Raw genomic sequence first — 57671 nt, forward strand, 5'->3', positions numbered from 1 at the left:
GGTTTAAAAGTTTAAGTTAGCTTTAAGACATGAACTATATCTGTAGGTGCAGCAGAAGTTGGATTATAGTTTTTGAAGGGTACCAAATACATGATAACCTCAGCGTCTGTATCAATTGAATACGGCTTAACCGATTTTTTTCATGTAAACTGCCTATTACAGTATCATATATGAAAACTATTCTTTAAGGGGCGTCCTTATTTAACCAAAAAAAAGACATCCGGAATCAATACATCTTGTCCGAATGTCTCGAGTTACCTGTACATCAACGATCTGGTTGAGGAATAGGTACCTATTTTGAAGAATCTTTTCTATAGAAGGACTTTACTGAAACGATATCCTCTCTTTTGAAAGCCAATGTGCTCATAGAAAGAATACGTTGATGAAGCAACTTCACGATTCGCACCGGTGACAAACAATTGTTTCCCACCTTGCTGTCTGCCCCAGTCCTCAGCACGAGCCATCAGACGACGGCCAATTCCGCCTCCACGGTACTCTTGCCCTACAATCAAGGACGTAATTTGAGCGGCAGGTTCTGGATAGGCATGACTTTGCACACATTGCAAGCCGATCATACCAATAATTTGTTCATCCACTTCGGCAACAAGCATGCACGCGTTTGGATTACTCTCCAAACCTTCAATGCGCTCTTTCATAACATTGGCTGTTGTCGGATAGCTGACCTCTCGCATCAGTCCCGTTACCGCTTCAGCATCTCGCAGTTCACACTCTCGGATCGTCAGTACAGGGGCCTGGGCATTATTGGACATGATTTACCTCCACTTTCAGCATATTTGCGGCTTGAACCGCCGTTTTTCGAGCTTCTTCCACATCGCGGCCTGCACTAAGTGCCACAGCCATCCGGCGTCCCACTTTGACCTCAGGTTTGCCAAATACACGAACCTGCGTACGTGGAAGAGCCAGTGCTTCTTCAATCCCGCCTATAGTAAAGTCGGATGTTTCATGATTGGCTTTCAGCGTAGCTGAAGCTCCAGGTGTAAGCAGATGTACATCTGTCACAGGGAAACCCAGAATTGCACGCACATGCAGCGCAAACTCGGAGCTATCTTGCGTTATCATGGTAACCATACCTGTGTCATGCGGACGAGGTGATACCTCGCTGAACACAACTCCGTCCGAAGTCAAGAATAGTTCGACACCGAACAGCCCATAACCACCTAATTCATCGGTCACAGACTTGGCAATATGACAAGCTTGCTCCCATTGCTGCGGAGTCATTGCATGCGGCTGCCAAGATTCGACATAATCTCCATCCTTCTGAATGTGACCAATCGGAGGACAAAATACAGTTCCTGATACAGATCTTACGGTGAGCAGCGTTATTTCACTGTCAAATTTCACAAAGCTCTCCACGATGACACGTACAGATTTGCCGCGCGCTCCAGACAGAGCGATATTCCAGCAATTCTCTACGTCATCCGGCGTGCGGCATACACTCTGCCCTTTACCAGAAGAACTCATCAAGGGTTTGATCACACAAGGTGTACCCAGTTCTCGAACGGCTTCTTGAAGCTCTTCCAAGTTGTTCGCAAATAGATAGGCTGCTGTCGGAAGTTTCAATTGTTCTGCCGCCAAACGCCGGATGCCTTCGCGATCCATCGTTAAACGGGCAGCACGTGCCGTCGGCACAACACAAAATCCCTCTTCTTCAAGCTCCAACAAGGCTTCTGTCGCAATTGCTTCGATCTCCGGTACAATGTAATGAGGTTTTTCCTTGCGGATCAATTGTTTCAAAGCTTCGGCATCTAACATGTCGATGCAGTAAGACCGGTGTGCTACCTGCATGGCAGGTGCATTGTCATAACGATCAACAGCGATCGTTTCAACTCCCAGTCGATGGGCCTCAATAACGACCTCTTTTCCCAATTCTCCGCTACCCAGCAGTAGCATTTTTTTGGCTTGAGCCGTAAAAGGAGCACCCCACATGTTCTTTCCAATCCTCCCAAAGAGAAATCTTCTATATCTGTCTCTCTATTTTCGGGGTTTTGGTTAAAGATTGCAAGGGTGCTCCCTATTTTTCTTGTGAATTTTACAAGATTTTTTGTGTTTTTTCGATCAATTTTTACAAAAATCTGTATTGAGCTTCTATTAACCCATTATAAACTCCTTGTTTCTGGATAAGTTGCTCATGGTTTCCTTCTTCCTTGATTTCACCGTGATCGAGCACAATAATGTTATCTGCATTCCGGATCGTCGAGAGTCGGTGAGCGACCATGAAAGAGGTTCTGCCCTTAAGCAGTACTTTCAGTGCTTCCTGAATTTTGAGCTCTGTCTCGGTATCAATGCTTGCTGTTGCTTCATCCAGAATAAGAATCCGTGGATCCGCGAGCAAGGCACGGGCGAAGGACAAGAGCTGCCGTTGTCCCATGGACAGCACGTTTCCTCTTTCTTCAACCTCCGTATCATATCCACCAGGCAGCTTCATAATAAATTCGTGGGCATTGACTGCCTTCGCAGCCTCCTCCACTTCTTCATTGGTTGCATCCAGTCTGCCAAATCGAATATTGTCTCGAATCGTTCCGGAGAAAATAAAGGTATCCTGCAAGACAATGCTTACCTGACTGCGCAGACTCTCAACCGTAATATCCTGTATATCATGGCCGTCAATCGTCAGTCTTCCTCCGGTAATATCATAGAAGCGGCTAATCAGGTTGATAATTGTACTTTTTCCTGAGCCTGTGTGACCCACCAGTGCAATGGACTCACCGGCTGCGGCCTTAAAGCTGATTCCTTTAAGCGCCTGTCTGCCTTTCTCGTATTCAAAAACGACATTGTCAAAAACGATATCGCCTTTAATAGAAGGAATCGGCTTCGCCCCCGGTTTGTTAGCAATGCTTGGTTCCTCATCCATGAATTCGAAAATGCGTTCGGAGGAAGCCATGGCTACCAGCAGTTGATTGTACATCTGGCCCAGACGGTTGATCGGATCCCAGAAGTTACCGACATAGTTGGCGAAGGCTACAAGCAAACCAACAGTTAACTGACCATCTTGAATCAGGTAGGCACCAAACCAGAACAGGATCAATGTACCGAAACCACCGGTAATTTCAATGAGTGGTCCAAAGCCCTGGTTCATGGCTGATGCTTTGTCCCATGATTTTTTGCTGGACATGTTCATGTTGTCAAAGTATTTCATGTTTTCTTTTTCCTGTGTATACGCCTGAGTCACGCGGATCCCCTGAATGGATTCATTCAAGTGGGAGTTGATGCGGGAGTTCTTCATGCGTACATCCTGCCAGGCACGGCGGATCAATACCCGCAGCTTGGTGGAAATAATAAACATGATCGGTACTGTAATAATCACGGCAAGGCCGAGTTTCCAGTTGATGAGCATCAATATGACGATAATTCCCAATAACTGCACGCAGTCGATCATGACGTTGACCGCACCATTGGTGAACAAATCCTGCAATGAGTTGATGTCATTCGTGACACGAACGAGTACGGACCCCGCCGGTCTTTTGTCAAAAAAGTTAAAGGACAGCTTCTGAATATGTTTGAACAGATCCGAGCGAAGGTCATAAATGACCCGCTGTCCTATAATATTGGTTAATTTGATCCGGTACGTATTGGCAGCCCATTGAATGAGATAGAGCAGGAGTACCGAACCCCCAATAATATATAACAGGGTCATGCTTGGTAGTCCGTTCTCTGGTGCTATGGCTCTGTCAATCGCAAGACTGATCAAGAAAGGAACCGATAATTTCGTGATCGTACCCAAAATCATCATCAATATGATCAGCGGCAGAAGCTGCCTTGCGTAAGGTTTCATATAGCCGAACAAACGTCCAAATTCTTTCCAGTTAAACGGCTTCTCAATGATCTCATCGTCCTGATAGACGAATCGTTCATTTATATTCTTCTCAGAGGTCCCTTTGACCTCGCGCCTGTCTGCTACCGTTTCGGCACTCATGAGTTCACCTGCTCCCCAGCCTCCCGCTTACCGCGGGCGATGTAGTCTGCGTATTGAATTTTGTAAACATCCTGATATGGTCCAGGTTCTTCAATAAGAAGTTTGTGTGTACCGCGCTGAACGACACGCCCTTCATCCAGTACCAGGATCTCATCTGCATGTCGCAGTGATGAAATCCGGTGTGCAATGATAAAGGTTGTTCTTCCTCGCATAACTTCCTGGAAACCGGACTGGATCTCATGCTCGGTCTCCATATCGACTGCACTGGTCGCATCGTCAAGCACCAGAATTTTCGGATTTTTGAGCAAAGCTCTAGCGATCGCAATCCGCTGTTTCTGACCCCCGGACAGACCCATGCCTCGTTCACCAACAACCGTGTCATATCCGTCCGGAAACTCCATAATGAAATCATGTGCTTTGGCCAGCTTCGCTGCCCGAATAATCTCATCCATGCTTACGTTTTTGAGACCATACGAGATATTGTTGCGTATGCTGGAGGAGAACAGGAACGTTTCCTGAAAGACGGAAGCGATCTGGCTACGCAAGCTGCGTATTCCCATGTCCTTAATATTTTTGCCATCCAGCTTGATGGTTCCCGAATTGACGTTATACGCACGCATCAAGAGCTGAATAATGGTGGATTTACCGGAACCAGTGCCTCCCAGGAAACCAATAACCATACCCGGAGGTGCATCAAAATTGATATCGGTTACGGCCGCCATTTTATTGCCATAGGCAAAGGTTACGGAATCAAATGTTACATGCCCCTTAACCTGATCAGCCTCGACAATGATTGGATCTTCTGTCTCCTGCACGTCCACCGGTGTATTCAACAGTTCAAGCACCCGTTCGCCCGAAGCTTTGGATTGCGTATAGTTGTTGATATGGAATCCAAGGTTCCACATAGGTCCGATTATGTACCAGATCAAACTGAAAAAGGCAACGAGTTCACCAAGTGACAACGTCTGATTGATGACCATTCTTCCTCCAATGATGAGAAGCAGTACAACGCTTACAGAAGCAAGAATCTCCATGATGGGAAAATAACGACTCCACAATGTTGCAGCATGAATCTGATTTGTTTTGTAACGCTCGTTGCGTGTGGAAAACTTCTCCACTTCGTAAGGCTCACGTGCAAAAGATTTTACGGTACGCACTCCAGTAATATTTTCCTGTACGGCTGTCGTCAATGAACTGAGCGCCAGTCGCATCTCCTGGAATGCAGGGTGGATCTGGGATTCAAATCTTAGCGCAACAAAGGCAAGCAGAGGAATACATATGAGTGTCAGCAAGGTAAGCTGCCAACTCATCGTCATCATCATGATTGCGCCAAATACGACCATCAAAACCATGTTGAGAATCTGTGCAAAGCCAAATCCGATAAAGTTGCGGATGGCTTCCAGGTCTCCCGTGAGGCGGGACATCAGATCACCCGTCTTGGCCGTATCATAATATCGGAAGGATAAAAATTGAAGCTTTTCGTAACATGCGTTACGTAGTCGGTACGCCAGGAAGTTACCAAGGCGTCCTCCATAAAACCCGTGTAAAAACTGCATACCCGCTTTCAAAATCACAACACCTAACACGGTCAAAGCAAGTATGGGAACGTCTTCAAAATTGCGCGGTATAATTACGTCATCAATCAGTATCCTGAGCAAATTCGGATACACCAGCCCGAGCGCAGTCGCTATGGCGAGGAACAAGATTGATACAAATAAATACGTGCGCTTTTCCCAAAAAAAGGTTTGCAGTTGCCTGAGAACATCCATGTTTCTCCTCCTCTTGTCTCGTTCAAAAACGGTATGAACATTTATGAAGTTTATCACCGTCCCCCATTCGCGGCAAAGCGAATAACTGACCATATTCAGGCTACTTTCTCCTTATTGCGTCATTAACAGGAATAAAAGACCACCTATCAATCAAATGTTTGAATATTCTCTTTGTTTCAGGTTGTTCGGACAAAAAAAGGCTCCCTGTATGACCTGGTCGGTCAGGAGCCTTTTTGCAGATACATATGCATACACTCTGCGTGTATACTTATTCGTGTACGAATTGCTGCACTTGTGCTAAAAGACTATGCCATTCCTCTGCCGGAACGCCACTTGTCAGTGTCTCATTCAATGCGGCAACAGCTTCTTTCAGTCGATCTTCCAACTGGCTGGCTTGATGCTGCAACGACTGGTGCAGTTGGGCATCATAGAACTGGACCAGTTTTTCCTGTGCAGCAGGAAGAGCGCCAGCCACCATTTGTTTGATGACCGGATCGAGCGCTTCCTGGAGTCGTTGTCTCCCCTCACCTTCAAAGAATTGCTTCGGGTTGCGGAAGTAACTGAGATACGTTTTCCATCCTGACGGTTCCTCCAGCCGGATCTCCTCGAGCACAGGTGTACTCCAGTTCTCATTAAAAGCAAGCGAAAGATCCATTCCGCCTGATCGCTCTTTAAGTTCCTGAACGCAATCATCGATCTGCCTCATTAACCAGCTCTTCCCTGCCTGCTCCAGTCGGAGTGTCGTCGCAAGCAATTCCTGTTCCAGCTCTACAGCGATCATACGCAGCAGTTCACGTCCGCATGCTGCAAATGCACCTTTTAGATTACCGCGACCTTCCCGCAGAACGGAAGGATGGAACGCTTCTGCCATAAAGAGACCCAGTCGATATCCCAGCCGCTGTCTGACATGAAAGAGCAATTCAGCCGTCTCCTGAGCAAGCTCTTCTCTCATGGAGCGCTCGGCAAGGGTTTGGATTCGTACGAGAGACTGATCCATGACGGCATGCAGTTCCTGCCTCCGCTGCTGCAGCACTTCTTCACCCTGAACTGCATCGTGGGCACGCTGATCTAACCGCTGGATAACCCTCGACAGCTCTTCGGCAGCACCTCCAACGGCAAGGTCAGCAAGTTCTGTGCCAGCGAACCGATTAAACTCTTCCTCAAAACGAAGGAAACCCGATTGCTCAAGCATATCCGCATCTCCCGTGCTTTTGCCTTCCATGGCAAGCAGGCTGGAAACCGGAAATAATCGCGGGGCCCGAATCCCATTGGTTCGCAGCTGAGTACTGACATGCTCCAGTACCTGTTCAAGTTCTTCTTCGGATGATGACAAGTCACTGGCATTCACCACAAAGAACATCTGGTCCATGGCCGAGCTGTCTTTCACCCGTCCCAATTGGTTGAGAAACTGTCGATCCCCCTGGGAGAAAGCATGGTTGTAGTAGGTTACAAAGATAAGCGCATCCGCATTCTTCATATAATTGAATGTAACACCCGTATGACGGGCATTCACCGAATCGGCCCCAGGTGTGTCAACCAGCACAATGCCTTGTTCCGTAACGTCACAGCTGTAGTATAGATCAATGCTGTCGACAAAGCAGGATTTCCGTTCATTGGCCACAAAATTCCGGTATCCGTTAAGGTCTACCTGAACATCTTGACCAAGCTGATCCATCGTGTCATCCCAGCCTGCAGCTGCCGCCTGCAGGAAGCTGTAGTGCGGCCGTCCTGCGGGATGTACATCTTGTGGCGATAAGGATTGCACCCGTTTCTGCCAATCCGCTCCCGGTTCGCCCAATCCGAGCAAACGGAAGGAATAGGCCAGATCTTCCTGAAACGCAGCCAGGGTCTTCATTCGGACCCGGGCCGTTCCATGCTCCGCGCCACCCGCTGGAGCCATGATCCGGTTAATTGCTGCTGTCGTTGGATGCGGCGATACGGGGAGTACAGCTTCGCCCAGCAACGCGTTGGCGAAGGAGGATTTGCCTGCGCTGAAAGCTCCGAACAGCGCCAGGGTAAACGTGCCGCCCGCAAGCGAAGCCGCCCGTGCACGCAGATCCCGTACCGCCGACCCCATGGCGGGGTACGGCTCTACCAGCGCAGCAGCGGCTTCCAGCCGTGCCGCAGCTGCGTCCAGGCGCCGGCGGCGCTGTGCGCCAGCCGCCGGCTGCATGTGCGCCGCAGCTTTGCGCGGCGGCGCTTCCGTCTGTGGCTGCGCAGCCACAGACACGGATGTGCCCGGGTCAGAGCCGTGAGCTTCGCTCGGCTCTTGCGCGGGCACATGCGGGCCCTGCACCTCCGGCAACAGCCCGGAGGGGAGAGGGCCCGCAGGAGGCAGCAGGCTGCGCAGCCCTGCTGCCTCGGCGGCGGCGGTGCGCTGCAGCGCCGTATAGCGCGCCGCCGCCGCGGATTGCGCCAGCACCGCTGCGCGGCTGGCGTCCAGCGCCTGAAGCGCGGCTTCGCCCTGCGCGCCCAGCGCCTCAAGCATCCGGTCGACCAGCATCATGGCCGATCTGCGGTAGCGGGCCTCAATCTCGCCCCGCACCTCCTTGCTGAATTGAAGCACATACTCGGGAGAAACCTCTGCGCCGGCGCTCCGTTTCATCTCCAATAGTGCTTCATCCAGAACAGGCAGTTCAGTATTCAATGCCTGTTCCCAGTCCGGGCTCCATAGCTGATGAGCTTCTCCCAGCTTCCGAAGCATAGTGCGAATATGCACTTCCACTTGACCCGAAGTTTGATCCTGCAGCATTTTAACGAGCTCAGCAGCACGGCGCTGCTTTTCCTGCTCGGTCTTCCCACCTGAGAAGAGCAATCCTACCCGAAACCCAGGTTTCCGGCTCTCAAGATAGGCTGCGGCCGAAGTACGGATATCTGCAGGAGTGAGGTTGGCATTCGATAACAGGGACTCCAGCTCCCCCCGGAACTTCTCACGCTCCCGAGAGGGCCTTGCACGAAGTTCGTCTTCTTCAGCATTTAACTTATCCAGCTCTCGTTCAAGTCGCTCATTGCCTTCCTGTCCTCCGATTTCCTCCAGCAGAGCTGCCTCTTCGTCCTCACGCTGTTCAGCCTGTCTGATTAAGTGCTGCTCGGTGATATGACTGGCCGAACTTGCAAGGCTATGACGAATGAGTGCTTCCTTCTCGTTCAACATATGTTGAATCAAATCAGGGAGCACCTTCCATTGGTTATAACGATGAGCCTTATCACGAAGCGAAGTGAACAAGAGCCCGTCATATCTGACTTCCCACGCGTCAAAAATGGCCTCTACACCTTTCACATACTCGTCAAACGCTAGCTCCCGTTCCCTATGCTTATCAATCTGATTCACTATGAGGAACAACGGCTTCCCCCAATCCGACAGGCTTTTGGCGAAAGACAAATTGCTCTCAGACTGAACATGGTTATAATCCATCACATAAAAGACCACATCAGCAAGGTGAAGCGCCGAATGTGTTGCCAAGCCATGTCCCCGGTCAGTCGAGTCCACACCTGGCGTATCCAGCAGCACAGCGTCATCTGCCAGTAAAGGGATGTCATCCCATACTTCAATGGAACGATATGCACCACCATTCTTGCAGTACTCTTCCAGTTGTTCAGGAGAGACCTCAAGCGGATCTGCGAGTACTTCCTGATTGTCAGCGCTTTCGTTAGTCGCCGTATAAATCAGCGCTCGCGGCGCGCCATTACGAATGGACACCACATTGGCACTTGTCGGAACAGGGCTTGATGGCAGCACCCGTTTCCCACATAAACTATTGATCAAACTTGATTTTCCTGCAGAGAAGTGTCCACAAAACGCGATCGTCAATTGCTTCATCTCTGCCTTGCACATCAGATCTGTTAACGCATGTACAGCAGTATGGTCTCCTGTTTGCTCCATTGCCTTGCGCAGCGAAAGCAGTGGTTCAGCCAATTCTACTGGGTAATCTGTTCTGGTCATGTCTGGCCTTCCCCCTGGCTCCTCTTAATTGGCATCTGCATCATGCCTTTATCTCATAATAAATGTATTTTAACATTAGACGAACCGAATTTGAACGGTTTACACTCATTTGAAGCTAAGCGATGCAGAAGAAAACATCATTTTTGCTAAAAAAAATAAAACCGATCTGTCGGTTTTATCTGAGTTATGGTTCTATTGATTACACAATGATGTTCACTGTGCGTAGCTATGTATGCTGCATTCAATGCCCGCATGAACTTATGTGATAAGTTCAACGCCAGCATTGATGCAACATGTCTTGCATTGACCAGGAGAATTAGGAAACAGCATTCTCCAGGGAAGGCAGCAAAATTTCAAATACTTGGCCATGCTGCAAAATCGTGATGTCTCTTCCTTTGTCTCTCATAACCACAACTTCCGGTTTGGTAGACATACGCTCCAAATAGTGCTCAGGCACGTCGCCAGAGTGGCTTACTGTGATGCCTTCGACTTCTTTCTCTTCGTTCTCAGCCATTTCCTGTTCAACGATTTGTTCAAAAATATCGGAGAAGGCCTCAAAATTGTCAGTGTACACGGAAATGCATTTCATCATTACTCATCCTCTTCTGGTCATTAATTTATTTTTCGTTTTGGGGTTGTAGCACGTTCCTTATCTTTCCTGATTTGGGACGTTTTCATACGCTTTTTCCCTTCCCGGCATACGTCCAGCAATGGACAAATATGACACCCGGGATTTTGCGCCTTGCAATGGTAGCGTCCAAAGAAAATAATCCGGTGGTGAGTTATAGTCCACTCATCCCGGGGTACGCGCTTCATCAGTTTTTTCTCGACTTCAAGTACGGAGTCGTCCCAGCCTGCCAGCCCGAGCCGTTTGGATACACGTTCAACATGCGTATCCACCGCAATGGCCGGTACACCAAATGCATTGGAAACAACCACATTCGCGGTCTTCCGCCCTACACCTGGCAGCGTCACAAGCTGATCATGTTCCTGCGGTACATCACCGCCATACTGCTCTATTAAAATACGGCACATGTTCTGAATATGCTTGGCCTTGTTCCGGTACAAGCCAATACGCCGGATGTCCTGTTCCAACTCTTCGAGTGGAACTGCCAGATAGTCGGCTGGACTGGTGTACTTTTGGAACAAGTCTGCTGTCACCTTGTTTACCGTTTCATCGGTACACTGGGCAGACAACAGGACAGCTACAGTCAATTCAAACGCATTGCTGTGATTTAATTCGCAATGTGCATCAGGGAACATCGCTTCCATCGTATCGAGTATGTGCCTAACCGTCGCTGCATTCATGAAGAGCTACCTCCCACAAAATCACCACACCGTGTGGAGACTTACTTTCAAGCTTATTTCGAGAGCTCTGCGGGGACGCCAAAAAGCTTGCAAAAAAAACGTCCTGATGGGGGAAAGATCCCGCATCAAGACGGTCATTCTTTTGATCCTCGAAAAATACGATTACTGTTTTTGGATCTCCATGACAACGTTATTCAGGAGATACAATACAATATTATCATTATCTTTGAGAGATTGCACGCTTAAAGTGTTGTCACCCTGGTGAACAAATACGCCTGTACCAAGTGCAAAACGGTAATTCGTGTCTGAAGTGGACTCACGTTTAACCAGGATTTGGTTACCAACTGCATCATAAGACCAGAACTGCTTACTCATAATGGTCATCACTCTGAAGCGAGTGGAATTATCCGTATCCTTGGTCATTTCGACACGGTCACCCACCGTAAGGCTATTTAAAGTGGTTAATGTAGATCCGGACTTGATTACTTTTACAGCACCGCTAACAGGTACGGTTTCGCTCTGTCCATTAAACAACTTCAGCGTTACCGAAGTCGCATCAACAGATGTCACTTCTGCCAAAGTCCGTTTCACGACCTGAACCGCTTTAGGAGTCGTTCCTTCGAAAGTGACGTTAATCAGATTGCCAGCAGTCAGTTGAGAAGCTGTAATACTTTGTCCACTTTCACCTGTCAAAACAGTCTGATCCACGTAAAACTGGCTTGTCAGTGAGTCCGATTTTACACGAACACGACCATTGGTCTCTACAGATACGACTTCAAATTGTGCCACGGTGTTCAATGACACTTTTTGTACGTAATCTTGATTGGAACCAAGCGTAACGGTTACTTTATCACCAATCTTCAGGTCACTTAGACTTGCTCCAGACTTGTTGTAGATCTCAATTGCCGGAACGGTAGAATAAGGAACCGTGATGGTTTGATTACCAGACAATAAGCTGATTGTTTTTTTATTCGTATCCATGCCGCTAAGCGTACCTTCGTATTTGTAAATGACTTTTACGGACAACGCTCTGGTTCCCACATACGTCAGATCGAGTTTGCGTCCTTCGTTCAATAAGGATTCCAATCCAGCAAGCGTAGGCTTGGTTGAATTGTAGTCCAGTTTCGTTTTGTCATCCAGCGTAAATACAAATGGTTTTTTGTTGCTATCCAGCACAGTCAACACTTTGGTTTTGCTGTTGTAGGAAACTACAGAAGCTCCGTTCATCGGTTCCATCTGACGTCCAATAACCTGAATTCGTGTTACACGATCTTCCCCATTCAGCGTCAGTTCAACCTGGTCACCATTCGTTGCATCCGTAATCAGATCTGACAATGATGCATCCTGGATTCCGTTGATCACTACCTCCGGATTTTCGGCCAGCAGTTTTGCCTCAAGAGAGCCACCTTCACGTTTAAACGTCAATGTTGACTGATTGCCACCGATCTCCACCAAGGTGCCACGCACAGACTGCTCTACACCCTGAGACAATTCGATGGTTTGCAGAACACTGTCCTTCACCGTGTATTTCACGGTACTGCCTGCTTTAAGCTCAGCCAAAGACAGAATTCGATCCTGATAACGAATGATCAGGTTATCACCATACGTAAACTGCTCTGTGGTTCCTGCTGCATTCGTGAACTTGATCGTTTTCCCGGTTGTGCTCACTTCCGCAATCACACCGCTATCACTTTTGTTGACAATGCCGGACTTCACGCGGATTGCCACAGTCTTTTTGTCTGCGGAGAAGGTTTCGCGCTGTACTTCAATAATGCTGTCTGCTGTAATATCAGCCAACTTGATAGCATTCCCGTTCTGGTCGATAAATGCCGTTGCTTCATCGTACCCGTAGGTTTCATAGTTCTCGCCAACAAAGATCCCAATTTTATTGCCCGACAACGAACGCGCAAATGTACCTTCGACGCTCTCCACCTGCGGCGTCGCATCGATTACTTCCACATAAGCTGCATTACCAGCAGATCCAACCACTTGTACTTTGGTATAGAGCTGAACATTGGGTTCTGTCGCACGTGTCTCACTATCTTTTGTAAAATATGGAGTGCTGCTGTTCACCGTAAAGTTTGTTACTTTACCATCAACCAGCAGGCTGATCTGACCATCTTTTAATCCAGTTACATAACCCGTGTACGTGTTCGGATAAGCTGTATCTGTTAACGCTTCTCCTCTGCTGAAGAAAGTCGCTAATTGGGCTCTGGTTACCGATCCGGTTGGATTAAATTTGTTACCTTCCACACCTTTGGCAAGCTCCAGGCTCACTGCCAGATTGACGTAACCTTTGCCATCTGTGGAGATGCTTGCATCATCGGCGAAGCCAGTGGACTGACTGTTCTGAGCCTTCGCTTCAGCCTCTTTGTTCAACGAACGAATCAGCAGCTTGGTAATCCACTCACGCGATGCAGGCTTTTGTCCCCATGTTGTTTTAGATACGTCTGCTGTAGCTTCTTCCGTTTTATCAATCAGTCCCAGTTGAAGCGCCAAAGCCACATATGGCTTGAAATAATTCCCCACTTCCATATTTGTCGGTAATGCCGTAGCCGTGCTGTCGTTCAACTGGCCTTCCTGGTTCATAAAACGGATCGCCATAGTTACAGCTTCCTGTTGTGTTACCGCATCTCCAGGACGGAACAGACCATTGTTACCGAGAAGGATACCTTGGTTTGCCAGCTTATATACATGCTTCTCAGCCCAGTATCCAACCTTGATATCACTGAACAAACCTGCAGGTGCAGTCGTATTGCTTACAGCCGCAGTCTGGCTCTGCTCCGCTTCTGTTGATTCGGCTGCCATAGCAGCTCCGCCAGCGCTAAGGGCCATCATGCCTGCAAGCACGGCTGATACTACTTTTTTAGAGTGTGATGGATTGTTATATTTAAAAGTCACCTATGATTTCCCCTCTCATGTAAAACGGTCGATATCCATTGGAAAACGGTAAAACAACATGCTGCAGCGGAACTATTCGGATCTTGTCATTGGATGCTCAAGATCGACATGGCCCATCAAGCTCTCAGATTGCTGCCCGTCCACCAGCAAATCAAGCGATTTGACTTCATCAAACTGGAAGAATGTTTTCTTCAAGGCATCAATTGCATATGCTTCTCCACCTGCACCAAGACGTGCAGTATCAGGCATATGAATGTCCAATGTAAGTGCACCTGCATCAAATTTTACGGACTTCAATTCAATATCTTTGGCCCACAGTGGAACAAGTTTGTCATCAGACGTTTGTTGCAAAGCCGCAAATGCTTCCTTGTATTTATCATCATCTGCTGCGTAGGAGATACTTGCAGTGGCTTCATGCAGATCCAGCTCTTCCGGATCGGTATAAAACACCTTGATCGTTTTTTGCTCTGTACCCTGCTGTGAAGTGCTGCTCGAATCCGTAGAAGTTCCTCCCGAAGAAGTTGTTCCTTCCGAACCTGAGCTGGAAGGTGTTGAATCCGGTGTAGATGTCGTACCTTCTGTTTCCACAGTTACAGGATCAGTAATTTCCGTATCATTTGTCTCATTCTCATCATTTTGATCCTCAGGGACACTAACTTCCGTACCTGCCCCTTGAGTCTGACTTGGAGCAGGAGCTGCTGTTGGCTTGCTTCCGCATCCGGCAGCAACTGCCATAACCGTTACCAGCAGTGCTGCAATCCATATTTTTTTGTTCATTCTAACTCCGCCTCCTGATCATAAGGGTAAACCCTTATTTAATTCCCAGATACTCCTTGATTCCTGCAACAATACCCTTGGCAACACTGTTTTGGAAACTTTCAGTGAACAGAGCTGCTTCATCACTCTTATTGCTCAGGAAACCGCCCTCCAGCAGAACAGCTGGCATTGTTGTTTCACGGGTAACATGGAGGCTTGCCGTTTTCACGCCACGATCCTTTAATCCCGAAGATTGCAGAAGATATTTGTGCATGATGGTAGCCAATTCCTTACTCGTGGATCGAGTATAGAAGGTTTCTACACCGTTCGCAGCAGCAGGTCCACTATTGGCATGAATGGAAATGAAAATATCCGCGTTTACCTTTTCGGCAATTTTCACACGTTCACTCAAAGCAAGAAAAGTATCATCGCTGCGGGTTAACACAACGTCAATTTTAGACTCTTTTTTCAGCAGTGCTTCCACTTTCAAAGCCATTGCCAAGTTGAAATCCTTTTCCCGTTTACCGGTAACACCAATTGCTCCAGGATCATGATCCCCGTGTCCTGCATCAATGACGACAACTTTCTTGCCATTATCTCCAACTGGAGGAGTAGGTGTCGAGCCTTGCTTGTTCAGATCAACCATAATCAAACCCGAATCGTTTTGAACGTCATAACCTTTGGCACTGGAAAGGTCAATGACAAAACGAACAGTAGAAGGGCTGTTGCTGTATAACGAATAACGAATCTTGGAGACATCGGGATAACCGCTGACTACAAGCTGTCCATTCTGGTTGCTGTCAAGAGCTTGTCCCTCACTGAAAGAATCAGCAAATGCTGTATTAGGTAAGTCAATAACAATCCGATCCGGTCCTGTCATCGTGAAGACGTTCGGCTTCGTTTCTCCGCTGGTTGCAATAAAGAAGCGGTTGTCACTGAAGCTGATGCCGTTCACCAGTACAAGACCTTCCTCATTCGTACTCCCGCCATTATTGCCGGAGTTCGGAGGAGTTGTTGTCCCGTTTCCGGAACCTGAATTCTGGGTAACTAATGTTACTGTCTTCGTAGTGTTGTTCCAACCCACCTTAAGACCCATTTGTTCACCGATAAATCGGAGTGGCACAAGAGTCGTACCATTTTTTACGAGTGGCGGGGCATCCAGGTTCACGTTACTGCCGTTCACCGTTGCCGTCTTCTGTCCTACAATCATCTGCATGGCAGTGTTGTCTTTGCTTATCGTCACGGTGCTTGTACTTTGCTTCCATTCCACACCATACCCCAGACTCTCGGAAATAACCCGAATCGGCACCATCACTTTGCTATTGATGATTTCCGCTTTGGCATCCGATGGCTGCACAATTTCTTTCCCGTCTAGGATAATTTTCGTATCCACAGCTGCATGACTATAGCCCGGGAAAACGAGCCCAAAGACAAATAACAGTACCAAAAAACCGAACTTCTTCATCCTTCACCCCTACCATTCTCATATTTTTTCGCCGCATGTTGTGACTTACAGCTCCGACTGACCACGTGGGCATTACCAGACACCTATTAGACGCCCCGTACTCTCAAAAGTTGCGAATATATTCCAACATAACAGAAAAAAAACGTTGTCAAATCAAGCTTTTTCTACATTTTAATGTCTTTTTATTTCCTTTTTTATCAATTAAACATCTGAAAACAACGAGCTATCCTAAACTGCGTATTTACGAATAATCGGACTTAAAGCCCTAAAAATTCTACAATTCCATCTACAATTGCTTCTGCACACCGGTCCTGATAATCTTCTGTGAGCATGAGTGCTTCATCTGTTGGATTACTCATAAAACCTAGCTCAAGCAGAACTGCTGGCATGGACGTTTCACGAGTTACATGCAGGCTGACCATTTTCACACCACGATCCTTGAGGCCTGCAGCTGGCATTATATGTGTATGAAGCACATCGGCCAGCGTTTTGCTCTCTATCCGACTATAGAGCGTTTCTATTCCGTTCGGATCAGGAGTCGTAAATTTGTTCCCGTGAATGGATATGAATATGTCCGCCTGATTAAGTTCTGCCATCTCGACTCTCTGCTGCAAGGAAAGTTCAGTATCATCCTGACGCGTAATCACCGTTTGAATATCTTCATGCTTCTGCAGCAGTGCTTGTACTTTCAAACTCACTGCAAGATTAAAGTCCTTCTCATACTTTCCGGAAATACTTACTGCTCCCGACTGCCTCCCCCCGTGCCCGGGATCAATAATCACTATTTTTTTGCCGTCATCCGTTGGTAAGGCAGGTTGACTGGCAGACTCCCCATTACTTGCTGTCAGATCAACGAGCAGCACATGGTTATCTCCAAGCGACCACTTAGCCGTAGCGGATTGTTTCAGATCAAACACAATACGAACCGTGGATGGTGAATGGCTGAACATGGCGTATCGCACCTTGGATACCACAGTGGAATCTGTCACGACAATGCTGCCACTGCCATCCGAACTGAAGTCCTGTCCTTGGATAAAAGACTCAGAGAACGTGGTTTCAGGCATATCCACAATAATCCGATCCGGTGCACCGAGAGTGGACAGCTTCGGATTGACTTCTCCACTTGTCGTTATCATCAATCGATTACTGCTGAAACTGATACTCTGAAGCTCGGCATTCAAGCTAGGAGAAGGAGTTGTGGTAGCCTCATCCTCTTCATCTTGTTCTGCCATTGGCGGTGCGGTGCGTAGGCTGACTGTCTTGGTTCCATTGTCCCATCCTACTTCAAGCCCCATGCCTTCTCCGACGAAGCGCAAGGGGACCAGCGTCGTTCCTTGTTTGACCAAAGGTGGGGAATCCAGTTTTACAGGCCTTCCATTGACTGTTGCTGTATCTTTACCGGCCATCATTGCTATACTGCGGCTCCCATTTTGAACCAGAACAGACTTGGTTTCCTTTTCCCACTTCACCTGATAACCGAGGTTCTCTGAAACAATGCGGATTGGGACCATCACGGCATTTCCGACATTTTCTGCTGGTGCACCTGATCGCTGATCAAGGGTTACTCCATCAAGAACAATTGAGGGCACGACGCCTGCTTGGGCTGCGATAGGAAATAAACACATGAACAGAAAGATAACGACTGCAGCCGACCATTTCTTCATAGATCATCCACCATTCTGTTGTGTTCTGTACCTACGTATTGTCCTCTATGTAACCTTCCATAATATACTAATCAGTTTATCAGATAATGGCTTTTCATCCGGTTACAACGTTGTCATATTTAGTCGGAACCAAGATGAAAAAAGAAATCAATTTGGAGAAATATCCTCTTTTTAGTCAACACGAATTGAATATCTTGTCAAAGATATCATCCATTGATGCTATTATATTTTATGAGGCACCTTCAGAAGATCTTCATACATAGCCAATTGTCCAATCTACTTTGTAACGTAAAGAAAGAATGAAAGTCATTTTATTCATAGGAGGGAAACCAGTGATCACTTTGTATAAACAGGCATCCAATGGCAAGCTGCTCTACGCAGAATACTGGCTCGAAGAGGATCAGGTTGTGGAGCATATCGGCGAAGTCGGTACGGTTGGTACAACGACCAGAATGGATTTTCCAGCCTTGTTTAGCGATAAGGACGAATTCAAGATTAGTTTTCTTAATCGCTACTCAGACCAAGGTTACAGACAAGTTACTGAAGACGATGGTTACATGCTGATTATTCAATATCCGATGAAGAGTCTGACAGGCAGCAAACGTGATCTATGGCTCAAGGATAAAGCCAGTGAGGCACTGACAAGTGAGCTAGGTTGGAAAGGGCTCGGCATTGTAGATGGACATGATATGGGCCAAACGGCAAATCCAGTCCCCCAGTACGCTTTGAATATTTACTGCTTTGTAATGGACGAGACACTTGGAATTCAAGCAGTTAAGCGTGTGCTCCGAGAGACGCGACTGGACTATACCAAGATCACAATCGCATCAAGAGATTTAAAAAATGGCGGGGATTACATATTGAAGTATTCAGCAAAAAACAATCAGGAATTTTACGTATAAATCACTTGATTTAAACGTGAAAATCTTACAAGGCAGCAAAATTAATCAGCACTGAATAATAGAAAAAGCTTCTGTCTCTGATCGGAACAACGTCCCAACGGAGAAGCAGAAGCTATTTTTTATTCGATATGTCAGATATTATCCAAACAGTTTCGCGGCATGACGCTGCTCATACGCTGTAATCTCATCATCATGTTGCAATGTCAGACCGATATCGTCCAGACCTTGCAGCAAGAATTGACGACGGTGCTCATCCAGATCAAAATCGATATGCAGTCCGTGTGCATCGGTAATCGTTTTGTTTTCCAGATTAACATTCAGTTCATAGCCTTCATGAGCAGCTGTACGCTGGAACAGATCTTCTACTTGCTCTTCAGACAATTTAATTGGCAGGATGCCGTTTTTGAAGCAGTTGTTATAGAAGATATCTGCAAAAGATGGTGCGATGACACAACGGAATCCATAGTCCATAATTGCCCAAGGTGCATGCTCACGGGATGAGCCGCAGCCGAAGTTTGCACGGGAAATCAGAATGGATGCTCCTTCATAACGGGATTTGTTCATTTCGAAGGAAGGATTGTTATTCCCCTCTTCATCGAAACGCCATTCGTAGAACAAAAATTGTCCAAATCCGGTACGTTCAATCCGCTTCAAAAATTGTTTTGGAATGATCGCGTCTGTATCTACATTGACCCGGTCTACCGGTGCCACGATGCCTTGCAGTGTTTTAAATTCTTCCATGTGATCCGTTCTCCCTTCTGTCCGTTACCTGTTAGATAACTGCTTCCGTTTTGAAATTCCAGTCACGTACGTCAACGAAGTGACCTTTAACCGCTGCTGCTGCAGCCATTGCCGGAGATACCAGGTGGGTACGTCCTCCGCGTCCTTGACGTCCTTCAAAGTTACGGTTGGATGTCGATGCACAACGTTGTCCTGGTTTCAATACATCCGGATTCATCGCAAGACACATGCTGCATCCTGCATCACGCCATTCAAATCCTGCTTCCGTGAAGATTTTGTCCAAACCTTCTTTTTCGGCTTGAATTTTAACACGGCCTGAGCCAGGAACCACGATTGCTGTAACATTGCTGGACACGGTATGGCCTTTGGCAACCTTGGCTGCCGCACGCAGATCCTCAATCCGTCCATTCGTACAAGAACCGATAAATACATAGTCTACCGGAATTTCAGAAATCGGTGTTCCAGGTGTAAGACCCATATATTCAAGCGCCTTTTCAGCTGCTTTACGTTCATTTTCAGTTGGCAGTTCTGCCGGAACAGGCACTTTGGATGAAATATCCGTTCCCATACCCGGGCTGGTACCCCAAGTTACTTGCGGAATCAGGGACTCCACATCGATCTCTACTACACGATCAAACTCTGCACCCTCGTCTGTAACAAGCTCTTTCCAAACTGCAACAGCTTCATCAAACTTCGCACCAGCAGGAACATATTCACGTCCACGCAGATACTCAAATGTCGTTTCATCCGGAGCGATCATACCTGCTCTTGCTCCACCTTCGATAGACATGTTGCATACGGTCATCCGCTCTTCCATGCTGAGTTCACGGATCGATTCGCCCGTATACTCAATAACATAACCTGTTGCAAAGTCTGTGCCATATTTGGCAATCACTGCGAGGATCATGTCTTTTGCTGTTACGCCCGGATTACGCTTCCCGACGAAGCGAACCTCCATGGTTTTTGCTTTTGCTTGCTGCAAACATTGAGTAGCCATGACATGCTCTACTTCACTGGTTCCAATTCCGAATGCCAGTGCACCAAATGCACCGTGTGTGGACGTATGGCTGTCACCGCAAACAATGGTTTTACCCGGGTGAGTCAGACCGAGCTCTGGTCCCATAACGTGTACAACACCTTGGTCGATCGTATCCAGATCATACAGTTTTACGCCAAAGTCACGGCAGTTTTGAGAGAGTGTATCAATTTGTTGCTTGGAAATTGGATCTGTAATATTGAAACGATCCTTGGTAGGAACGTTGTGATCCATTGTAGCAAATGTTAATTCAGGGCGACGTACCTTGCGTCCCGACAAACGCAGACCTTCAAATGCCTGTGGAGAAGTTACCTCGTGTACAAGGTGGAGATCGATATACAGAATGCTCGGTTTTCCTTCTTCCTGATGAATTACGTGATTTTCCCAAATTTTCTCAAACATCGTTTTTTTACTCATCATTTTCACCTCATCATAAGTTCGGTCCTTGGAAGAGCCTCTGTGTTTGTCTAAACCGTGAAGCTCTTGAATGACATAAATATATCACCCTGTCCTTCATTGTTCCAAGATATAATATCTATAGCTGTAATAGGTTTGACCTATAATGAGTTAAACGACAATAAACCACTGTATCCACAGCGGCTCTTAATTGATAACAATTATCATTATCATATACTGCTTATACTACGTTGCTTCACCACGAGTGTCAATGCTTTTTATCTATATTCATTATAGAAAAATGATTTATTTATCCATGATGATATAATGGTGACATAACGAAAGGAATGACAAGTGCTTATGGAATTCAGACAACTTCAATATACGCTGCAGATTGCTGCAGAACGGAATTTCTCCCGGGCGGCAGAGAAACTTCATATTGCTCAGCCTTCACTCAGTCAGCAATTGTCTAAACTTGAGAAAGAGCTTGGCGTTCTGCTCTTTCAGCGTAATACCAGCACGGTGGAGTTGACACATGCTGGGGTCACCTTTGTGGAGCAAGCCCAAAAAATCGTGGATGCTGTGGAATTGCTCAGACAGGAAATGTCAGATATCTCCCAGCTGCGCAAAGGTAAAGTCGTTGTGGGCAGCATGCCAATCACCGGTTCCCACCTTCTGCCGCACGTACTCCCCGCTTATCAGCAAGCGTATCCGGATATCGAAGTTACGCTGCTTGAAGACGCTGGTCTAACGCTGGAGAAACTGACAGCCAGCGGCAAAGCTGATCTCAGCCTGCTCTCCTTACCCTTGCAGGAACCAAGCCTGTCATACGTTGCCATCGGCGAAGAGCGAATCGATCTGGCCGTACCGCCTCATCACCCCCTTGCCGTCAGGGGGAATCCGGATCATCCCATCCCTGTGCATATGGAGGAGCTTCGGGACGAGTCTTTTGTTGTATTGAAAAAAGGACAAGGCTTCCGCAAGCTGACCTTTGATCTGTGCGAGCAGGCTGGATTCAATCCGAGTGTCGTATTTGAGAGCAATAACATAGAAACCGTGCAATCCCTTGTAGCTACAGGCATGGGCATTACCCTTGTTCCACGCTTTATAGCCAGGGCACCACGCAGTGAGTTTGTGCCTGTCTATGTACCACTTGCTGAACCTGTCCCAAGTCGTACTCTCGTGGTCGCTTACCGTCAGGGACGTGTACTGTCCAAAGCGGCAGAAGCTTTTATTGAGACATTTAAACAGACGGTTGCCAAGCTTTCCGAAGGAGACTATGAGAATCCTGCCTCTGTAAATTAATCATTTCAAAGGTAACAAAATAAACAAAGGCTTGACCCACATGGGCCAAGCCTTTGTTCTATACTCTTCTCCCGCATAAGCAGGATCAAGCTCTTGCATGAAATCGCAGTGCATCGTTACATCACAATGTTGCTGATATCATGATCTAAAGTTAACGTAGAAACGTACATAAGAGATAGTCATGTCTTGTTGGTTATTTTCGCAAATTACGTTCACTCGTCAGCCTATTCTGTTGATTGACCAGTCGGCCTTCATCCTGAACGGCTTGTTCAGGCGGTGATAGCCCTCCTGCACCATTCTCTAAGAATGGCCTCAAGTGATCTTCCCTTGTGTTTTCCTGTTCCAGTCTCCTGAGCGTATCTTTCACATGGTTGTCCATTGATTGATCATCCTCCTTGGTGACGGGATAGTTATCATTACCCGCCTCCTGGAAGAATAAACACTTTACTGGAATTATTCTTTTGATTATTTTGCACCAAAATAAATACCAGGTCTACGGTCTTCAAAAACCGGAATGCGTCCCCGCACTTCATCTACAAGGGAAGGACGAATAAGTCCAGTCACGATCTCTTCCCCTTCTCCGCCCTCAGCCACAATTTCGCCCCAAGGATCAATAATGAGAGAGTGTCCGAAAAATTCGGTGTCTCCCCCTTTACCGACTCGGTTGCATGCAATCACATACATCTGATTTTCAATCGCTCGTGCTGTCAGCAGTGTGCGCCAGTGGTGCAAACGTGGATTCGGCCATTCTGCAGGTACGATCAATGCTCTGGCCCCATTCAATGCAAGCGTACGGGCTAGTTCTGGAAAACGGATATCATAACAGATGGACGCCCCCGCTGTCAGACCGTTCTCCAGTTCGAAAATTTCAGGATCAGCTCCAGGCTGCAAATATTTCTCCTCATTCATCAGACGGAATAGATGCAATTTGTCATAACGTGTAACCTGCTTACCTTCCCTATTGTAGGCATACATGGTATTAAAAATTTGTCCATTTCGTTTCTCTGCTATGGATCCACCGACAATTGAAATCTGATGCTTCTCGGCAAATGCCGATAACCACTCCCGTGATTTTTGCCCTTCCGGGTCAGCGAGCTCATGGATTTGTTCCAAAGCGTAACCTGTATTCCACATTTCCGGCAGCACGGCCAGCCCCAGATCCGGGTATTGTTCCACTGCTTGCTCAAGCAGAGTCTGCATATGTTTATGATTGGCCTCAGGATTACCAAGCTGAATGTCACCCTGAATTAGGGCAACACGCATTTCCCCCAATTGTTGTTTTGTCATGACGTGCACTCCTCCGAACTGTAATACCTGTTATCATAGCTTGATCCGCGCGAAGCCTGCAACAACGTTTTGATCAACCTTATTTATGACTTCAATCGCTGCTAGTTAACGATTATAGAGGATGGGGTAGTTCGTTTCAGCAATTCAGGGAACAGGCTCTGCAATCGGCTGTACGATAAGGCGTCTCCCATATTCCACACCTGCTCATCCAACGTGTAGACTTTTCCATTTTTAACGGCGGGCAGCTCCTTCCACTCATCACTTTCAAACAGCTTCTCCGTTGCTGCCCTGGCCGCATCGCTCTCTGGCAGCATGACAAAAATATGGTCCCCCGCATACTGGCTTATCGACTCTGTTGAAATCTCCTTGTAGGCCCTCCCGGCAGCTAGAGCTTCCTGCACTTTGCTTACAGGCGTAAACCCCTGAGGGTGATACAGAAACGGAGCCAGTCCGATATTGCCCATGACAAACAAGCGGACACCTCGATGATGCACAAGCACCGAAGCCGTTTCGCCAAGCTGAATCCATGGTTTTATGCTGCTCCACATCTCCTCGGTTCTCCTGTGATACGATCCTATCCATGTCTCTGCATCCAGCTCCATGCCAAACCAGCTTCCCACTTTGCAAATGCGCTTTTCCAGGCTCGCATGGGAATTGTATATCAAAGTAGGGGCAATACGGGAAAGCCGCTGGTATAACTGTTCATTCGTGCTATCCAACAAAATCAGATCCGGCTGCTTCTGCACGGTCCATTCCAAATCAATGGAAGGTAAAACATCATACGCTTTGCCATCAAGCACGGGGAGCCCTAACGCAAGTAAGTCCCCTGCCGAATCTCCATAGAATAGAATCCGCTCAGGATGTCCAGGAATGTTTACTTCATGTCCAGCCCAATCTTGAACAAGCGTATGTCGTTGAAGAGATCGATCATATTGCCGGGGAGCCAGTCCGGTGTGCTGCCTGAAGCGTCTGCTGAAATAGTACTCATCCCGGAAACCTACACGACCCGCAATATCGCGCAGAGGTTCATCGGAAAGGGACAGCCATTCCTTCGCCTGTTCAATGCGTACATGGTTCACGTATTCAAGAGGCTTACGGCCTGTAATTTGCCTAAACAAAGCTGTAAATTGAGCTGGTCGAAGATTCGCGAGCCGCGCTAACTTCTGTACACTTATATCCTGAGCGTAATGCTCGTCCACGTATTGAATTGTGCTCTGTACTCTGACATCCGGGCTTTGTTCTGTTTTGGGCAGAGTATAGCGGGACACCACTAGTTCCATCAATTTTTGAAAATGTACATTTAACCGGCTATATTCCGCATCCGTTTGATAGAGGGTAGCCGATTTCAACAAATCCAGCATGCCGAATAACGCGCCGGGTGAAAAGTCGTTCATCTGGTCCCTTTCTTCAAATAAAGAACGTGTGTAAAGTTCCGGATCCCCTGTTAACATGTGCACGGCATCGAATTGAAGCACTGTATATTTCATGTCATCCGAACGGTTATGCTCCAACTGATAATTCTCTCCTGGAGCCATGGGGTATATCTTGCCGGAGATGAATGGGTATAACTCTGATCCGATATATATACGGCCTTCGCCCTGTTCACAGAACAGCAGCACATGCCGATCACAGCTGACTTCAAGCATAACCTGTTCAGAAGGTTCGATATGACGACCGATATGAACGTAGCGGAACAGGAATGCGGAGAAAAATAGGGGATTACCGTTTGCGATCATTTGTTGCACTTCCGTTTCACCTCATACTTACTCTGAATGAGAATGGTTATCATTAATGTATTCTGATTATACGCCGTAAAGCCTCATTATTCCAGCATATATACAGAAGACACTTATACACGATCAAAAACTTTAATAAGAGCCCTCAACGTTACGTTGAAGGCCCTGTTCAGGATAAGAAATGGTCTTTTATTGAATCATCTGTTTCGGCAATTCTTGCAGAAGCCACTCTCTTGATGTAGCATCGCTCGATGCTTTGACGATATCAAATCGATAAACCTTGCCCTCCTTGACCGCAGGCAGATTATTCCACACCACACTATTCATCAATTCTTCCGTTGATTGCTGTGCCCCTTGATCTACTGCATTCAAAATAAATATGCGGTCTCCAGCGAACTCTGCCATTTTTTCCTGTGATATTTCAACAAATCCTACTTCTTCATCCAGTACCTTTTGGATTTCAGGGGTTGGCTTCATACCGCCAGGTCCGTAGAGCAGCTGGGGCAATCCTGCACCCGCCATCACGAACAATCGATTACCTGGATACATGGTAAATACCGATGCACTTTCGTCTTCCTTCAACCCATTTGCACGCAGCTGATCCCACATTTCCTCTGTTGCCTTGGCATGAGCGGTCAGCCATTCTTCCGCCTCCTGTTTTTTGTCGAGCAAATCTCCCAAGAATCGCATCCGTTCTTCGAGTGGCCAGAAGGAGTTGAACGTCACCGTCGGAGCAACTTTTGAAATCTGCTCATATTGCGTTTCATCATCATTCGAGAAAATGATCAGGTCAGGATTGAGTGATAGAGACTTTTCAACACTGATTGGAAAACCAACATCTTCTGCGTCTGCCACCTGATCATCGAATACCGTACCTTCATTTTTAAGAATACCTACAGGAACTACCCCGAGAGCCAATAGATCCCCGGTAACCTCGCCGTGGTAAATGACACGCTGCGGATGGGTCGGAACTTCCACTTCGTGCCCGGTCCAGTCTTTAACTATTTTTGTTACACTCGTGTTGTCTGCCTCTGCGACCTCTTCTTGCTCGGTGTTCTCTGCAGCTGCCTGCGAGTCATTGGATGTTGCCGCAGCAGTTGTCTCTCCGTCACCTGAACCGTTAGTGGACGAATTGCCGCAAGCAAGCAGCAGTACGGATAACGCTGCAATCATGAATGTCGTGCTCATCACACGAAAGCCGTTTTGTTTCATTTTTTCTTTCCCCCTAGATAGATAAGCGTTCTCTCAATGATATTGATTATCATTATCGTAAATGATCATAAGATAAAGCATCTTCTTCGACAATGGACAAACACGAATCTGGTCCATTCGGTTTTGTACAAAAACCCATTTGCACGGTAGACAAAAAAACCTCAAATCACTTATCCCCTCTATACAGCTCGGGATTAGCGTGATAAATTAATGAATACTATTCCCATTTTTATGAACCGGAGTGATGAAATTAATGAGTAATCTACAGCAAAATTCGGGTCGTTCCGCCTTTGATATACCTACCTCAGACGTCATGACACAGCTGCCAACGCAATTTTTTGCAACACTCGTGCAAAATGTTAACCGTGAAATTGCAAGTGGTCACGACGTGATTAATCTTGGTCAGGGGAACCCGGACACTCCTACACCACCGCATATCGTAAAAACATTGCAGGAGTCTGCAGAAAATCCGCTTTATCATAAATATTCACCTTTCAGTGGACATGCCTTCCTGAAGGAAGCCATCGCCAAACGTTATAAAGAAGATTACAACGTTGACCTGGATCCGGAGACTGAAGTTGCCATTTTGTTTGGTGGGAAAACGGGGCTTGTACAGCTGCCGCAAGTGCTGCTTAATCCCGGGGATGTATGTCTCGTTCCTGATCCGGGTTATCCGGATTACTGGTCCGGGGTGGCTCTTGCCAAAGCGCAAATGTCCTTTATGCCTCTTTTGGAGTCGAATGCATTCCTTCCTAATTACGAGGCAATCTCGGATGAAGTTCGCGATAAGGCCAAGCTGATGTATTTAAACTATCCCAACAATCCAACATCCGCGACTGCCCCGCTGTCATTCTATGAAGATACCGTGGAATTCGCCATCCGGAACAAGATTGTCGTTGCCAGTGACTTCGCTTATGGTGCGATTGGGTTTGACGGACATCGTCCGGTCAGTTTCCTGCAGGCGCCTGGCGCCAAGGAAGTCGGAATTGAGTTCTATACATTATCCAAAACCTACAATATGGCAGGCTGGCGGGTAGGCTTCGCCCTTGGTAATGCGGAGATTATCTCCAAAATCAATCTGCTCCAGGATCACATTTATGTTAGCCTATTTGGCGGCATTCAGGCAGCGGCAGCTGCTGCCCTGACTTCCTCCCAACAATGTGTTACCGATCTGGTTGCGCGGTATGAATCCCGCCGTAATGCATTATATGAAGCACTTTCCTCCATCGGATGGCAGGCTTCGAAGCCCGGGGGTTCTTTCTTCAGCTGGCTGCCTGTTCCTTCCGGGTTTACCTCAGCCGAATTTGCAGATTTACTGCTTCGGGAAGCCAAAGTCGCTGTGGCACCGGGTATCGGGTTTGGTACACATGGAGAAGGCTATGTCCGCGCAGGTTTGCTGAGTGACGAGAAGCGATTGGAGGAAGCTGCCAGAAGGATTGGCAAGCTGAACTTGTTTAAGTAATGAAAGGCAGTATACCCCTTTGCATCTGCCAAGTTTCCATGGTATGTTATTAACAAATATCGAACGAAACGTGATGACGGGACCAGTACGAGAGAACAAGCCGCGCCCAGAGAGTAAATTCCACCGGGCTGCAAGAATTTACCGCGGCTTCTCTCCGAAACCTACCCCTGAGCGGCCTGTTTATGCAGGACAGTGCCTTCTGTTACAGGGCGAGAGCCGGATGATGCAATCATCAATAAAGGTGGTACCGCGGAAGTAACAAACTTTCGTCCTTTTTACAACAAAGGACGGGAGTTTTTTTTGTACCTGGATAACGCTCCATTGGTATCTCATTCATTATGTTTAAGGAAGTGAAAGCATGTCTTCACGAATAGTAGTCAAGATTGGGAGCAGTTCGCTTACCACCGAGGAAGGCGGCCTTGACCGCAGTTCCATATCATTTTACGCCAGTGAGATCGCTTCGCTCTATGAACAGGGCCATGAAGTTCTCCTGGTCACTTCCGGAGCCGTTGCTGCCGGATTCCGTGAAATTGGTTACCCTCAGCGTCCCAAAATGCTGCATGAGAAGCAAGCGGCTGCGGCAGTAGGTCAGGCATTGTTGATGCAGGCATATCAACAGGCTTTTGCAGCGCACCGCGTTACTACAGCACAAATTTTGCTAACCAGAACCGATTTTCACAGTCGGAAACGGATGGGAAATGCAGGCATGACCGTGGAAGAGCTGCTCAGACAACGCGTTATTCCCATTTTCAACGAAAATGATACGGTTTCAGTAGACGAGTTGAAATTCGGGGATAACGATCTGCTCTCTGCGCTCGTTGCCAATTTGGTGAAAGCCCAGCATCTTGTTATTCTCACGGATACCAACGGACTCTATACGGCAGATCCCCGCAAGGATCCGAGTGCTGTACGTTATGATCGAATTCCTGACATTACAGAAGAAATCTATGCGTATGCCGGAGGTTCAGGTTCATCGGTCGGTACAGGTGGCATGCGGTCCAAGGTCGATGCAGCCAAAGTGGCAACACGCGGAGGCGTCCCTGTCTTTGTGGGCAGCGTCAAGGAACCCGGCGACTTGCAAAACGCGGTGGAGGGCTGCGGCAAGGGGACTTATTTCGAAACTCGTCTGGCCGCACTATCGCGCAAGAAACAATGGTTAGGCTTCATGTCAACACCTCTCGGTACGGTTGTCGTGGATGCTGGTGCCGAAGAAGCTCTTGTTCACGGCGGTCATAGTTTGCTGCCTGTAGGCGTCAAAAGTGTGCTTGGCACATTTCATGCAGGAGACGTTGTCGAGGTCATAGGTATGGACGAAACACTACTTGGCCGAGGCATTGTCAATTATGATGATGATCAGCTTCGCCTTATCGCAGGTTTGCCAAGTGGAGAAGTCATGAAGACACTGAATGCCATCCACCGGCTTGAGGTCATCCATCGAGACGAATGGATTACGTTAAAATAATAAGTAATTGTATGTATAGGTTAGAGACATGGACTTGCATAAATAAAGGAGGAATTTCAGATGAGTGAAGTAAGACAAAAAGCCAGCAAAGCTCAATCGTCTGTTCCACAATTAAACCGTTTGAGTACAGACCAGAAAAATAAAGCCTTGCTTGCCATGGCGGATGCGCTTATTACGGAATCGGAATCCATTATTACCGCCAATGCGGAAGATCTCGAACGCGGTAGAGAGCAAGGGACGCCAGAATCCATGCTTGATCGTCTCGCTTTGAACAAAGAGCGTATCGCGGGAATTGCAGAGGGATTGCGTCAGATTGTTGAACTCCCAGATCCTGTTGGTGAAGTACTGGAATCATTTACGCGTCCAGATGGACTCCACATTGAAAAATTAAGGGTGCCGATTGGCCTGATTGGCATCATCTATGAGGCCCGTCCTAACGTCACGGTTGATGCAGCAGGGCTATGCCTCAAGACTGGCAATGCCGTTCTGCTGCGCGGGGGTTCTTCTGCCCTCTCTTCCAATCGTCGTATTGTAGAAGTACTTCATCAGGCACTAGCCAAAACAGACCTACCGCCGGATGCGCTGCAGCTCGTGGAAGACGCTAACCGCTCTTCCGTCGATGAAATGCTCAAGCTGAATGGACTACTGGACGTCATTATTCCAAGAGGCGGTGCTTCACTGATTCGTAACGTGGTGGCCAATGCAACGGTACCCGTCATCGAAACAGGCGCAGGAATCTGCCATACGTATGTGGATGAAACGGCCGATCCCGTCATGGCAGCAGAAATTGCGATCAACGCAAAAGCACAGCGCCCATCCGTATGTAATTCCATGGAAACCCTGCTGCTTCATGCTGCTTATGCAGAACAACATTTGCCTGCCTTAGCCGAACAATTCCGTGAGGCGAATGTTGTATTGAAGGGTTGTGACACGACTCGTCGTCTGGTCCCTACTGCCCTTCCCGTGACGGAAGAAGACTACGGTACGGAGTATAATGATTATATTTTGAATATACGAGTTGTGCAGGGTCTGGAAGAAGCCATGCAACATATTGCAACTTATGGCACCAAACATTCCGAATGTATCGTCACCCGTGATACAGCACATGCGGAACGCTTTTTGCATGATGTGGATGCTGCCGCAGTCTATCACAATGCTTCCACACGCTTCACGGACGGATTCGAGTTCGGTTATGGAGCTGAAATAGGAATAAGCACACAGAAGCTGCATGCTCGCGGTCCGATGGGACTACCTGCCCTTACTTCTACCAAATACCGCGTTACCGGCAATGGACAAATTCGGCAATAATATCGCAGCTACAGCCATATAGGAGGAACGATAACCATGAGTCAAGAACAACAGACGTTATTACAACAAAAGATTACTTTCCACGGAGCAGGTGCCATGGCAGAAGCCATTGTGCGCGGACTGATCTCCCGCCTCGTTGTACGCCCGCAGGATATTACGATGCTGAACCGGAGCAATCAGAAACGTCAGGAAGAGCTAAGTACTCGTTATGCCGTTCATACCGGAACGGCATCCCAATCTTCGGAAGTGCTCTCCGCTTCTCCCGTTATTGTACTGGCCATGAAACCAAAAGACGCTGCGGCAGCTCTTCGTGAGCTTGGTCCCCTCCTGTCACCGGACCAGCTTATTGTCTCTGTCATCGCCGGATTATCCATCCGCACGATGCAGACACTGCTCGGCCGCAAACAACCGATCGCTCGCTCCATGCCGAATACATCCAGTACGATTGGACTTGGTGCAACAGGACTTGCCTTCTCCGCCGAAATTACAGATGAGCAGCGCAGTACGGTTATGACGATGTTTGAAGCGGTGGGCATTGTCACCATTGTTCCTGAAGAGAAACTGGAAGTGCTCACGGGTATTTCCGGAAGCGGCCCGGCTTATGTATACTATTTGATGGAAGCCATGATAGCCGCGGGGATCCGCGGCGGACTGTCCAGCCAGCAATCCCGCGACCTGACTGTTCAAACTGTACTTGGTGCGGCGAGAATGGTTCAGCAAACGGGAGCGGAGCCCATGAAGCTTCGCAGTGATGTTACCTCACCTGGAGGCGCCACACAGGCAGCACTCAAAACACTGGATGAGGGCGATTTCTTTGAAAACGTGATTGCAGCCGTCAACCGCTGCGCAGAGCGCTCACGGGAGATGGGAGCTGCTTTGGAAGGAGATTTACGATGAACAACATGTGCACTGCCACATATCGTCTGCACGATGATCGTGCAGATTTCCGCAAAAAGGCGGAATCCATTGCAGTCGGCATGACTGTCGGCAGTTGGACTGAATTGCCGCAAGCCAAGCGTGAAGCCATGCAGAAACATCTTGGCGAAGTGATTAGCGTAGAAGTACATGAACATGAGGGTATGGCTCCAGGAGAACGATATGCAGATATTACGATTGGATATCCTGATGCAAACTTCAGCCGCGATATTCCGGCTCTGCTCGTCACTGTCTTCGGCAAAATCTCGATGGATGGCCGGATCAAGCTGACAAGACTGGGCTTCTCTGACGGATTCCTTAGTGCATTCCCTGGTCCCAAATTCGGATTGAATGGGGTTCGTGATCTGCTTGGTGTTCATGATCGTCCTTTGTTAATGAGCATCTTCAAATCGGTCATTGGTCTGGATGCGGATGAACTGCGCGAACAGTTTATCCGTCAGGCTCTTGGCGGAGTTGATCTGATCAAGGATGACGAAATTCTGTTTGAGAACAAGCTGACACCTATCGAGAAAAGAGTCGAGGTTTGCATGAAGGCTGCTGAGCAGGCCCGCCAGGAGACCGGCAAGAAATTGCTTTATGCCGCCAACCTGACCGGCCCAACTTCAAGGTTGAAGAAGCAGGCTGAACGAGCGATTGATGCGGGTGCCAATGCCCTGTTGTTTAACGTTTTGTCGTACGGATATGACGTTCTGCACGAGCTTACAAGCGATCCGGACATTAATGTGCCGATCATGGCGCATCCTGCACTTGCTGGCGCACTGTACCCTTCACCGCATTACGGGATATCCGCTTCGGTGCTGCTGGGTCAACTGATGCGTCTTGCTGGAGCGGATCTCGTTCTCTTCCCTTCGCCTTATGGATCGGTGACCATGCCAAAAGAAGAGAATATGGCCATTACGGAGCAGCTGCTCTCCAAAGAACTCCCGGTCAGAACCAGTATGCCCGTTCCTTCCGCTGGGATTCACCCAGGTCTTGTACCCTTAATTCTGCGTGATTTTGGCACGGATGTCATCGTGAACGCCGGTGGAGGTATCCACGGACATCCAATGGGTACTGAGGCGGGTGGACGTGCATTCTTGCAAGCCATTGAAGCGGCACAGCGCGGAATTCCGCTTGCAGAGTATGCATCTGAGCACCCCGAGTTGAAAAGTGCACTCGACCTGTGGGGTGGAGAACGATGAGAAGTGACAAGAAAACGGTCATTTTCTGTGATTTTGATGGTACGATTACCCTCTCGGACAATATTGTGGCGATCATGAAACATTTTAAGCCCGAAGGTATTCATCCGATCATGAGAGACACCGTCGAACAGAAAATATCATTGCGTGAAGGCGTCGGGGCCATGTTCGCTCTGCTGCCTACATCGCAAAAGGATGAAATCGTGGAATTTGTGCTTGGACAAGCCGGCATCCGCGAGGGATTTGGCGAGTTTCTGGAATATGTTCGGAACGAAGGCATTGAATTTAATGTGACCAGTGGTGGTATGGACTTTTTTATCGAACCACTGCTTGCACCTTTTAACATTCCACAAGATCACGTCTATTGTAACGGAGCAGACTTTACAGGTGATTTCATCCGAATTGAATGGCCTAATCCGTGTCAGCCCCCTTGTGAAAACGGCTGTGGTATGTGCAAAACGACGGTAATCCGCACATTCCCGGAAGAACAATATAATCGGATTCTGATCGGAGACAGTCTAACCGATTTTGAAGGTGCCAAAATTGCCGATCTGGTGTACTCCCGTTCCATCCTGACGGACAAGTGCATAGAACTTGGTGTAGACCATGTGCCCTTTGCTACCTTTTACGATATTATGGAAGACATGAAACAGAAGCAAACACAAGGAGTGCTGTAAAGATGGGTTTTGAGAAGATTACATTGGAACACAAACGTCAGGTGCTGGAGGAACTAGCTGATATAAAAGCCCTCTTTGCCAGTCGCAACTGGTTCCCTGGAACAAGCGGCAACCTGTCGATGCGTGTGGGAGAGTTCGATCCCGAGCAGTTTTATTTTGCCGTTACGGCTTCAGGCAAGGATAAATCACTTCGCACGCCGGAAGATTTCCTGTTTGTGGACAAGCATGGCAAAGCGATCGAAACAACAACCCTGAAACCAAGTGCAGAAACGCTGATTCATTGTGAAATCTATCGGTTGTCTGGCTGCGGGGCTGTATTCCATGTACACACAGTATTTAACAACCTGATCAGCGAGTTCTTTGGCCCAGAAGGTCATGTGCCGATCCAAGGCATCGAATTGATCAAGGCTTTTAACATTTGGGAAGAAAATGCCGAGATTCGTGTGCCGATACTGCCTAACTTTGCTGATATTCCTTCCATTGCCGAACTGGTTCCAGGTACACTTGACCCGAAAGTCCCGGGAATTTTACTGCGCAATCACGGCATTTATGCCTGGGGCAAAGATGCATTTGAAGCCAAAAGACATCTGGAAGCATTTGAGTTTTTGTTCGAAGTGATGTATCGTCAGCTGCTGCTGAAAGGTATTTCAAAATAGCCATCATTTCATCACTGTTATTCAGGACCAAATCAAAAACACGCTATGACTGATTGTTCAGCTCATAGCGTGTTTTTGGGTTTAGGGTTCCTGCTAGCGCGAAATTAACCTTAATTTACAATCAATTATCCCGATCCTTGAACAGGAACAGATTAGCCGAATCGTCTTCTTTTCCGCTTAGTCCACTATGCTGCGCAATCGGACGCTGCTTCCCGAAGAGCAGCTTCAAACCGCCAAAAATAAGCAATAGCGAAACAATAACCGTGTTCACATAGGAACGGATTTCATACGTCATAAACAGATTAGGGAACATTTCGTTCAATTGCGGAATGACAAGCCGGATCGCCAGATAATACACGCCAAGTGCTGCAATACCGAATCCAATCAGACGCTGATGTCTAGCCCAATCCTTAAATATCGGTTGATCCGTAAGCGGTTCCCGGCCATATCGGCTTGAACACTGCAGCCCATCAAAGAAACTGTAGAACCAAACCAATGGAATCATGAACAGGAAAACGGACAAATGCAGCAGGTCCAGTATATAAATACTGCCGAGGAACAAGAACATTAATTGCATTCCTCGCTTCTGAAGGCCCAAGTACAAATGACCTGCCCCGGGAAAAGCTGACAAAAGGGTAGCTAACACCTTGCTCCGACGTCCTGATGCTCTGCCCATTTCCAATTCTTCGAACAACGTCCGGTCCTGCAATACTTCCCCTGCCTGCTTTCGATGTGCATGCTGCACAGCGTCAAACATGCAGTAAACCCAAATAACAGGCAGTATAAGCAGAAACATCAGAAAGGTCTCTTCATTGGTAATGGATGCAACAAAGACCATCATCGCGAAGGAACCAAAGAATGCGATCAGAAATGATAGTCCCCGATGCAGCAGCCCCAGATGAAGATGCCCCAGACCAGGGATGAACGACAGTAATATTGTAAAGAAGCGTTCACCTTCACTGCCTTTTCGATACATGGGTGGGCTGTATGTACCCTCAGGAATACCATAGCCATGGGCAGAATGCTGATGCATTTCTTCCCCATCCATTGGCTCCATAACGCCATTTTGATTCGGATAGCCCTGTTCGTATGGACCTCCTGCATATTGACCATAGTGAGCCTCGTAGCCCCTGTAATGAGCATTACGTGCAGAAGAGGTACGCAGCAGAACAATGATAATGTCCAGCATGTTGATGCACCAGAAGAAAAAGGCAGCGAGTGCTCCGAAAATCATCAGGTCCCGTTCATCGCCAATTACTGCCAACATGAAGGCACCAATCAAAGAGCCAAACACGAGTAATGGGTAAATCATCGCCTTAGCGGTTCGACCCCAATATAGAAAACCAAGACCTGGGACCACATTCAATAAAAATGCAAATATTTTGTTACGATCTGATTGCACAGTCGTCATCCTTTCTATTCAGGCAATGCGTATGATTTATGGTTTAGGCTTGAAGTTATCCAGCCATGTGGTGGCGGCTTCCGTCCATTTTTGTGTAAAAGATCCCCTCTGCTCGCCGTCATGGAACTTGTGATAGGGCGCTACCTTATCAAACACTCCGGAGGAGAGAAAGATTAGCGTCAGGCAAGCCGCTACAGCATAATGAAACACCTTGTGCTCCAGCCAGCGCCTGCTTCGGCCTGAACGTGGTTTGCGCTTGCGTCCTGAATGGTTCAGGTCCGTAATACGCTCCATGATGGAATCCGCAAATTCATTCGGGTTGTCCAGTTGTGGCAATGTTTGATGAATACCCATCGCTTCCAGGTAGTTATCCATGGCTTCCGGATCTTCGATTATGGCCTGTTCCATCCTGACAACTTGGTCCCCGGTAACTCGTCCTTCGATATAGTCCGTCCAGTCCTGCACACTGTACATCTCGTTTTTACTCACGCCACTCATCCTCCTTCCAATGACTTCTGATCCACTGCCGGGCACGGTACAAACGGGATTCCACGGTTTTGACAGCCACCTGGGCATCATGTGCGATCTGCTCATAATTCTTTTCGCTTAGATAATACGCAGTAATGATGTCCCTATGCTGGGCAGGCAGTTGATTAATTCGTTCACGCAGGGTTTCCTTGCGCTCTTCCCGAACGAGCCGGGCCAAAATATCTTCCTCGCTTCCAGGCAGGTTGATTATTCGTTCTTCTCCACCCAGATCTTCACTGCTTCGCCGGCCTAACTTGCGCTTTGCATCAATGGCTTTGTGAAAGGCAATTCGGGTAAGCCACGTTTTGAAGCCTTCGGAACGGTAATCGGGGAGAGATTTATACATCTGAATGAACGCCTCCTGAGCTGCATCCTGCGCTTCCTGATCGTTCCTAAGTACGGAATATGCCACATGGTATACATGCTGGCTGTACTTATCGATCAACAAGCGAAACTTGGATGCATCCCCTTGACGGATTTGTTCGATTAAGCGCGCTTCGTCAATGACTCTCCCCTCCTCTCCACTACAATAGACGACAACGTTCTGGGCTGCCCCTGCGTATTTATTTAAATTTTTTAAAATTTTTATCATAACCGTGCCTGAATAGATGATGAGTTCATCATTCACTTCATTGTAGACATCTATATTTCCTTCCAAAATCAAAAAACAGGCTCAGAATGTTTCTGGCCTGTTCCATGAATTCCCTTTGCACTCGGACTAACGTCCACCGCTGCGAAAACGCTGCGTGTATGCCTTCGCGTCCTGAACATTTTTCACTCGGTTGCGACTCCACTCCAGCAAAATCCGGTCAATATAGCGGAAATGTACTTTACCGGCAAATACGGCTTCCTTCAGGGCCATCAATATCAGTTCTTCTTGATAACGGTCCTGATCCAGCCAGCTGGAGATCGTTTCGCATTCCATCGGTGAAAGCGGACGACCAAATTCTTTTTCGAAGATGGAAAACATATTACGTTCTTCCTCTTCTATTTGAACACTGTTCGAATTAGGACGTGCATTCATGCTCATTTGCTGTTGCCTTGCTGCTGCTGCTGCATCTTCAGCGACACACGTTGCGAGTTTGGCATATAATCCATGCAAATCGTAACGCTCATACTGAATATCCCTCTCTTCGTCCCGATGCTCATCAATGGATATATATCCATCCCGCATTAACCGCTGGAGCATTCTGGCGATGCCTTCGGGGGCAAGTCCCATTCGTCCCGCGAGCTCTTCCAGGGTAGGAAACTCATTGAATTCTGCCTGACGGTAGCCGAGCAATTGAATCAGCAGAAGCACTTCGGCATCTGATAATCCGAGTTGGTGATAAAAACGCAACAAAGCATACGGGAGCTGTGCTGTCCCAGACGTTAACCCGTAAGCTACGCCACTGAGCCACGCTTTGGAGCCGGTTTCTTCCATAGTCTCGCGATTAATCATTAAGGGTACAGACGGTAGAGCATACGCGGGAATGCAATTGTCTCACGTACATGATCCAACCCGCAGATCCATGCTACTGTCCGCTCCAATCCCAGACCGAATCCGGAGTGAGGTACTGATCCGTATTTACGCAGATCCAGGTACCATTGATACGCCTCGTCAGACAACTTGTGCTCTTCAAAGCGCTGCTGCATCAACTCGGGATCATCGATACGTTGAGATCCGCCAATGATTTCACCGTAACCCTCTGGTGCGATCATGTCAGCGCAGAGAACCACTTCTGGACGATTCGGGTCTGGTTTCATGTAAAATGCCTTGATGCCAGCCGGGTAATGCGTAATGAATACAGGAGTATTATACTTCTCCGCAATCGCTGTCTCGTGAGGAGCACCGAAATCTTCTCCCCAAGGAATATCGAAGCCTTGTCCATTCAAGAACTCAATCGCCTCATCATACGTAATACGCGGGAATGGAGCTACGATCCCTTCCAGTTTGGATACGTCACGCCCGATGGATTCCAGTTCGGCACGGCAGTTTTTCACGACAGACTGAACCACGTGTGCAATAAACTTCTCTTGTACTCGCAAACTTTCTTCGTGATCCACAAATGCCATTTCCGGCTCAATCATCCAGAACTCGATCAGATGGCGGCGGGTTTTGGATTTCTCGGCACGGAACGTTGGTCCGAAGGAATATACTTTACCCAGCGCCATTGCCGCAGCTTCCATGTACAATTGGCCACTTTGAGTAAGATAAGCATCCTCATCAAAGTATTTGATGTGGAACAGGTTGGTGGTACCTTCGGCAGAAGAAGGTGTCAGAATCGGAGGGTCAACCTGAGTGAATCCGTTACCATCAAAAAACTGCTGAACTGCACGGATAATCTCTGCACGAATCACCATAACAGCACGTTGCTTCGTAGAACGCAGCCACAGATGACGATGATCCATCAAGAAGTCCACACCATGCTCTTTCGGTGTAATCGGATAGTTTTCAGTCAAATGAATGATCTCAACACCCGTAACCGTCATTTCATATCCGGATGCGCTGCGCGGTTCTTCACGAATAATTCCCGTTACATACAAGGAACTTTCTTGCGTGAGGCTTTTGGCATCATTCCATACCTCTTCGCTAACTTCACTCTTTACGACAACCCCTTGAATATATCCGGTTCCATCGCGCAGCTGCAAAAATTGAATTTTGCCGCTGGAACGTTTGTTATTAATCCAGGCACCGATCTTCACGGTTTCGCCCACATGCTCATTCACATTACGAATTACACAATCCGTACTCATGCCCATATCTCCCCTTGGTTCCTAAATTTGAAAATGCAGCGGGCAGGCCTCAGCCTGTCCCCTGCACTTCCTTGACATGCTATATTCACTTTACAATTAGATTACTTAGAATTCAATACGATTCGGTGTGTATCACGTGCAATCACCAATTCTTCATTGGTAGGTACAACGAGAACCTCCACCTTGGAGTTTGCTGTTGTGATTCGGCGTGGTTCGCCGGAACGGATGGCATTGAGGGCTTCATCCACTTCCACACCCAGGTAAGTAAGCTGTTCGCATACTTTTTGACGAAGAACGACGGAGTTCTCGCCCACACCTGCTGTAAATACAATCACGTCCACACCGTTCATTGCTGCTGCATACGAACCGATGTATTTACGCAAACGATATTCGTACATTTCGAATGCAAGGGTGGAGTTCGCATCACCGTTCTCCATTCCTTCCGTAATCTCACGCATGTCACTGCTGATGCCCGAGATGGCAAGGAGTCCGCTATGTTTGTTCAACATGGAGTTCACTTCGCTCACGCTCAGTTCTTCCTTGTTCATTACGTAAGGCACGATGGCCGGGTCAAGGTCACCACTGCGCGTTCCCATCATCAGACCTTCGAGTGGAGTCATACCCATGGATGTATCTACGGATACGCCACCTTTTACTGCCGTTACGCTACCACCGTTACCGACATGGCAAGTGATGATTTTGAGATCTTCTACTGGACGGCCTACATACTCAGCTGCGGTCTTGCTTACGTAGTCATGGGAAGTACCATGGGCACCGTAACGACGCACTTTGTATTTTTTGTACAGTACACGCGGAATCGCGTAGAGATATGCTTTCTCAGGCATCGTCTGATGGAATGCTGTATCAAATACCATGACCTGAGGTACACCTGGCATATTGAGTTCAGCCGCACGAATACCCATCATTGCTGCTGGGTTGTGAAGTGGTGCCAAATCGAACAAGCGGCGAATTTCAGCCTTCGCTGCATCGTCAACCAGTGCGGATTCCTTAAAAGCTTCCCCGCCGTGAACGACACGGTGTCCAACAGCCTGAATCTCATCGACTGAACCGAGCACGCCGTTTTCTTTATCTGTCAAAATATCGATAACTTTACGAATTGCCGTTGTATGCTCCAAAATTTCACTGACTTCTGTAACATCCTCACGGCCAGTCGGTTTGTGCGTAAGAATGGAGGAATCCATCCCGATCCGTTCAACCAGGCCTTTAGCGAGTACGGACTCATCCGTCATGTCATACAATTGATATTTAAGCGAGGAGCTCCCCGCGTTGATTACGAGTATTTTCACAGCCGGTCACCATCCTTGTCGTACTTGAAGAATCCTTCGCCCGTCTTAACTCCGAGATGTCCTGCACGTACCATTTTCTTCAATACGGTAGAAGGACGATATTTGAGCTCTCCGAATTCACGGAACATTCTTTCCAGCGCAGCTTCAACGGAATCCAATCCAAAACGATCAGCCATTTCAAGCGGGCCATGCTGGAAGTTGTATCCGATACGCATTGCATCGTCGATATCCTCAGCAGAAGCCACGCCTTCTTGAAGAACATGAAGAGCTTCATTGATCAATAGGCAGATCAGTCTGGACGTAACGAATCCCGGTGATTCGTAGATCATTACACCTTTTTTGTCTACAACCTCTTCCACAAATCTTCTTGTTTCATCGAAAGTGGAATCGGATGTTTTCAAACCACGAATAATTTCTACAAGGTCAACCCGGGAAACCGGGTGAATAAAGTGCATACCAATAACACGCTCTGGGTATTTGGTCGAGCTTGCAAGCTCGGTCAAACTCAGCGTGGATGTGTTACTTGCAAGAATAACATTGCTTGGGCAAACTTGATCCAATTGGCTAAATACCGCCTTTTTGGCTTCCAGGTCTTCCGAGATCGTTTCGATAACCATATCGCATGATCCCAGTTCTGCCAGATGAGCTACTTTGGTAATACGGGATAAAATCAATTTTTTCTCGGCTTTGGTAATAGCCCATTTCTCTAATTGCTTATCGAGGTTTGTTTCAATCATGTCATATGCATGGTTAAGCTTCTCCGCCGTGTGCTCCACCAGAAGCACATCAAGTCCTTTGGCTGCAAGCATTTGGGAAATGCCTTGTCCCATGGTGCCGCCGCCGACAACTCCTATTTTTTTAAAAAACATGGTTCTGCTCCATCCTTTCGGTTCTCTATTTCTCTATTGTACCCTGTTCGCCGAAAATTACAAATTTCGACCCAACATATAATAATATCTTAGCACGAGTGAAAAGTAAAAAAAAATAACCGGCATAAATAAATTATGCCGGTAAAAGGGCGCTGTCACGAAATTGACAACGAAATTGCTCCCCAGACAAAACTTCTTCTCTCATCAGCGTATCCAATGAATTGTCGAATATTGTCCGTTGTTCTTCGAGCAGACGTTTGGTCTGATCCATCAGATCCTGCAGAATCATTTTATTTTCGCGCATGAGCTCTTCTGTTGTAACCATGTCCATGTTTACAATACCAAGCGAGGTCAGACCCGAAGCCATCATGGTCTGTACAACATTGGTCGCCTGTTCAAAGTCATTGCGTGAACCGGTACTGCGACCACCATAGTACATTTCTTCAGCTGCTGCACCGCCAAGTGCAATCATGATCTGTTCTTCCAGAAAACGCTTGGTGTATAGGAATTGCTCCTGCTGCGGATTGTGACGTACATAACCGAGTGCTTGTCCACGCGGGCTAAGAGCAACCTGGCTTACACTGCCAGGACGTACGAGCTCTGCCATGATGGCATGTCCCAATTCGTGAATGGCTACACGTTTCTTCTCTTCAACACTGGATTCACGATCTGTCTTCTCACCCATCATGACTTTATCAATCGCCAGAGACAAGTGGCGCTGTTCAATGTTGAGCAGTCCATCTCTCATGGCGTAGATTGCTGCTTCATTCATGACACTTTCCAGCTGTGCTCCTGAGAAGCCGTAGGATTCCTCTGCTGTTTTCTCCAGGCTTACACCCTCCATCAAGGGTTTATTTACTGCATGGAGCTCTAAAATATGTTTTCTGCCTTTCTTGTCAGGCAGGTCCACCTGGATATGACGGTCAAAGCGTCCCGGACGAGTTAAGGCGCTGTCCAGCATTTCCTTACGATTTGTTGCTGCAATAACGAGAATACGCGGTGTATCGGAAGTATAAATTCCGTCCATTTCCGTCAACAGCTGATTGAGTGTCTGGTCATACTCACGCTGCTGCCCGCCTTCACGTTTACCACCAATAACATCAATCTCATCGATAAAGATAATAGCGTTCTCTTTGTTTTCTTTGGCTGCACGTGTTCTGGCATCACGAAACAAATCACGGATTCTTCCTGCACCTACGCCGACGTACATTTCTACAAACTCACTGCCTGAAGCGGCAACGAATACGGAATCGGTATAATGTGCAGCCGCTTTGGCCATCAGGGTTTTCCCTGTTCCCGGAGGGCCCGTAAGCAGGATCCCCTTCAATGGGCGAATCCCGAACTTCTGAATTTCTTCATGTTTGATGAGAAAATCAAGAGCTTCCCGCAGCTCCTGCTTGGCACTATCCTGGCCGCCAATTTCCTCAAACGTCAGTTTGGTAGGTCCTTTTTTCTTGCGCTTACGTTCCTGACCCGCTCCAACCGTAATGCCACCACGCATCTGCATCATAAGCAGCAGTCCGCCCACAACCGCTGCTGCGATCAGAATCGGAAAGATATTCACACCGATAAAAGCAAGAAAGATAATCAACACGGGGACAAAACCAATGGCAACTTCCTTCGTCCATTTAGGCATTAGGCCACACTCCTATCTGGCCGGGTACACGCGGCAGAATAATAAACTTGCTGGCATCTCCGTCTCTAAGACTTACATATACGTTATTGTCATCCATGGCTGTATTCACTTGAATACCATTGGTCGCCATCTTGGATAATGTTGGTGTTATTTCGGTGTACTGCTTGTTCTCCATCGCCTGAGCAACGGTAAACATCGCATCGCCCCACCAGTTCTCCAGGGCTTCGTTCGAATGATCAACGACATCAAGTTTCAATGAGCGCGAGCCGATCAGGGTCTGTCCTTCTTTCTGAATATATTGAACCAATCTGCCCAAATCAACATTTGGCTGCAAATCAAGTTTCAATTGTACATCATTGCGGTTAATAGTTAACTGAACATCATTAACCCCTTCATACTGGGTTACCATTTTTTCAATCGGATTCTGCATGGCCACCTGACGATACACAAACCAACCTCCAAACAACACAACGGCTGAAATGACGGCAGTTAAAGCAATAGGCAATACTTTTAGCTTCAAGTGAGTTTCCCCTCCCAAATTTTTGGCCCATCCCTATAGCTTATAGGCATAATATGAATTGTGTACGAATGACCTGTGATGTGCCCAACAGGTTTTATTTCTGTTTGATGTAACCTTGAATACATATTTGAGTATATCACATCGTATATACAATTTCGAAGGCGAAAATATGAATAAATTATTAATTTTAACTATTCAAATCCAGAATAATTTTCGAGAAACGCCAAAAAACCGGATCAGGCGGGGTTCCGTCTGCCGGTTTTTTGAAGATTATACCTAAAAAAATCTCTGAATATATGTTTAACTGTTTGGAATTGTATAGACCAAATCAACCTGTTCTCCATTGCTGAAGCGATAGAATCGATAATAGTTGTGCGTATCATCCTTGTAATAAACTTGCCATACATAGACGCCATTGACGACTCCAGGCATAATTCGTTTGATCTCTCCGCCCGGTACTTCAGAGCTGAATCGATTGCGAACTTGTGCTTCCGATAACCCGTTCTGCAGCAATTCACTGTGCACAGCGTTGCTTCCTTTGACCGGTTTATTGGTTGCATCAAACTTAACCCAGACGGCGATGTCCTGATTATCTTTATTTTTGGCCATCATCGTCCAGTAAATGTTATCTTCGCCTTCCTTTTGACCCCAGACGTATTTTCGGAGATCCTCATAAGAAGTTATCCCGAGCTGCTCCTGTGCCGCTTGAATAGCTAGCGCTTCTTCGTTGCGCTGGTCCTGGGTTATATAGACATAAAAGCGCTGTAATCCAAACAAAATCAAAACCAGGATGAGCAGCGAGATCCAGATCCATTTCTTTTTTCTTTTCAAAAGCCGAACTTCCTTTCCCCTATGACGCTGCTGCTATTCTGAAATTAACGGGCGAGCAGTCCGTCAAATGCAAGTTGAGACTCGCGCAGAATGCGCTCTTCATCCATAGTAAGACATTCACCATGTTTCACCAGCTGTTTGCCGTCAACCCATACATGCTCCACATCCTTAGCTGAAGCCGAGTAAATGGTATGAGAGATCAGATCCGTGTGCGGATAGAAGTGTGCTTGTTCAATATTTAGCGCTATGAAATCAGCCTTCATGCCTACTTGAAGTGCTCCCGTATTGTTCAGGAAGATGGATTTGGCACCATACCCCGTTCCAAGAAGCAGCGCTTCTCCCGCTGGAACCGCAGTTGGATCACCGGATACTCCCTTATGAATCAAAGCAGCCAGTCTCATCTCTTCAAACATATCCAGGTTGTTGTTGCTTGCAGGTCCATCTGTTCCCAGAGATACGGTTACTCCAGCTTTCAGCAAATCCGGAACTCGCGCCACACCCGAAGCAAGCTTCAGGTTGCTTCCTGGATTGTGAGAGACCGCTACATCATGGCGTGCCAGAATTTCAATCTCCTCATCATTCAAATGCACAGCGTGAGCTACGAGAGAAGGACGAGAGAAGAAACCGAGCTTTTCCAAATGTTCCACAGGACGCAAACCATAATCCGTTACATTCTGTTCGACTTCGCGTAGGGTTTCCGACATATGGGTGTGCAGCGGCAGATCCAGATCATGTGCAACCTGTACCAGCTTCTCTATGTAATCCGGAGGACAAGTATACGGCGCATGCGGTGAGATGATCGTCGTAATTCGACCACCAGCCTGTCCGTTCCACTCGCGTGCAAACGCAGCCGATTCTTGCAATTTGCGCATTTGCTCTTCTTCAGAACAGAGACCAATGACACCACGTGCCAATGCGGCACGAATACCGGATTGTTCAACCACTTTTGCCACCTGATCCATATGATCATACATATCCAGGAATGCCGTTGTTCCGCCTTTCAGCATTTCTAAAACAGAAAGGGATGTGCCCCAATACACGTCCTCAGACGTCATTTTCGCCTCCATAGGCCACATTTTCTCCTGAAGCCATACTTGCAGGGCCAGATCGTCCCCGTGACCCCTCAGAAGCGACATGGCTGCGTGACCATGCGTATTGATCAGACCCGGCAAAAAGACCAGTCCTTTGCCATCAACCTTTGGCAGGCTCTCATCTCCATCCGGCAGTGTCTCACCAATATGCACAATCTTATCGTCTTCAACGACCATATACCCTTGAACCACGGTCCATTCCGTTCCAAGGTTTACAGCAAATTTGCCGTTATGAATTACCCATCTATTTGTCGTCATCTTCCTCGTCGTCCTTTCCGTTCTCCAGATAATAAGCCAGGCTAAGCAGATCCGTTGTAAAATCAGCATGATGAATACGGACGTGCGGTGGTGTTTTCAAGATGGTTGGTGCAAAGTTCAGAATCGCTTCAATGCCGGATTCTACGAGCTGATCGGCTACGTTCTGAGCTTCGGTATCCGGAACGGTAATGATACCAATACGAATATTATCTTTTTTGACCGAATCCGTTAGTTCATTCATGGGCTGTACTTTCAGGCTGTTAATCTGACTGCCGATCTTAGGGCCGTATGCATCGAAAACAGCAACAATTTTCATGTTGTCTTTCAGATAGGCATTGTAATTGGACAATGCATGTCCCAAATTACCAGCCCCGACCAGAGCAACATTGATTTGCTGATCAATTTTCAAGATATGACGGATCTTCTCAATGAGATACGATACGTCGTATCCAATGCCTTTGCGACCGAAGTCCCCAAAGTATGCAAGGTCTTTGCGAATCTGTGCAGGATTAAGATCCAGGCGTAGTCCCAGTTCCTGTGATGAGACCGTGCCTACCTCACGTTGATGCAGTTCACTCAAATAACGTAAGTAAACAGGCAATCTGCGTACCACAGCTTCCGAAATTTTATCTGATTTCATTACATTGCTCCCCCTTACCAAGGCCACGATAGATAAATAAAAATGTAGCATCCCGCATAACTGTTTTCGTCTCCGAATGAAATTATGCAAGATGCCTTATAAAATATAAAGTTAAAAGTGCTTCTAAAATTAAATCACACTTTAATAAAGTTTACAGCGAGAAGCCCTTATTACGCAACGACGTCATACCTAATTTGTAGTAGATTCATCCTGTGCTGGTGTTTCCAGCCATTCGCTAATTCGGGGAACCATCTGTTCAGTCAGCATATGTTCCATTTTGGGACCAGGTAATGAATATAGGAAATACTTTCCGTAATAAGACTCAATCACCCGTGTATCGTAAACGATGACAATGCCCCGATCCTTGGCTGTACGAACAAGCCTGCCGAATCCCTGCTTGAAACGGATGACGGCCTGTGGAACAGACAGCTTCATAAACGGATTCTTTTTCTGTTCCTGCAGCAGTTCACTCTTCGCCTCCACGAGCGGATGGTTCGGTGGCTGGAAGGGCAATCTCACAATCGCCAGACAGGTTAGCGCCTCTCCAGGGATATCTACCCCTTCCCAGAAACTGCTTGTGCCCAGCAGAACGGTTGCTTTTGCATCCTGGAACCTGCGGGTTAACTTCGAACGACTGCCACTATCAACGCCTTGACCGAGCAGCGAAATATCGTTGCCCGATAACGCTTCTTTTAATGGGTCATAGACCTGGCGCAGCATTCGGTATGAAGTAAAGAGCACCATCATGCGGCCCCTTGTCGCAATAGCCGTTTCGGCCAGAGATCGTACAAGCATGTCGACAAAGTGTGCATCCCCCACACTGCCTTTTACACTTGGGAAATCACGAGGGATGACCAGCAAAGCCTGATCCCTATACCGGAATGGCGACGGCAGCATGGACGTCAGTAAACGGTTATTATCGGCTGCTTCCTGCAAGCCAAGCTGTTCAATCATGAACTGAAATGACTTATCAACCGAGAGCGTAGCCGAAGTAAGGACAACGCTTTTCTTTTTATCGAAGAACATGTCCTTCAACTGTGCACTGACATCGACAGGAACGGCATACAGCTGCAGTGATTTGCTGCGGAATTGGCCGCTTGCCTCCATCCAGTATACCGTTTTGGCATCATCCATCCGCATGAAGAAGCGAAGGTTTTCTTTGAGCGTCGCCAAATCCTTAAGCAGACCTGTAATGTCCGTGATCAAGCTATCCGATTGATAGTCGTCCTGGTCTTCTTTGACTTCAAGAAGCAGCTTGTCTCCCTTGCGGATCAAGTCCCCCAGTGTGACATAAATCTGGTTTTCGTAATCCTGCAGCTCCTGCCACTTCGCCGGTTTCATTGAAGGCTTCAGTCTGAGGGAAAATTGACCCGTTTCCCCCGGAGAAGCATCACTTCGTTCAGGCAGCAGGTTAAATAAGGCATCGCTCAAACGATCCCACATCTCTTTGACTTCAACAGCAAGCGGGAACATCTGGTCAATGACGGAGCCCCACTGCACCGAATTTTCATGCCCCGCCAGTTGGGTTCGCAGCATGGGAAGCTGACCGTTCCGACTATCCTTAAACAAACGGGTCAAGGTATGAACCAATGTGAAATATTTCATGTGAAGACCCAAGTGCTTACCTGCCACATCCTCGAGATGATGAGCCTCGTCAATGACGAGACTCTCGTAAGCAGGGAGCAGCTGATGAGCTGCTTTTACATCCGTAAACAATTTGGAATGATTCGTAATGACGATATCGGACAATCCTGCTTCATGCTTCGCCCGATGGTAGAAGCACTTCCTGAACCACGGACAAGAACGTCCCAGGCAGGATTCCGATTCGCTCTGTACTGTTTCCCAGAAGTCCCCACCGCGTGCACTGAGGTTAAGCTCCTCGTCATCTCCAGTCTCTGTCTGGGTGAGCCACACAATCATCTGAGCCGCTGTAAAATAATCTTCTTTCGGTGTAGCGAACTCACGTTTGTTGATCTTGTGCTCAAACTTCCGCAGACACAGGTAGTGCCCCCGACCTTTGAACACGGCAGCCTTAAACGGAAAAGGCACCACTTTGGTCAACAGCGGGATATCACGCTCCCGAAGCTGTTCCTGCAGGTTGATGGTATGCGTGCTAACCATTACTTTTCGTTCCTGCTTCACACTTTCATATATGGCCGGCAGCAAGTACCCCAGGGATTTCCCCGTACCCGTTCCTGCTTCAATTAACAAATGCTTTTCTTCGTCCAGCGCTTGCCTTACACTGCTGAACATCTGTGTCTGTGCCTCGCGTTCTTCGTAGTGATCCAGTGTATCCTGCAGATTGGCCCGGACCTGATCCATATACTGCTCAAAACTTACACCTTCAAGCGGATTACCTTCGCGTTCATCGCGTGGAGCACCGATTTCAGTCCAGTCACTCACATTCAAGGCCAATTGACGGTAATACGTATGTCCATCCAGATCCTGTATGGGCTCTGCTTCCTTCTCACTGCGCATGCCGTCGAAGAACCAGCCCAGATCGCTGTCCTCAGGTGCGAATAGGTCGCTGAGACGCTGTATTGTAATCAATGGCAGTTGACGCAGTTCATCCAAACACTTCAGGAGCACATAGGCCGTCGCCAAAGCATCACTGTCTGCCTGATGAGGACGGTCATGCTGGAATCCGAATTCTGAAGATACATACCCCAGTTGATAAGAACCAAGTGAAGGAAATGATATTTTGAGAAAATCAATGGTATCCAGAATACGACCGGTGAACGGCAAGTAACCGCATCGGTCAAGCGCATTCTGAAGGAAATGAAAATCAAAAGCCACGTTGTGTCCCACAAGGACAACATCGTCTAGCAGCGGAACCATCTCCATCATCATCTCTTCGAGTGAAGGAGCGTTCGACACATCTTCGTCGGTAATCCCGGTTAATCCCGTAATAAACGGAGGAATAGGCACACCAGGGTTTACATAAGAACTATATATTTGAGTTATGCTGTAGTCATGATCTATGATGGCAAGTCCGGCTTGTATAATCTCACCATCGGACTGCGTGCCGGTTGTTTCGAAATCCAATACGGCAAATTTCATTGCAATGTACAAGTCCCTTCCATTCCAGTCTATGTTACAGCATAGCAAAAAAACGGGCATTTGAAAATTAACTGACAAAAAAGGCGGTGTTCCCTCCATAGTCTTAAAGGAGAAAACACCGTCTTGATGCCGCTGCGCTGCACTTGAATTCCAAGTACAGTCAGCTTATTCCATATTGCAGTTGTCCGCTGTTCAGCCTGCAGGCTTCCATATTATACAACGGTTCGGTCAACGTCGGGTCATGCTGGAGTGCCTGAGCAAACAAGGAACATGCTCCTTTGGGATTCGCCATCTTGGCTTCGAGGCAGCCCAGCGCATTGCAGGCTAGCCCCTTCAGCCTCGGAGAACCATTCAGGTGCACGATGAGCCGCAGGTGGCTTCCCGCTTCCGCGGTTTGATTGAGGTTCATATGCGCAAGTCCCAGATAGTACCGAGTCAGTGCACTATCCGGATATTCGGCAATAATTTGTGAGAACTGCACAATCGCCTGCGGATACATCTGTAACTTGAAGTATCCCTGACCGCGACTAAAGGATTCCAAATGGATTTCAGGCAGAGCCGTAACAGCTTCCTGTTCCGGTTGGAGTGCCACCGGCTGTTCCAAATCCCTGACCTGACTCATCTTCTCCTCAAACATCAGCCACTCATCAATCATCCCGTCACTCATCCGCTTCAGCAAGTTCCACTTTTGCAGCAGTTCCTGTTTGTTCAGACCTTCAGCGGAAGGGTAGCGCTTGATAATTTCATCTAACATGTCGTTCATTTCGGCGAAAACATGCTGGAACATCGATGCATCCCCACCCTTGAAAAAATGGATTAGTGCGTGACCTGTACTCATTTTTTGCAAGGTGGACCGATTTCATTCCCCTTACCAGCGGATTACATAATTGTCGCGTGAACTTCCTGCTTCATAGTCTGCACAGGTTTGTTTTGACCGTCCACAAAGACCACAGTAGGCTTGTGCGTATTCGCCTCTTCCTGAGACATCATTGCATATGAAATGATAATAACCGTGTCTCCTGGCTGCACAAGCCGTGCAGCTGCACCATTCAGACAGATTACTCCGCTGCCGCGTGGTCCGGGAATTACATAGGTCTCGAGCCTTGCACCATTGTTGTTGTTTACAATTTGTACTTTTTCATTTTCCATCAGATCAGACGTTTCCATCAGATCTTCATCAATGGTAATACTCCCCACATAATTCAGGTTGGCTTCCGTAACGGTGGCACGGTGAATTTTGGATTTCATCAATGTTCTAAACATGGGACAGTACCTCCGCTCTTTGCAATCTTGTATTATCAATCAGTCTCGTTTTGCCAAATTTCACAGCCAGCGCAATCAGTATATCATCTCGTCCATGCACTTTTTCCTGATCAGCAAGCGGCTCCAGACTCGGAAAAGCCTGAATCTCGGCATAATCAATAACAGCACGGGAGGAACGCGCAATGTTCTCGCGCAGAATACGCCGTATATCCGCAGCTGTCGTGTCAGCACTTATATCCACTGCTTCTTGAGCCGCACGCAGCGCCTTGGACAGAACCAGAGCTTCCTGACGATCTTCAGCACTCAAATAGACATTACGCGAACTAAGTGCCAAGCCATCCTGCTCCCGTACAATCGGACATGGAACAATCTCTACTGGCATATTCAGATCATTGACCATTTGCTGGATGACCGCTACCTGCTGTGCGTCTTTCATTCCGAAAAATGCGCGCTGGGGCTGAACGATGTTAAACAGCTTCGACACCACTGTTGTCACTCCGTCAAAGTGTCCTGGACGGGAAGCACCGCACAGCCGGTCAGTCAAACTTGACACCGATACTGTTGTTTGTGTCTGCTGTGGATACATCTCTTCAACGGAGGGAATAAATACGATATCCACTCCCTGCGCACGCGCCGTCTCTACATCCCTGGCTTCATCCCGAGGGTAGCTGTCAAAGTCTTCATTTGGCCCAAACTGAATCGGATTTACAAAAATACTTAATACGACAATATCACTTTGCTGTTTGGCAGCATGCATCAGGCTAGCATGACCTTCATGAAGATAACCCATCGTAGGCACCAAGCCTACAATAGACTCTCTGGATTGTGTAGCTAGACGCTTCAAACCTATTTCCTGTCTAAGTTCTGTGATGGTCCGAATCACTTTCATGAGTTGCTCTCCACCTTTTCTTTGCGATGTCCGTACAGCTGATCTACAACGCCGTCTGCGGCTGTAAATACATGCTCCTCCGCAGGGAAGGAACGGTCTTTGACTTCCTTGACATAAGCTCCAATGCTGTTACGAATCAGAGTACCTACATCGCCGTATGTTTTGACAAAGCGTTTCGGCATGTAAGGAGAGGCATACTGAACCACATCATGGAATACCAAAACCTGACCGTCACATCCACGTCCAGCTCCAATACCAATTGTGGGAATGGACAGTTCCTCCGAAATAGCTCTTGCCACTTCTTCGGTAACGAGTTCAAGAACAATGCCGAAGGCTCCAGCGGCTTCGAGTGCCTTCGCTTCATCCATTAGTCTTCTGGCATCCGCTGCATCCTTACCCTGAATCCGATATCCGCCGATCTGATTCACCGATTGCGGTGTCAGTCCGATGTGTCCCAGAACCGGTACGCCGGCCTGCACCACAGCCTTAACGGTATCCGCGATCTCCACGCCGCCTTCCATTTTGACTGCATGCGCATGACCTTCCTGCATTAAACGACGAACACCCTTCAGCGTTTCATCCACGCTACCATGGTAAGTCATGAACGGCATATCCGCTACGATGAATGTATTTCCTGCACCCCTTACAACGGAGCGGGTATGATATACCATATCGTCTATCGTCACAGGCAGGGTGGAATCATAACCCAGCACTACATTGCCGAGCGAATCCCCGACCAAAATCATGTCAATGCCTGCTTCTTCCGCAAGCAGAGCCGTGGGATAATCGTAAGCCGTAATCATGCTGAGCGGCACACCATCCTGCTTGTATTTTTTCATTTTCACAATATTCAACGCGTGTTTGTTAGCCATTTTCTTTATGGCTCCTTTCTCCTTTTCAATTCAGAACGCAACAAAAAAACCTTTTAGTTTTCCACTAAAAAGTCCCGAAAAGTCAAAAAAGAGTCACTTGCGATCGTCCCTTCTGTCTCGGTCCTCTTCGGCTCAGAGCAGAATCCAACAACTCACTTAACACATTTTCCATTTTGCTATGCATCTGTTCATGATCAAGCCAATCAGGCATACTGTTGCCGGAGTGCAATTCGGTCTGCAATAGCCGATATCGCCTCACGAACACAGTATACCAAAGATCAGCCCAAACTTCACGTGTTATGTTCATTATTTTAGTGGAAATTCGACAATTCCCTTAATCGATCAATGATATTTCTCCCGATACCACGGTTATCCGTTCGCCACTTCTCTTCTCGACAATCAAAGCCCCTGAAGGATCTAGCCCAATGGCTGTTCCCTCAATGTCTCCCTGCGGGTTCGAAACCTTTACTTCCCGATGAATCGAAACGGAGAGAGCTTCCCACAATGACGCGATAACACCGAAACCTTCCCTTTGATACAAAAGGTAAAGATGTTCCATTTCATTCAAAATGGCTGCAGTTAACTTCGTTCGATCGACCTGCTGTCCGGTCTCAACTTTAATTGAAGTCGCAATCGACGTCAGATCCTCCGGGTAGTCCGTAAGTTCAAAATTCACATCTACCCCGATTCCTGCAATGCAGTATCGCAGTTCATGATCTTCTACCGCTGACTCAAGCAGGATGCCACACATTTTGCGACCGTTAATCAGAAGATCGTTGGGCCATTTGATGCCTGCATCGGCCCCCGTATGGGCCCGTACAGCCCGGCAGACGGCTACCCCCGTCAGTAATGTCAGCTGTGGCGTATTGCGAAGCGGCTGCTCCGGACGCAGCAATATGCTCATCCAGATCCCCTTGCCAGGAGGTGAGAACCATTTACGCCCGAATCTTCCCCGTCCACCTGTTTGTTCCTCGGCAAGAACTACCGCACCTTCTGCTTGACCCTGTTCGGCCATTTGCTGAACATCGCCTTGCGTAGACAAGGTTGAATCTAGGATAAGTGCTTTACGGCCAAAGACAGACGTTTGCAGAGCCAGCTGAAGGCCTGCTGCATCAATGCTGTCAGGTCTCGTAAGGAGGCGGTATCCTTTACGGGAGACAGCCTCGAATTCATATCCAAGATCGCGTAGCTTATTCACATGTTTCCAGACTGCTGTTCTGCTAATGGACAGATTACGGCTGATTTCTTCTCCTGACACAAATCGCCCATCCGCATTCATGAGCATATGTAACAGTTCTTCATGCTTGGTCATCTGCAGCCACCCGTTTCACTTCAGCGGTCAGCGCTTCATGCTGATTCGCTATATTTCCAATCGCTGTTTCACGTAACAAGTGCTTCATCAACCGGCCCAGCCATGGCCCACCCTTGCGCTCTAGTAGTCCAAGAACATTCTCTCCGGTAATATGGAGATCCTTCAGCTCATGAACCGGCATGGATCGACTCCACTCCGCTGCGTTAGCAAGAATCGCTTGGTATGACGCCTCTGCTGAAGCAGAAAGGAGATGGCCAGTGGGGAGTATAAGTTGAATCTTGAGCCAATCCGCAGCGGCTTGACGTCCGCACGTCAGTTCAGCACTAATCCACTCAGATCGTAATAACACTTGATCCTTATCGTTCTGCACAACCGTCTTCAGTAACTCATCAAACTGTAAAACCCCGGTAATGCGCAAACGATCATCGTTGGAAAACGTCCACTTGCGCAGTAAAGCATCGGCTTCATCCTTCTTATATTGACCTGCGATCAGCAGAAGCGACCAGCGCAGTAAGGCATCATTATCTTTCAGTTCCCCGATTCGGAGTAGTAGATTCCTATTGAATCGGCTACCTTGCACCGGAGCCTTGATATATTCCAGTATTTTACTGTGCAGCAGCAAATCCAAACCTCGCAGCGGATGAGGACCGGCCATCATCTTCACCATCTCGGTTCGGACTCGCTCCATGGCAATATGTTGCAGCAAGTCTCTCTGCCTCATGAGACCTTTCCACGTGTTATAGGCAATGCTGAAGTCAAAAACCGAAGCAAACCGGACACACCGAAGCATGCGAAGCGCATCCTCACCGAACCGCTCACTCGCTGCGCCAACACATCTGACTCGTTCTTCACGAATATCCACTTGTCCACCAAAAGGATCAACGATTATCCCCCTTCTATCCATGGCCAGGGCATTCATCGTAAAATCACGACGCTGCAGGTCTTCTTTGATATCCTTGACAAACTGGACTTCAGAAGGTCTACGATTGTCTTTGTATTCCGATTCCGTACGGAATGTTGTGACTTCGAAGTAGTACCCCCCTGAACGTACAGTAACCGTCCCGTGCTGGAGTCCTGTCGGAATACAGTCTGCAAACAGTTCCATCACTTGTTCAGGAGATGCCGAGGTTGTAATATCCATATCATCTACATTGCGACCCAGCAGCTCGTCCCGAACACAGCCACCAACCCAAAAAGCATCGTATCCCTCTTCATTCAACTTGAGCAGCACCTGTTCACTCTGCTCAGCCATCTCGAGATCAACCCTTGTCCATTGCACCAAACCAATCACCTCATTACGTGCCTGTTGCTTGATCATTCTGTATCACTGCTTCTATCGATTAAATGGAAGTTCAACCGCAAACGGGTTTTAGATTGGGAACTTCTCTTCCCAGTACCCGATAGTATATTTGTTCATATTCATGACGGATGGCATCATTGCAAAAATCATGATGTGCCCTATGAAGACAGGCTTCTCTGAAATCTGCTGCCAGTCGGTCGTCGGTCAACAAGCGAATGGCGTTCTCAGCCATGGACTGGGTATCGCCGATCGGTGATAAATACCCTGTTTTCCCGTGTAATACGAGTTCCGGAATTCCTCCTGCCTGTGATCCAACGGTCGGCACACCGCAGGCCATCGCTTCCAGGGCCACAAGTCCGAAGCTCTCTTTCTCCGAAGGAAGCATTAGGATGTCTGCCATGGAAATGACTTGTGCAATGTCATCCTGTTTACCCAGAAAATGAACCTTGTCATTCAGGCCCAATTCATTAATTTTCCATTGGATTTTAGGCAAATCCGGCCCCTCTCCAACAAACAGCAATTTGGCTGGAACCTGCTCCTGAACCTGACGGAAAACTTCAACAACGTCCTGTGTCCGCTTCACCGGGCGGAAGTTGGAGATATGCATCAAAATTTTCTCGTTTGGAGCCGCAAAATCCCTGCGCAGACTGGCCGCATCCCGAGGATAATAAATTCGTTTATCAATAAAATTATATGTCAAATCAATTGGACGTTGAATGTCCAGAAGTTCAACCGTCTCCCGAATCAAATCCTGTGAAACCGCGGTTACAGCATCACTTTCGTTGATCGCAAGCCGAATGAGATCTTTCAGGGATTCATCCTGTGCCAGTACGGTAATGTCTGTACCATGCAGAGTCGTGACAACCTTCAGATCGTCGCCCACCATCTGTTTGGCCAGGAAAGCACATACTGCGTGGGGAACTGCATAATGCACATGCAGCAAATCAAGCTGCTGGGCTTTGGCCACTTGAGCCATCTTCGTTGCCAAGGACAGGTCGTATGGCGGATAGCGAAATACATAATAATCATTCACTTCAACTTCATGGTAAAAAATATTTTTCTGAAAAGTACCCAGTCGGAACGGAATACTATTCGCAATAAAATGAACCTGGTGCCCCTGTTCGGCAAGCAATTTGCCGAGCTCCGTTGCGACAACGCCAGACCCTCCGAGGGACGGATAACAGGTGATACCAATCTTTAGCTTTTGATCCATCCGGTGGACGCTCCTTTAATCTCTCGCGTGTGCGAGTTGATGTAATGCAACGGAATTTATATTTATATTAGGGTGAGAGCCTCTCACAGCTATTATCTAGGTGCTGCGCCAAACTGCCCAACAACATAAGGTGTAATACTCGCAAACCCTTCTGCGAAAGAAATCAAACTCCGCTGACCCAGCAAGGAATCCCGAGCTCTTACGCGTTCGATATACCCCTGATTCAACGGGGTAGAAACCGTTCCTGCCCCTATCTCAAATTGGGAACGATAACTGAGCAGCGATTTTTCCTTTTGCTCATAGTGTTCCGTAATATCGACAATCAAATCCACCGGTCCCATATCGTTAATGAAGTAAAAATACAGCTCCTTCACTTGGGTGGCAGGCAAGTCCGGCATGTAATTACGCAGCTTGGCATTGAACACCGCTTCCTGCACAAGCTTGCTGCACATGACATGATCCGGATGACGATCTTCCCAATAGGGTGCAAATACAATTTTCGGGGCATGTCGGCGAATTTCAGCCGTCACTGCCTGTATGTTCTCAGGGGTTATGTATAAACCACGATCTGGCAAGCCCAAATTGGTTCGACACGAAAGACCGAGGACGCGGGAGGCTTCCTCCGCTTCCTCGGCTCTGCGCTCTACAGTCCCGTTGGACGACATTTCTGCTTTTGTCAGATCACACACGCCCACTTTCATTCCCGCTGCAGTATGTTTGGCGATCGTCCCCGCCATACCAATCTCCGCATCGTCTGCGTGTGCTCCGAAAATCAGAATATCAAGACTCATTCGGAATCACCCGTTGTGACTCCGGCTTCCGGTTTGTATTTATGCACGAGCTCTCTCCATGCAAAATCGCCGCGATCCAATGCCTTAACCAGAATTTCAGCCGTTGCAATGTTGGTTGCGAGCGGAATGCCCTGTACATCACACAAACGAAGCAATGCATTAATATCCGGTTCGTGTGGCTGAGCCATCAGCGGATCACGCAGGAAAATAATTAGATCCATCTCATTCTGCGCAACTAAAGCACCAATCTGCTGGTCTCCTCCAAGCGGACCTGATTCAAACCGGTGAATCTTCAAAGAAGTTCCTTCCATAATACGAAGTCCGGTGGTGCCTGTCGAATACAATTGGTGATCTGTAAACACCGGTTCATAAGCTGTAACAAAGTTAACCATCTCTTCTTTTTTGCGATCATGGGCAATAAATGCAATTTTCAACATGACAATCTCCTTTAGTCGATAAAGTGATCAAATCCATAGATGAGTCCTGTATATTCCATAACCTTCTGTACACCGATTTTTACACCAGGCATGTAACCTGCACGTTCGTATGAATCATGACGAATTTTGAGCGTTTGGCCAAAATCGCCAAATACCACTTCCTGCTGCGCAAATACTCCTGGTAAACGAACACTGTGAATACGGAATCCGTTATAATAACCTCCCCGTGAGCCTTCAATGGTTTCCTCTTCATTAGGGTTGCCCTGACGGATTTCCTCACGGTTGGCTGCAATCAGCTCAGCCGTTTTAATTGCTGTTCCTGAAGGCGCATCCAGTTTTTGATCTCCATGATACTCAATGATTTCAACGTTAGGCATATGTTTGGCTGCTTGTGCCGCGAATCTCATCATCAAAATGGCACCAATGGAGAAGTTCGGGGCAATCAGACCTCCGATCCCTTTGTCCTGACACTGCTTGTCCAGTTGTTCGATCTGCTCCGTCGTGAAGCCGGTAACTCCCATGACGGGTCTGACTCCATAACGGATCGCAAGTTCGGTATGAGCGAAAGCATATTGAGGTATTGTAAAATCAACCATGACCTGCGGTTTCGTCTCTGCAAAAGCCATTTCGATATCGTCGGTTACAAGCACTCCGCATTCCGGAAGACCGACCAGGGTTCCGG

49 protein-coding genes (1 of these 49 only partly in view) are annotated in these 57671 nt (G+C 47.6%); 9 read left to right on the forward strand and 40 right to left on the reverse strand.

Features of this window, described 5'->3' with window-relative positions; translation table 11 throughout:
* Positions 1-311: 311 nt before the first annotated feature.
* From CHI14_RS26075 to CHI14_RS26125, 11 genes are all read right to left on the reverse strand, one after another.
* A complete protein-coding gene (locus CHI14_RS26075; RefSeq protein ID WP_095292715.1) occupies positions 312-770 on the reverse strand; it encodes a GNAT family N-acetyltransferase in 459 nt (152 codons plus the stop codon).
* Complete coding sequence (gene purT, locus CHI14_RS26080; protein ID WP_095292718.1) at positions 760-1947, reverse strand: formate-dependent phosphoribosylglycinamide formyltransferase; 1188 nt, start codon at positions 1945-1947, stop codon at positions 760-762. Before purT ends, CHI14_RS26075 begins: the two co-directional genes overlap by 11 nt.
* A gap of 136 nt (positions 1948-2083) precedes the next feature.
* Positions 2084-3934, reverse strand: coding sequence for an ABC transporter ATP-binding protein (locus CHI14_RS26085; protein ID WP_095292721.1), 1851 nt, complete (start codon positions 3932-3934; stop codon positions 2084-2086).
* The gene (locus CHI14_RS26090; protein ID WP_095292723.1) at positions 3931-5703 is read right to left on the reverse strand and encodes an ABC transporter ATP-binding protein; all 1773 of its coding nucleotides are present in this window, start codon (positions 5701-5703) and stop codon (positions 3931-3933) included. Before CHI14_RS26090 ends, CHI14_RS26085 begins: the two co-directional genes overlap by 4 nt.
* Positions 5704-5971: 268 nt before the next feature.
* On the reverse strand, positions 5972-9646 hold the full coding sequence (locus CHI14_RS26095; RefSeq protein WP_095292726.1) for a dynamin family protein: 3675 nt from the start codon (positions 9644-9646) through the stop codon (positions 5972-5974).
* Positions 9647-9962: 316 nt separating this feature from the next.
* A complete protein-coding gene (locus CHI14_RS26100) occupies positions 9963-10235 on the reverse strand; it encodes an NAD/NADP transhydrogenase alpha subunit (RefSeq protein ID WP_095292936.1) in 273 nt (90 codons plus the stop codon).
* 23 nt (positions 10236-10258) lie between these two features.
* Positions 10259-10954, reverse strand: coding sequence for an endonuclease III (nth, locus tag CHI14_RS26105; protein WP_095292730.1), 696 nt, complete (start codon positions 10952-10954; stop codon positions 10259-10261).
* Positions 10955-11116: 162 nt separating this feature from the next.
* Positions 11117-13855 carry an S-layer homology domain-containing protein gene (locus CHI14_RS26110; RefSeq protein WP_095292733.1) on the reverse strand — a complete coding sequence of 913 codons (2739 nt, stop codon included), beginning with the start codon at positions 13853-13855 and terminating at the stop codon, positions 11117-11119.
* A gap of 72 nt (positions 13856-13927) precedes the next feature.
* On the reverse strand, positions 13928-14632 hold the full coding sequence (locus tag CHI14_RS26115; RefSeq protein ID WP_095292736.1) for a GerMN domain-containing protein: 705 nt from the start codon (positions 14630-14632) through the stop codon (positions 13928-13930).
* 34 nt (positions 14633-14666) lie between these two features.
* Positions 14667-16076 carry an N-acetylmuramoyl-L-alanine amidase family protein gene (locus CHI14_RS26120; protein WP_095292738.1) on the reverse strand — a complete coding sequence of 470 codons (1410 nt, stop codon included), beginning with the start codon at positions 16074-16076 and terminating at the stop codon, positions 14667-14669.
* Positions 16077-16333: 257 nt separating this feature from the next.
* Positions 16334-17740 carry an N-acetylmuramoyl-L-alanine amidase family protein gene (locus CHI14_RS26125; RefSeq protein ID WP_095292740.1) on the reverse strand — a complete coding sequence of 469 codons (1407 nt, stop codon included), beginning with the start codon at positions 17738-17740 and terminating at the stop codon, positions 16334-16336.
* 332 nt (positions 17741-18072) lie between these two features.
* Here CHI14_RS26125 and CHI14_RS30575 point away from each other — a divergent pair, with 332 nt between their 5' ends.
* Entirely contained in the window at positions 18073-18642 is a 570-nt protein-coding gene (locus CHI14_RS30575; protein WP_249281245.1) for a hypothetical protein, read from the forward strand.
* 138 nt (positions 18643-18780) lie between these two features.
* Here the strand turns inward: CHI14_RS30575 and leuD are convergent, their stop codons facing one another.
* Entirely contained in the window at positions 18781-19383 is a 603-nt protein-coding gene (gene leuD / locus CHI14_RS26135) for a 3-isopropylmalate dehydratase small subunit (RefSeq protein WP_095292742.1), read from the reverse strand.
* A gap of 31 nt (positions 19384-19414) precedes the next feature.
* A complete protein-coding gene (gene leuC / locus CHI14_RS26140; RefSeq protein ID WP_095292745.1) occupies positions 19415-20836 on the reverse strand; it encodes a 3-isopropylmalate dehydratase large subunit in 1422 nt (473 codons plus the stop codon).
* 339 nt (positions 20837-21175) lie between these two features.
* Between leuC and CHI14_RS26145 the strand changes: the two genes are divergently transcribed.
* The gene (locus CHI14_RS26145; RefSeq protein WP_095292748.1) at positions 21176-22120 is read left to right on the forward strand and encodes a LysR family transcriptional regulator; all 945 of its coding nucleotides are present in this window, start codon (positions 21176-21178) and stop codon (positions 22118-22120) included.
* A gap of 193 nt (positions 22121-22313) precedes the next feature.
* On the opposite strand, the gene CHI14_RS26150 is transcribed toward CHI14_RS26145, so the two are convergent.
* The 4 genes from CHI14_RS26150 to CHI14_RS26165 form a co-directional block, all read right to left on the reverse strand.
* Positions 22314-22499 (reverse strand): hypothetical protein, encoded by a 186-nt coding sequence (locus CHI14_RS26150; RefSeq protein ID WP_095292751.1) that lies wholly within the window; start codon positions 22497-22499, stop codon positions 22314-22316.
* Positions 22500-22585: 86 nt separating this feature from the next.
* Positions 22586-23407, reverse strand: a complete 822-nt coding sequence (locus tag CHI14_RS26155; protein ID WP_095292753.1) for a carbon-nitrogen family hydrolase — start codon at positions 23405-23407, stop codon at positions 22586-22588.
* A gap of 101 nt (positions 23408-23508) precedes the next feature.
* Positions 23509-25143, reverse strand: a complete 1635-nt coding sequence (locus CHI14_RS26160) for an AraC family transcriptional regulator (RefSeq protein ID WP_095292756.1) — start codon at positions 25141-25143, stop codon at positions 23509-23511.
* Between the two features lie 189 nt (positions 25144-25332).
* Entirely contained in the window at positions 25333-26355 is a 1023-nt protein-coding gene (locus CHI14_RS26165) for an ABC transporter substrate-binding protein (RefSeq protein WP_249281246.1), read from the reverse strand.
* A 253-nt stretch (positions 26356-26608) separates the two neighbouring features.
* Between CHI14_RS26165 and CHI14_RS26170 the strand changes: the two genes are divergently transcribed.
* From CHI14_RS26170 to mtnB, 7 genes are all read left to right on the forward strand, one after another.
* Entirely contained in the window at positions 26609-27817 is a 1209-nt protein-coding gene (locus CHI14_RS26170) for a pyridoxal phosphate-dependent aminotransferase (protein WP_095292760.1), read from the forward strand.
* A gap of 358 nt (positions 27818-28175) precedes the next feature.
* Positions 28176-29279 (forward strand): glutamate 5-kinase, encoded by a 1104-nt coding sequence (gene proB / locus CHI14_RS26175; protein WP_095292763.1) that lies wholly within the window; start codon positions 28176-28178, stop codon positions 29277-29279.
* Positions 29280-29339: 60 nt separating this feature from the next.
* On the forward strand, positions 29340-30587 hold the full coding sequence (locus tag CHI14_RS26180; protein WP_095292764.1) for a glutamate-5-semialdehyde dehydrogenase: 1248 nt from the start codon (positions 29340-29342) through the stop codon (positions 30585-30587).
* Between the two features lie 36 nt (positions 30588-30623).
* The gene (gene proC, locus CHI14_RS26185; protein WP_170948280.1) at positions 30624-31484 is read left to right on the forward strand and encodes a pyrroline-5-carboxylate reductase; all 861 of its coding nucleotides are present in this window, start codon (positions 30624-30626) and stop codon (positions 31482-31484) included.
* Positions 31481-32704 carry a 2,3-diketo-5-methylthiopentyl-1-phosphate enolase gene (locus CHI14_RS26190; RefSeq protein WP_170948281.1) on the forward strand — a complete coding sequence of 408 codons (1224 nt, stop codon included), beginning with the start codon at positions 31481-31483 and terminating at the stop codon, positions 32702-32704. Before proC ends, CHI14_RS26190 begins: the two co-directional genes overlap by 4 nt.
* A complete protein-coding gene (locus tag CHI14_RS26195; RefSeq protein ID WP_095292769.1) occupies positions 32701-33378 on the forward strand; it encodes a 2-hydroxy-3-keto-5-methylthiopentenyl-1-phosphate phosphatase in 678 nt (225 codons plus the stop codon). The genes CHI14_RS26190 and CHI14_RS26195 overlap by 4 nt, the downstream gene beginning before the upstream one ends.
* Before the next feature lie 2 nt (positions 33379-33380).
* Positions 33381-34034, forward strand: coding sequence for a methylthioribulose 1-phosphate dehydratase (gene mtnB / locus CHI14_RS26200; RefSeq protein WP_095292773.1), 654 nt, complete (start codon positions 33381-33383; stop codon positions 34032-34034).
* A gap of 121 nt (positions 34035-34155) precedes the next feature.
* Here mtnB and CHI14_RS26205 read toward each other — a convergent pair whose 3' ends face one another.
* The 23 genes from CHI14_RS26205 to dapB form a co-directional block, all read right to left on the reverse strand.
* Complete coding sequence (locus CHI14_RS26205; RefSeq protein ID WP_481856456.1) at positions 34156-35436, reverse strand: multi-tm2 domain protein; 1281 nt, start codon at positions 35434-35436, stop codon at positions 34156-34158.
* A gap of 36 nt (positions 35437-35472) precedes the next feature.
* The gene (locus CHI14_RS26210; protein WP_095292778.1) at positions 35473-35925 is read right to left on the reverse strand and encodes a hypothetical protein; all 453 of its coding nucleotides are present in this window, start codon (positions 35923-35925) and stop codon (positions 35473-35475) included.
* Positions 35918-36556: an RNA polymerase sigma factor gene (locus tag CHI14_RS26215; protein WP_249281247.1), complete on the reverse strand. Its 639-nt coding sequence runs from the start codon at positions 36554-36556 to the stop codon at positions 35918-35920. Before CHI14_RS26215 ends, CHI14_RS26210 begins: the two co-directional genes overlap by 8 nt.
* A gap of 126 nt (positions 36557-36682) precedes the next feature.
* Positions 36683-37405 carry a DnaD domain-containing protein gene (locus CHI14_RS26220; RefSeq protein ID WP_249281248.1) on the reverse strand — a complete coding sequence of 241 codons (723 nt, stop codon included), beginning with the start codon at positions 37403-37405 and terminating at the stop codon, positions 36683-36685.
* Positions 37405-38700 carry an asparagine--tRNA ligase gene (gene asnS / locus CHI14_RS26225; RefSeq protein ID WP_095292784.1) on the reverse strand — a complete coding sequence of 432 codons (1296 nt, stop codon included), beginning with the start codon at positions 38698-38700 and terminating at the stop codon, positions 37405-37407. Before asnS ends, CHI14_RS26220 begins: the two co-directional genes overlap by 1 nt.
* A 101-nt stretch (positions 38701-38801) precedes the next feature.
* Complete coding sequence (locus CHI14_RS26230) at positions 38802-40007, reverse strand: acetate/propionate family kinase (protein WP_095292787.1); 1206 nt, start codon at positions 40005-40007, stop codon at positions 38802-38804.
* Positions 40004-40876 carry a 3-hydroxyacyl-CoA dehydrogenase family protein gene (locus CHI14_RS26235; RefSeq protein WP_095292788.1) on the reverse strand — a complete coding sequence of 291 codons (873 nt, stop codon included), beginning with the start codon at positions 40874-40876 and terminating at the stop codon, positions 40004-40006. Before CHI14_RS26235 ends, CHI14_RS26230 begins: the two co-directional genes overlap by 4 nt.
* 133 nt (positions 40877-41009) lie before the next feature.
* Positions 41010-42512 carry an AAA family ATPase gene (locus tag CHI14_RS26240; RefSeq protein WP_095292791.1) on the reverse strand — a complete coding sequence of 501 codons (1503 nt, stop codon included), beginning with the start codon at positions 42510-42512 and terminating at the stop codon, positions 41010-41012.
* Complete coding sequence (locus CHI14_RS26245; protein ID WP_095292793.1) at positions 42505-43032, reverse strand: hypothetical protein; 528 nt, start codon at positions 43030-43032, stop codon at positions 42505-42507. Before CHI14_RS26245 ends, CHI14_RS26240 begins: the two co-directional genes overlap by 8 nt.
* Positions 43033-43332: 300 nt before the next feature.
* On the reverse strand, positions 43333-43863 hold the full coding sequence (locus CHI14_RS26250) for a hypothetical protein (protein ID WP_095292795.1): 531 nt from the start codon (positions 43861-43863) through the stop codon (positions 43333-43335).
* Positions 43864-43907: 44 nt separating this feature from the next.
* Positions 43908-45212 carry an amidohydrolase gene (locus CHI14_RS26255; protein WP_095292797.1) on the reverse strand — a complete coding sequence of 435 codons (1305 nt, stop codon included), beginning with the start codon at positions 45210-45212 and terminating at the stop codon, positions 43908-43910.
* Positions 45199-45852 carry a redox-sensing transcriptional repressor Rex gene (locus CHI14_RS26260; protein ID WP_095292800.1) on the reverse strand — a complete coding sequence of 218 codons (654 nt, stop codon included), beginning with the start codon at positions 45850-45852 and terminating at the stop codon, positions 45199-45201. Before CHI14_RS26260 ends, CHI14_RS26255 begins: the two co-directional genes overlap by 14 nt.
* Before the next feature lie 189 nt (positions 45853-46041).
* Positions 46042-48912 carry an ATP-dependent DNA helicase DinG gene (gene dinG, locus CHI14_RS26265; RefSeq protein WP_095292803.1) on the reverse strand — a complete coding sequence of 957 codons (2871 nt, stop codon included), beginning with the start codon at positions 48910-48912 and terminating at the stop codon, positions 46042-46044.
* Between the two features lie 160 nt (positions 48913-49072).
* Entirely contained in the window at positions 49073-49750 is a 678-nt protein-coding gene (locus tag CHI14_RS26270) for a tetratricopeptide repeat protein (protein ID WP_341175654.1), read from the reverse strand.
* Positions 49751-49791: 41 nt separating this feature from the next.
* Positions 49792-50175 carry an aspartate 1-decarboxylase gene (gene panD, locus CHI14_RS26275; protein ID WP_095292807.1) on the reverse strand — a complete coding sequence of 128 codons (384 nt, stop codon included), beginning with the start codon at positions 50173-50175 and terminating at the stop codon, positions 49792-49794.
* A complete protein-coding gene (panC, locus tag CHI14_RS26280; protein ID WP_095292809.1) occupies positions 50168-51064 on the reverse strand; it encodes a pantoate--beta-alanine ligase in 897 nt (298 codons plus the stop codon). Before panC ends, panD begins: the two co-directional genes overlap by 8 nt.
* Positions 51061-51936 carry a 3-methyl-2-oxobutanoate hydroxymethyltransferase gene (gene panB / locus CHI14_RS26285; RefSeq protein WP_095292811.1) on the reverse strand — a complete coding sequence of 292 codons (876 nt, stop codon included), beginning with the start codon at positions 51934-51936 and terminating at the stop codon, positions 51061-51063. The genes panC and panB overlap by 4 nt, the downstream gene beginning before the upstream one ends.
* Positions 51937-52270: 334 nt before the next feature.
* The gene (locus tag CHI14_RS26290; RefSeq protein WP_095292813.1) at positions 52271-53248 is read right to left on the reverse strand and encodes a biotin--[acetyl-CoA-carboxylase] ligase; all 978 of its coding nucleotides are present in this window, start codon (positions 53246-53248) and stop codon (positions 52271-52273) included.
* On the reverse strand, positions 53235-54566 hold the full coding sequence (locus CHI14_RS26295) for a CCA tRNA nucleotidyltransferase (RefSeq protein ID WP_095292815.1): 1332 nt from the start codon (positions 54564-54566) through the stop codon (positions 53235-53237). The genes CHI14_RS26290 and CHI14_RS26295 overlap by 14 nt, the downstream gene beginning before the upstream one ends.
* A gap of 34 nt (positions 54567-54600) precedes the next feature.
* The gene (bshA, locus tag CHI14_RS26300; protein ID WP_095292817.1) at positions 54601-55761 is read right to left on the reverse strand and encodes an N-acetyl-alpha-D-glucosaminyl L-malate synthase BshA; all 1161 of its coding nucleotides are present in this window, start codon (positions 55759-55761) and stop codon (positions 54601-54603) included.
* 92 nt (positions 55762-55853) lie between these two features.
* A complete protein-coding gene (gene bshB1 / locus CHI14_RS26305) occupies positions 55854-56552 on the reverse strand; it encodes a bacillithiol biosynthesis deacetylase BshB1 (RefSeq protein ID WP_095292819.1) in 699 nt (232 codons plus the stop codon).
* Positions 56549-56989, reverse strand: coding sequence for a methylglyoxal synthase (gene mgsA / locus CHI14_RS26310; RefSeq protein WP_095292821.1), 441 nt, complete (start codon positions 56987-56989; stop codon positions 56549-56551). The genes bshB1 and mgsA overlap by 4 nt, the downstream gene beginning before the upstream one ends.
* Positions 56990-57000: 11 nt before the next feature.
* Positions 57001-57671 carry the 3' portion of a 4-hydroxy-tetrahydrodipicolinate reductase gene (dapB, locus tag CHI14_RS26315; RefSeq protein ID WP_095292823.1) on the reverse strand. 133 nt of this gene lie beyond the right edge of the window, so 671 of the gene's 804 nt are visible here — the last part of the coding sequence; its start codon lies off the right edge, out of view — the gene reads right to left on this strand; its stop codon occupies positions 57001-57003.

The organism is Paenibacillus sp. 7516 (assembly GCF_002272715.1).
Lineage (GTDB): Bacteria > Bacillota > Bacilli > Paenibacillales > Paenibacillaceae > Paenibacillus > Paenibacillus illinoisensis_A.

Bases quoted from the DNA above. Each gene is read 5' to 3' on its own strand.
- CHI14_RS26075 (WP_095292715.1), bottom strand. From the start codon at position 770: ATGTCCAATAATGCCCAGGCCCCTGTACTGACGATCCGAGAGTGTGAA.
- purT (WP_095292718.1), bottom strand. From the start codon at position 1,947: ATGTGGGGTGCTCCTTTTACGGCTCAAGCCAAAAAAATGCTACTGCTG.
- CHI14_RS26085 (WP_095292721.1), bottom strand. From the start codon at position 3,934: ATGAGTGCCGAAACGGTAGCAGACAGGCGCGAGGTCAAAGGGACCTCT.
- CHI14_RS26090 (WP_095292723.1), bottom strand. From the start codon at position 5,703: ATGGATGTTCTCAGGCAACTGCAAACCTTTTTTTGGGAAAAGCGCACG.
- CHI14_RS26095 (WP_095292726.1), bottom strand. From the start codon at position 9,646: ATGACCAGAACAGATTACCCAGTAGAATTGGCTGAACCACTGCTTTCG.
- CHI14_RS26100 (WP_095292936.1), bottom strand. From the start codon at position 10,235: ATGAAATGCATTTCCGTGTACACTGACAATTTTGAGGCCTTCTCCGAT.
- nth (WP_095292730.1), bottom strand. From the start codon at position 10,954: ATGAATGCAGCGACGGTTAGGCACATACTCGATACGATGGAAGCGATG.
- CHI14_RS26115 (WP_095292736.1), bottom strand. From the start codon at position 14,632: ATGAACAAAAAAATATGGATTGCAGCACTGCTGGTAACGGTTATGGCA.
- CHI14_RS26120 (WP_095292738.1), bottom strand. From the start codon at position 16,076: ATGAAGAAGTTCGGTTTTTTGGTACTGTTATTTGTCTTTGGGCTCGTT.
- CHI14_RS26125 (WP_095292740.1), bottom strand. From the start codon at position 17,740: ATGAAGAAATGGTCGGCTGCAGTCGTTATCTTTCTGTTCATGTGTTTA.
- leuD (WP_095292742.1), bottom strand. From the start codon at position 19,383: ATGGAAGAATTTAAAACACTGCAAGGCATCGTGGCACCGGTAGACCGG.
- leuC (WP_095292745.1), bottom strand. From the start codon at position 20,836: ATGAGTAAAAAAACGATGTTTGAGAAAATTTGGGAAAATCACGTAATT.
- CHI14_RS26145 (WP_095292748.1), top strand. From the start codon at position 21,176: ATGGAATTCAGACAACTTCAATATACGCTGCAGATTGCTGCAGAACGG.
- CHI14_RS26150 (WP_095292751.1), bottom strand. From the start codon at position 22,499: ATGGACAACCATGTGAAAGATACGCTCAGGAGACTGGAACAGGAAAAC.
- CHI14_RS26155 (WP_095292753.1), bottom strand. From the start codon at position 23,407: ATGACAAAACAACAATTGGGGGAAATGCGTGTTGCCCTAATTCAGGGT.
- CHI14_RS26160 (WP_095292756.1), bottom strand. From the start codon at position 25,143: ATGATCGCAAACGGTAATCCCCTATTTTTCTCCGCATTCCTGTTCCGC.
- CHI14_RS26165 (WP_249281246.1), bottom strand. From the start codon at position 26,355: ATGAAACAAAACGGCTTTCGTGTGATGAGCACGACATTCATGATTGCA.
- CHI14_RS26170 (WP_095292760.1), top strand. From the start codon at position 26,609: ATGAGTAATCTACAGCAAAATTCGGGTCGTTCCGCCTTTGATATACCT.
- proB (WP_095292763.1), top strand. From the start codon at position 28,176: ATGTCTTCACGAATAGTAGTCAAGATTGGGAGCAGTTCGCTTACCACC.
- CHI14_RS26180 (WP_095292764.1), top strand. From the start codon at position 29,340: ATGAGTGAAGTAAGACAAAAAGCCAGCAAAGCTCAATCGTCTGTTCCA.
- proC (WP_170948280.1), top strand. From the start codon at position 30,624: ATGAGTCAAGAACAACAGACGTTATTACAACAAAAGATTACTTTCCAC.
- CHI14_RS26190 (WP_170948281.1), top strand. From the start codon at position 31,481: ATGAACAACATGTGCACTGCCACATATCGTCTGCACGATGATCGTGCA.
- CHI14_RS26195 (WP_095292769.1), top strand. From the start codon at position 32,701: ATGAGAAGTGACAAGAAAACGGTCATTTTCTGTGATTTTGATGGTACG.
- mtnB (WP_095292773.1), top strand. From the start codon at position 33,381: ATGGGTTTTGAGAAGATTACATTGGAACACAAACGTCAGGTGCTGGAG.
- CHI14_RS26215 (WP_249281247.1), bottom strand. From the start codon at position 36,556: ATGATAAAAATTTTAAAAAATTTAAATAAATACGCAGGGGCAGCCCAG.
- CHI14_RS26220 (WP_249281248.1), bottom strand. From the start codon at position 37,405: ATGATTAATCGCGAGACTATGGAAGAAACCGGCTCCAAAGCGTGGCTC.
- asnS (WP_095292784.1), bottom strand. From the start codon at position 38,700: ATGAGTACGGATTGTGTAATTCGTAATGTGAATGAGCATGTGGGCGAA.
- CHI14_RS26235 (WP_095292788.1), bottom strand. From the start codon at position 40,876: ATGTTTTTTAAAAAAATAGGAGTTGTCGGCGGCGGCACCATGGGACAA.
- CHI14_RS26240 (WP_095292791.1), bottom strand. From the start codon at position 42,512: ATGCCTAAATGGACGAAGGAAGTTGCCATTGGTTTTGTCCCCGTGTTG.
- CHI14_RS26255 (WP_095292797.1), bottom strand. From the start codon at position 45,212: ATGACGACAAATAGATGGGTAATTCATAACGGCAAATTTGCTGTAAAC.
- CHI14_RS26260 (WP_095292800.1), bottom strand. From the start codon at position 45,852: ATGAAATCAGATAAAATTTCGGAAGCTGTGGTACGCAGATTGCCTGTT.
- dinG (WP_095292803.1), bottom strand. From the start codon at position 48,912: ATGAAATTTGCCGTATTGGATTTCGAAACAACCGGCACGCAGTCCGAT.
- CHI14_RS26270 (WP_341175654.1), bottom strand. From the start codon at position 49,750: ATGAGTACAGGTCACGCACTAATCCATTTTTTCAAGGGTGGGGATGCA.
- panD (WP_095292807.1), bottom strand. From the start codon at position 50,175: ATGTTTAGAACATTGATGAAATCCAAAATTCACCGTGCCACCGTTACG.
- panC (WP_095292809.1), bottom strand. From the start codon at position 51,064: ATGAAAGTGATTCGGACCATCACAGAACTTAGACAGGAAATAGGTTTG.
- panB (WP_095292811.1), bottom strand. From the start codon at position 51,936: ATGGCTAACAAACACGCGTTGAATATTGTGAAAATGAAAAAATACAAG.
- CHI14_RS26290 (WP_095292813.1), bottom strand. From the start codon at position 53,248: ATGACCAAGCATGAAGAACTGTTACATATGCTCATGAATGCGGATGGG.
- CHI14_RS26295 (WP_095292815.1), bottom strand. From the start codon at position 54,566: ATGATCAAGCAACAGGCACGTAATGAGGTGATTGGTTTGGTGCAATGG.
- bshA (WP_095292817.1), bottom strand. From the start codon at position 55,761: ATGGATCAAAAGCTAAAGATTGGTATCACCTGTTATCCGTCCCTCGGA.
- bshB1 (WP_095292819.1), bottom strand. From the start codon at position 56,552: ATGAGTCTTGATATTCTGATTTTCGGAGCACACGCAGACGATGCGGAG.
- mgsA (WP_095292821.1), bottom strand. From the start codon at position 56,989: ATGTTGAAAATTGCATTTATTGCCCATGATCGCAAAAAAGAAGAGATG.